Consider the following 57,671-nt stretch of genomic DNA (forward strand, 5'->3'; position numbering starts at 1 on the left):
ATGGCCTTGTCTAATTTTGAATTGCCACTAAATTGCTCAATGAACTCTTTCTTATATTTTCTGGCTTCCTCTACGGTGGCTACTTCAAATATTCTCTTTAACCCGATTTTGACTTCATCCATACCCTTTTTAGGCATATGGGTTATGATATTCTTTTTGAAGTGTACCGTACATCTTTGCCAGGCAGATCCCACAAACTCTGTTCCGATGGCAGCTTTTAACCCTTTGTGTGCATCAGAAATGATTAGCTTAGGTGATTGTAGACCTCTAGACAGTAGGTATTGGAAGAAACGCTGCCAAGCTTCAGTACTCTCTATATGGTCTACTCTCAAACCAAGAATTTCACGCCTATTGTTCTCGTCAACAGCCGTTGCGATATAAACAGCTTTAGATACGACACGGTTATGTTCTCGTACTTTGATATACATAGCATCTGCAAAGATATACGGGTAGTACATCGTGTTCAGAGGTCGACTTGCCCATTGGTTCACTACAGGATCTAGCTTTTCTGTAAGAGTGGATACAAATGATTTAGAAACCTTATGCCCACAGAGTTGTTCCACGATATTGGAAACTTTTCGTGTGGAGACCCCATTCACCACCATTTCAAGCATAGCTAATACAAATGCTTGGTCACAACGAGCATATTGTTCAAACACTGTAGTTGAAAAATCCCCACTACGAGTACGAGGTACTCTAAGCGTAATTTTTCCAATGCTAAATAATAAATCACGATCATAATATCCATTGCGGTAGTCACGACGTAAACTTGAACGTTCGTAAGAACCGGCTTGTAAGAACTCATCGCGTTCTTTTTCCATAACAGAATTCAATACCAAGACAATAGACGCTTTAATGACAGCGTCTATATTAGAGTTCATAACTGAATCTTTTAAATCGTCAATATTTAGGTTAAACTGTAATTGGGTCATAATTAATTCCTCCACATTGTTTTCGTCGCTGATAACATTGTAGCCATGAGGAATTAATTTGACTCATTTTCTTTTTACACAATTATATGGACTTAATCCCTTTTTTCCCTTACTCTGTCCGAAGTTACCTTGCCTTCTGACAGTGTTTTGGTTTTTTACGCTTACTCTGTCCAAAGTTCGCTTGCCTTCTGACAATGTTTTGGTTTTTCACGCTTACTCTGTCAGAAGTTCGCTTGCCTTCTGACAATGTTTTGGTTTTTCACGCTAACTCTGTCAGAAGTTCGCTTGTCTTCTGACAATGTTTCACCTTTATTCCCTTACTCTGTCCGAAGTTGCCTTGCCTTCTGACTGTCTTTCACCTTTTCCTCCTTACTCTGTCCGAAGTTGCCTTGCCTTCTGACTGTCTCTCACTTTTTTCCTCTTACTCTGTCCAAAGCCACCTTGCCCTCTGACAGATTTCTTGAATCCAGTAGCAATTCTGTCCAACGCATTAAGAGCTTAGCTAAAACTATAATATAAATTAGAAAAATTAATATAGGAAACAATTATATATACAAAAATGCCTTGCAGATTCTGACTGCAAGGCATTTTTCTATAATACGAACAAAGGGGATGGGAGAAATTTTTCACGGTCAAACAAAGGGGTATATGTTTGTAGTGATCAACTTCACGCATTTAATATACCATGCATTCAAAGATAGTGACAATAAGTTTGTGTGTTATTTCACATTATTGTCAATAAATCATAATTTCACGAAATGGACAATAGACATATAACAAGAAACCATTAAAGGTGGGCTATCCCTGTGGCTAAATTTCCCGTTATAGTTATGATCCTTTTTGTCTTTGGAGCGTTTTTTCTTCATTTGTTAGCTTTACTCAATGTTTTCCCGCTTCTACTCAGTACGCCTATTTTATTCCTTGCTATATTGATTATTGTTCTTTATATTAATGACCGAAAAAGATTTAGAGGATTTTAAAAGGATGCTGCTATACATAGCAACATCCTTTTTCTTGTTATGATAATAATTTTTCTAATTCATTCAGTTTTTCTTCAAATACTTTACATGCATTTTTAACTGGTTCTGCACTTGTCATATCGACTCCTGCCTTCTTTAACACTTCAATTGGATAATCAGAACTTCCGGCACTTAGGAAATCGATATAACGTTTGACAGCAGGCTCTCCCTCTTCTAAAATTTGCTTGCTGAGCGCTGTTGCAGCGCTGAAACCTGTTGCATATTGATAGACATAATAATTGTAATAGAAATGTGGGATTCTTGCCCACTCCAAACCAATTTCCTCGTCAATGACGATATCTTCTTCACCAAAATATTTCTTGTTTAAAGCATAATAGCTTTCAGTTAACGCCTCAGCTGTTAACGCCTCATTGTTTTGAGCTTTTTGATGGATTAAATGTTCGAATTCAGCAAACATGGTTTGTCTGAATACCGTACCTCTAAAACCTTCAAGGTAGTGATTTAGAAGAAAAATCCGCTTTTGCTCGTCATCAATAGTCTTTAATAAATAATCATTAAGTAAAGCTTCATTACAGGTTGAGGCAACCTCTGCAACAAAAATAGAATAGTTTCCATACGGATACGGCTGTGATTTGCGTGTATAATAGCTATGCACCGAATGACCAAATTCATGCGCAAGGGTAAATAAGTTATTCACGTTGTCTTGCCAGTTCATTAAGATGTATGGATGTGTCCCATAAGCACCCGAAGAATAAGCACCACTACGCTTTCCTTTATTCTCATGAACATCTACCCAGCGGCTTTCAAAACCTGTCTTCAGGATTTCGCCATACTCCTCACCTAATGGAGCTAAACCCTTTATGATTATATCCTTTGCTTCTTCATACTTAATGTCCATTTTTACATCTTTCACAAGTGGTGTATAAAGATCATACATATGAAGCTCATTTAAGCCTAAGACTTTTTTCCGTAGCTTCACATACCGATGCAATAGATGCAGATTTTCACTAACTGTATTTACCAGATTATCGTATACACTTTCTGGAATATTGTTTGCTGCAAGTGCAGCATGTCTAGCTGAATCATATTTTCTGATCCGTGCATTGAAATTATCCTTTTTTACATTGCCGCTTAATGTACTAGAAAAGGTATTTTTAAAACTTCCATATGTCTTATACACGGCTTTAAAGGCATCACGTCTTACACGCTGGTCTCCACTTTCCAAGAAACGAATATAACGACCATGGGTAATTTCAACCTCTTCCCCATTTTCATCTTTAATAGAAGGGAATTCTATGTCTGCGTTATTAAGCATGCCAAAAGTATTACTAGAGGCATTCATTACTTCGCTTGCTTCAGCTAGTAATGCTTCTTGTTCAGCAGTTAGGACATGTGCACGCTGCAGATTAATTTCAGCAATGGCGTGTTCATAAAGTTTTAGCTCTGGTTTCTCATTCAAGAAACTTGCAACCTTCTCTTCCTCGATAGACAGTATTTCAGGTACAATAAATGCAAGCTGGCTACCTGCCTGGGAATAAAGATTTTTCATCCGATCATCTAGGCCCTGATAGAAGGAATTAGTAGTATCCTGGTCGTAGCGCATATGTGAATATGTATAAAGCTTTCCAATCCGTTCCAATAGCTTATCTTGGAATTGAAGAGCTTTATAAAGTGTCTCTGCACTTTCACCTAATTTTCCTTCATATTCTTTAATTCCAGAAATTTGATTTTTGACGTCTTGAAATTCTTTCTCCCAGTCCTGATCACTAGCAAAAATATCTTCTAATTTCCAAGTATCATCTACAGGGATATCATTTCTAGTTGGTAGTGATTTTACGGCAGTTTCATTTGACATCTTCCATCCTCCATTCAAATGTAGATTTGCAAAAAGCTTCCACTCCTAATAATATTCTCCTAATTTTTCAAATTTCCTTTACAATCGTTAGAAAAGAACGACCATACTCACTATATTATGCCCATCTACTAATTTTCATTTATGATTTTACAAAGTGAACCATGTTTTTGGTTAAACCGAACCATGTTTTCATCTCTTTCCCTATTAGAGTTAGGAATCCATATTTTCTCTTTCACTTGAAAACAGGTTTCACCCACTTTTGAAAGGATACCTAGCTTTGTTAAGTAAAGGAGATATTCAATAACTGCAAGCAAAGGATTCAGATGGCTCACCTGCGGTAAGTGTCTGCTTACCACTTCATGTCTTTTCACTCTCCTATTTAAATGCTCCTTCATTTCTTGCATGGTAATTAAATCACTAGGTTTTTTATGGGATAGTAAATCAAGATATACATACGTCTGCCAAATAACGGGTGGTGTTTGGATGAGTATCGAGTGAGGGACAGGGAGGCCTATTTCTGGTGGAAGTAAAAATGGATTGAGGCAATTATTGTAGATTTCAAGAAGGAACTTTTTTTTATGTTGATCTGAATAACGTATCATATTTTGAATGATCCTATCCATTTCTGTTTTCCACTTTGGCATGTAAATCCTTTTTTGAGGTTTTGGGGTGAGTAAACTAGATATTTCTAACCTATCAGGTGAGTAAAAGGAATGTTGGGTAAAGGCATTTTTTATCGAGAAGGGTGTAATGGATTCCACTAGATGAAAGTGTTGCTTTTCGGGGCAATAGGATGGAATAAAAAAGGTGCCTGGTAAAGAAGATCGTAAAAATAAGTAATGAAAGTTAGATAAAGTATCGATGTCTCTCTGCTTTAGTTGCAAATGCCTGCTTGCAATAATCCATAATGGAATGTAATCATTCTCAAGATATGTTTTTGTTCTCTTACTAAAAATTTCTTCAGGTATCGGTGAGCACTGATATTCTAAGGCGTATTTCTTACCGTTAAATTTGAACAGAATGTCTGGACGCTGTTGGATTTCCTTGTCAAAGTACTCCAATACTGCGGGTATATTTTGTTTAATAAGCCACTGATACAGCTGTCGTTTGCCATCCAAGTGATAGATGGATTCATGGTCATAAAATTCCCGGCAAGCTCCACCTCTTTTATGTGCAAAATGAAAAATACGATGATCGCCTAATTTTAACAAAACACTTTCCCCACAAATAGGGCAAAAAAAATCTTCATTACTCCGAAGGGACAAAAGGCTCTCCTTCTTATAGTCATAACCAAGACAAAGTTTTTCACCATTTTTTGTTATGGCAGTTAACAATCAAACATCTCCTCCTTTTTTTGTATATATTTCGCCATATTTTGCAAAAATCCTCTATAAAATAAGAAAAGACTCGCCAAAAAATTGACGAGTTAATAAGAAAAGCGCAAGCGCCTTGATCAGCCCCGACAGGCAAATGTTCTTCGGCAAGAAAAGTCCGCCTGTTGACTTTTATTGCCGAAGGTTATTTGACCCGAGGGGCTAGGCGCTGAAGCTGGACAATTCTCGAAGACACGCTCGATTATAAAAGAGGAGATAGAAGCCTTGCCGTTGACTCTAAAATCCGCAAACCAAAATGCCGTTTTTGAAATGTGAGTAAATTAAGCTCCTTGGCATTTTTGAGATCATTTAAATATTCCATAACGAGTTTCTCCGTACTATTCGTTCGGAATAAAAATGCATTTACTTCAAAATTTAAATGAAAACTCCGCATATCCATGTTCGATGTACCGATAGAGGCAAGTTCACCGTCGACAATAACAATTTTACTATGCATAAATCCTCTTTCATATTCGTACACCTTTACCCCAGCTTCCAATAATTCAGGAAAATAGGACCTTGAGGCATGAAAAACAATTCGTTTATCAGGACGGTTGGGAACAAGCAACCTGACATCCACACCGCTTAAAGCTGCCACTTTAATTGCCGAAAAGATATCTTCATCTGGAATAAAATACGGTGATGCAATCCAGACATTTTTTTTAGCAGATGTAATCATAGCGAAAAATATATTTTTTATAACACTCCACTCATTATCAGGACCACCAGCAATCAATTGAACCCCACCATGACTTTTATCATCAAGTTGTGGTGATAGATATTCCGCTGTTAGAAAACTGTGGTTCGTCATGTAGTACCAGTCCTGCAAAAAAATGAGTTGGAGGGTACGAACGGCTTCTCCCTTTAACATCAAATGTGTATCCCGCCAGAAACCTATTTCTTTGTCCCTTCCTAAATATTCATCACCAATATTTAATCCACCAACAAAGCCAATCTTTCCATCAATTACGATAATTTTTCTATGATTACGGAAATTAAATTTATTATTTAAAAATGGTAATCTTACTGGTCCAAATGGAACGGTTTCAATACCAGCTCCTCGTAAATCATTAATGTATGCTTTTGATAATTTCCAGGAACCAACTGCGTCGAAAAGGAATCTTACTTTAACACCTTGATTCGCCTTTTCAATCAAGATATCCTTGATTTCCTGGCCAATATGGTCATGTCGAACAATATAATATTCTAGATGAATATGGTGCCTTGCTCTTTTCAACTCATCAATAATGTTACGGAAAGTCTCTTCTCCATTGGTCAGTACTTTTGTAGAAGTATCAAAAGAGATAGGGCTGTTTCCAAGCTTATGAGCAAGTGTAAATAATCTTCCTTGGTGCTCTCCGAGTAATCGGCGCTTCTCTTCACTTCTCGGATCGTCATCCCCTTCAACCGTTAGAAAAGCCTGCTTATCTAAGAAATACTTCTTCCTAAACATTCTCTCTTTTCGATAATTACGTCCAAATAAAAGGTAAAAGAAAAAACCAATTAGCGGAAAGCTTCCTAATACCACTAACCATGTGATGGTTTGCGTAGGATGTCGGTTTTCGAAGAAAATAACGAACCCAATAAAAATGACCGAAAACGTTATGAAGATACTTAAAAAACCAAATACTCCACCTTGTAATTGGTCCCGGAAGAAAAACCATAGTACGGATAATACGGCTACAAACACTATAACCCTTACTGTGTTTTTCAGATTACTCACCTGCCAAAATATACCTTATTTAATCATGATAAAAAAACCGATTTCAGTATTGAAATCGGTATGCATACTAGCCAAAATGTTTTCGTAATTCAGCAAAGACATTTTGGGAGATTATTTCTTTCCCATATTCTTGTACACGATGAATGGTTATCTGTGTTTCATAGCCATATTCGAGTAAAATACTTAGAATGTCATCAATTTGATCTTCTTCAAACACATCTTCAGGAAATTCTGTATATAGATAGTACTTACCTTCAAAATGATAAAGTTTAGTCACTAAATCATCTAACCCTGGACGGCTTGAAAGCATAATAATATCTTCAAAATCTTTAAAAACGAGAAGAAATTCTAGAGTCTCTTCCTCTAAGAGGATCTCTTCTTCCTCTAAATGTTGTGGATTGAAATGCTGGTCTAAAAGTTCTTCAATTTTTTCATCCACTGGTATATCTTTCATTTTATCACTAGGAAGTGGGAGCTCGAACTTTTGCCCATCTTTAGAAAGCTGTGCTTTAGTAACCAGAACCTCTAACCCCTTCTCTAGAGCCTGAACCTGTATCCAAAGCGGACCTTCAACTACAAATTCTTCTTCGCCATGCACTTCATCCATCATTTCCCAAAAGAGTTCTTCACTTCGTTCACGATTGTACCATATTTCTTCACGGTCAAATCCTCTTTCCTCAATATCTCCATAGGAAATGTAAAATTTAACAGTATTTTCGTTAATACGTTCAATCTCCACCATAACCTCTCCCTTCCGTTTACCATATTGAAGGGACAAAATACCCCCAAGCAGATAATTCATCCTATTTGCCTTCATAAAAAAGGAAATATTCTTGTACTTTCATTTTATGACAAAAGCACTAATATGGGAAATAAAAAAGGTTAAAAACTAAAAAACCATTATAATGCCTATCGTTATTATTATGATAGTTTATATATTGTAGCAAAATGCCTCTAAAAGAACAAATTTTTTGGATTAAAATTAAAAAGCGGAAGCGCCTCGTCCAGCCCCGACGGGCAAATGTTCTTCGGCGAGAAAAGTCCGCCTTTTGACTTTTCTTGCCGAAGGTTATTTGACCCCGAGGGGCTAGGCGCTGTAGCTAGATTCAAACAACAAAAAAGACCTCCTAATATGAAGGTCTTATCATTTAATTAACCATCCGCTGCGCTTCCCTTAGTTGGAATGTACGCACTTTTCTTGGAAGAAACCGTCTAATTTCATCTTCGTTATATCCAACCTGTAATCGTTTTTCATCAATAATTATAGGTCGACGTAACAAGCCTGGATTTTCTTTAATTAATCCAAACAAATCCTGAAGCGGCATTGAATCTAAGTTGACATTCAATTTTTGGAATGTCTTTGATCTGGTTGAAATAATTTCGTCTGTTCCATCTTCCGTCATACGAAGAATTGCTTTAATCTCCTCCATGGATAGGGGCTCAGAGAATATATTTCTTTCAGAGTATGGAATCTCATGCTCTTCTAACCATGATTTTGCTTTACGACATGATGTACAACTTGGTGAAGTGTATAGTGTTACCATCCTTCTTCACACTCCTCTATTATTTACGGATGTAATACTCTTATCAATATATAGAAATAAAACTATTTTTAACTTAAATTTTATAATTGTAACACAGTTGTAATTAAAATGATTATAAATAAGGAATTTCTATAATTATTATACACCACTGATACTAAAAAAGGTATCCCTTTTTCCAAATATTATAGAAAGGAAAGAAATACATGACTCTTATTATATTAGACGAATGATGTGAAGAAAAGTTTCAATAAATTTACGATTTTACATTTAAATTTACCCAATCCATTTATTTTCTACGTAATAATATTCGTTTCTATTGTCCTGTTTTTTGTGGGTTTCTATGTATAATATCGAATTTATCCTTTGCTAAACAATTTTTTTACGGTAACAATTATTTTATCAGGGTTTTATTCTCAATTAAAGAACGGAAATGAAAACGCATTCATTTTTTTCGTATTCTTTGTCTGATTTCAGCATTTACTCTTTCAATAAAGCCTAAGTTCTTTTAAAATAAGGTATATGGGATATTTACAAAGGTTGATCATTATTTTGATTTACAAAAATGGAGGGATTTTTATCATGGCTGGATACATAACAGATCTAACAATGGTTGCTTTATTAATTGTCGGAATCACTGCCTTAATGGGTGTTATTACAAACGGTATTGGTGAAAAAGTGTTCGGTGGCAAAAACCGTAGTGAATATGTAGACGAAAGTGCAAAATACCAAACAGGCTGGAAGGCTGTTGGGGGAAAAAGAAAATAATTAGAAAAGCGTAAGTGCCTTGTTCAGCCCCGACAGGCAAATGTTCTTTGGCAAGAAAAGTCCGCCTTTTGACTTTTATTGCCGAAGGTTATTTGACCCGAGGGGCTAGGCACTGGAGCTGGACAGTTCTCGAAGTCGAATTTTAAACTTTTTAAATTATATTATAAGGAAAAAACGATCTCCAAAAGCGAGATCGTTTTTTTGTTAATGCTTAGATTGTGCCAAATATTGTTTGAACTCTTTTTCTGAGCATAAAACAAAATGACCTGGGGTAACTTCTCTAAATTCAACTGCTTCGTTACCATCATAATTATGGGAAGCTGGATCATATGATTTACGCTTTCTAGTCCGCTCACTGATTGGATCTGGAGCAGGAATTGCTGACAATAATGATTGAGTATATGGGTGAAGAGGATTTTTATAAAGCTCTTCTGCCGGTGCAAGCTCAACCATCTTACCGAAGTACATTACACCAATACGATCACTAATGTATTTAACCATTGAAAGGTCATGTGCGATAAAAAGGTAGGTTAGACCTTTTTCTTTTTGCAATTTCTTCATAAGATTTACAACTTGTGCCTGAATGGAAACATCCAACGCTGAAATCGGCTCGTCTGCAATGATGAATTCCGGTTGAACCGCAAGTGCTCTTGCGATACCTATCCGTTGACGTTGACCGCCACTAAACTCATGTGGATAACGATTGGCATGTTCTCTATTCAAACCAACTGTTTCTAACAGCTTATATACCTGTTCCATACGATCTTGCTTTGATGTTGCCAAACCGTGAATATCAATTCCCTCGGCAATAACATCAGCAATTTTCAATCTCGGATTAAGAGAAGCATATGGATCTTGGAAAATCATTTGCATCTTACGGTTAAAGTCTTTTAATTGTTTTTTAGACTTTTTTCCATGAACGTTAACACCGTCATATAAGACTTCTCCACCCGTTGCATCGTATAGGCGGATAATCGTACGCCCAGTAGTAGACTTACCACAACCAGACTCACCAACTAGTCCCATAACTTCCCCTTTGTAAATATCAAATGAGACGTTATCAACGGCTTTTACTTCGTTCGCTTTACCTTCGTTAAAATACTGCTTTAAATTTTTAATTTCTAGTAATTTATCTTGAGCCATTTAGTTTCCCTCCTTTTTTCCAGGGAATTGCCCAGTGGTCACTTTTTCTAATGTAGCCACACCTGCATTACCAACATATTGATTCTGACGTCTCTTAACAGCTTCCGGTGGTTCAACCTTTGGTGCATCCGGATGTAATAACCACGTAGCAGCATAATGTGTATCAGAAACTTTAAAAAATGGTGGTTCTTGCTCTAGGTCAATCTTCATTACAAATGGGTTACGTGGCGCGAACGCATCACCCTTTGGTGGATCTAATAAATCTGGAGGTGTTCCCGGAATAGAGAATAACTCCTCATCATGTGTATCCATGTCAGGCATAGAACTAATTAATCCCCAAGTATATGGATGTTGTGGATTATAGAAAATTTCATCAGCCGTTCCAATTTCAACAATCTTTCCACCATACATAACAGCAACACGGTCAGCCACATTGGCAACAACACCAAGATCATGTGTTATGAAAATAATCGATGTGTCGATTTTCTTTTGTAAATCTTTCATTAATTCAAGAATTTGTGCTTGAATTGTTACGTCCAATGCAGTTGTTGGTTCATCTGCAATAAGAACTTTAGGATTACATGCCAAAGCAATTGCAATAACAACACGTTGTCTCATACCACCTGAGAATTGGTGTGGGTATTGGTTCACACGAATTTCCGGTTTAGGAATACCAACGAGCTTCAATAAATCAATTGCTCTTTCTTTTGCAGCATGCTTACTCATATTTTGATGTTTAATTAGCGGTTCCATTATTTGGTTGCCAATTTTCATAGTTGGATTTAAAGAAGTCATAGGATCCTGGAAAATCATTGAAATATCTTTTCCGCGGATTTTTTGCATCTCTCTATCTTTAAGCTTTGTTAAATCTTTTCCGTCAAAAAGAATTTCACCGCTTTTTATCTCTGAATTGTGTTCAGGAAGTAGACGCATTATTGACTTAGTTGTTACTGATTTTCCAGAACCTGATTCACCAACGATTGCAAGAGTTTCACCTTTAAGTAGGTCGAAACTCACCCCACGAATCGCTTGAACCTCACCAGAAAATGTATGGAATGAGATATTTAAATCTTTTACTTGTAATATTTTCTCCATTCAGTTCACCCGCCTTTTAATCACGCATTTTTGGATCAAGAGCATCACGTAATCCATCAGCTACTAAGTTAAAGCATACCATAATTAAAGCAATCATAAGGGAAGGTATGATCATTTGATATGGGAATGCAATCATCGCTTTATATCCTTCATTTACCAATGTTCCTAGTGATGCATTTGGCTCCTGGAGACCTAATCCAATAAAGCTTAAGAAGGCTTCAAAGAAAATCGCATTAGGAATAGAGAACATGGTGTTAATGATTATGACACCAAACATATTTGGAATCATGTGTTTAAATATAATTGAGCTATCTGATGCTCCAAGTGTTTTAGCTGCTAAAACAAATTCCTGGCCCTTAAATTTTAATACCTGTGCACGCACTACTCGGGCCATACTAGTCCAACCAGTGATTGTTAAGGCAATAATAATTGGGATGATACCAGGCTTTAGAACAAGGATCATTAAAACAACGACAATCAGGTTAGGTATACCAACGATAACCTCAATAATCCGCTGCATAAACCCATCGACTTTTCCACCTAAATATCCAGAAACCGCACCATAGGTTACACCAATCAGCATATCAATTAATGCCGCCATAAAAGCAATGAAAAGGGAAACTTGTGTACCTTTCCAGACACGTGCAAAAAGATCACGACCTAAATTGTCAGTACCGAACCAATAATAGGCATCAACCTTACGGACTTCATATGCGTTATATTCTGTTCCATCTCTACGCATTAATGTACCATCAAAAGGGAGCCAGTGGACATTTTCTAACCCTTGAATACGCGGTGGAAGGTTATTATGTTTAGTTGTTTGTGTATCGTAAGCATATGGCGTTATTAAAGGGCCAATGAACGCCATTAAAATTAAAATGACAAGAACGACTAAACTGATAACCGCCCCCCTATTTTTACGGACACGCATCCAAGCATCCTGCCAGAAACTCAAACTTGGCTTAGAAATCTTTTCACTTTTTGATGGGTCTACATGAGCAGGAGCAAACATATCCTTTGAGATGATTATTTCTTTATTGCTCATTTAGTTTTCCCCCCCGAAATACGAATACGTGGGTCGATAATTCCATACAGAATATCAACGACTAATATAATAACTACAAATAGAACGGCAAAAAGAATATTTGTACCCATAATTACTGGATAATCATTTACACTGATCGATTTAACAAACTGTTCACCTAAGCCAGGAATACCAAAGATTCTTTCAATAACTAGTGAACCAGTCATTAAACCTACAGCCAATGGCCCCAAAACGGTAACAACAGGGATTAATGCATTTCTAAGAGCATGCTTTACACTAATTTGCCAATAGCTTGCACCTTTTGCTTTAGCAAGTGTAATATAGTCAGACCCTAGCACTTCAATCATTTCAGTACGCATAAACCGCGCTGCAATTGAAATAGGGAACATAGCTAACGCAATAGTTGGAAGGATGGTATACTCTGGTCCTCTCCAAAACATTACTGGTAACCAGCCTAGTTTAACTGCAACGTAATACTGAAGCATACCAGCAAAAATAAATGATGGCACCGACTTTCCTACTACAGCAATAAAAGTAGAACCATAATCCAACCAGGTATTTTGTTTCAATGCAGCAACTACACCTAGGAATATTCCAAATAATGCACCAAAAATCATGGCTTCCAATCCAAGTGTTGCGGATGGTCCAATACGATTAGCGAGAAGTTCTGTTACAGGGGTATTATCAAATTGAAAGGAAACTCCTAGATCACCTTTTACCATTGCACCTAAATACTTAATAAACTGAACAGGCACGGGGTCATTTAACCCATATTTCTCTAGCAAAAGGGTACGCTGGAATTCTGAGAGTTTTTCAAAGTTATTAAATGGACTTCCAGGAATTAATTTCATGAGGAAAAAAGTAATTGATATAACAATGAAAAGTGTAATTAACATATAAATCACACGTTGCACGAGATATTTTGCCATGCCTACACCTCCTAATTGATGAAATCTTCAACATTTTTCGACAATTCTCATACAGGTAAAAAGAGAGTATATTGATGAAATATACTCTCTTCCTATTTGATTAGTATAGTTACTATTTTGTGATTTTAATCCACTGGTAACTATAGTCTGCACCAAATGCATGGTGAGCAAAACCTTTAACTTTTGGATTAATTAACAAGTTAACAGAACGTTGGTAAAGTGGTGCAATTGCTGCATCATCTTCTAACAAGATTTTTTCTGCATCTTGTAATGCTTTCCAGCGCTCTTGTGGCTTATCAACTAAATCTTCACTTGCAGCTTTGATCAACTTGTCGAATTCTGGATTTGAGTAATCCATATGTTGTTGTTCTCCGCCAGTAATCCAAAGATCCATGTATGTCATTGGGTCAGCATAGTCTGGTCCCCAACCGCCCATTAATAAATCATATTCAAATTTATTTTCACGAGCGATACGGATTTTGAAAGGTACGCTTTCAATTGTAAGCTTTAATCCAGGAAGATTTTTCTCTAACTGGTCTTTAATGAATGCATCTGTAGTTTTAGCAGTTTCAGTGTCTTGACCAACATAAGTGAACTTCACTTCTTTAACACCTAGTTCAGCTAAACCTTTATCCCAATATTTCTTAGCTTCTTCTTTGTTTGTCTTAGACCATTGGCCAGCCGTATCACGGAAGTCTTTTCCATCTAAGAAAGCAAAACCTTTTGGTACTAAGAAATCAGCTTCGATAGAACCGTTTGCTAATACATCGTCAACTAATGCCTTTTTGTCTACAGACAATGCAATCGCTTTACGGATGTTTTTGTTTTTCAAAGCAGGGTTCTTTTCGTTCATTTTTAACCACCAGATTGATGGCTCTTGGTAACGTAATAATTCATCAGATCCTTCATATTGTGAAAGGATTGCAGCTTGTGCAAGCTTTGGTGTAATGTCAGTTTCACCAGCAGTAAATGCGTTAGCAGATGCTTGTGGGTCTTTTGACACGTTGAAGTTGATTTTTGTTAAAGTAACGTCTTTAGCATTTGTATAAGTTTCGTTCTTTTCTAATACCCACTCAGTAGCTGTTGGGCCATCCCACTTAGTCATTTTGAAAGGACCGTTGTAAAGTAAGTGAGCAGCATCTTTCGCATAGTCAGCGCCTTGTGCTTCAACAAACTTTTGGTTTTGTGGGTAGAATAATTGGAAAGTGATATAAGACTCGATGTAAGGTAATGCTCTTACTAGAGTAATTTCCACTGTATAATCATCTAGAGCTTTAATTCCAAGATCTTCAAGCTTTGCTTTACCTTCAGAAATTTCAGTTGCGTTTTTGATTTTGCCCATCATGAAGTATGGACCATAAGGTGAAGCAGTTTCTGGATTGATCGCACGTTGCCATGCGTATACAAAATCATGAGCAGTTACAGGGTCACCATTTGACCATTTTGCATCTTGTCTTAATTTAATAGTTAAGACTGTTTTATCGTCGTTGTATGTTGGCATACCATCAGCTACACCTGGAACAACCTTTTGGTCTGCATCTAAACGATATAAACCTTCGTTAGTAGCGTTTAACATTGTAAAGCCCATTACGTCCTCAGCCATTACACTGTCCATAGTTGGGATCTCAGCAGATTCTAAAACGTTAAGAACTTGCTCATCCGCTAATTTCTCTTCAGTTCCAGCATTATTTTTGCCTTCATTTTTGGTTTTGCCTTCGTTTTTCTCACCACCGCCTGAACATGCTGCTAGGAACATGCTAAGTACTAGTGATAAAACTAAAAGTAGTGAAAGTTTTGATTTCTTCACTTGTAGACCTCCCTTTTCTATTATTCTGAAAAATTACTACATTCTCTATTATACATATTTTGAATTAATTGTACATTATTTTTTATAATTTAATTTACAAGTTAGAAACAATTTTTACGTAATCATTACAAATAGCTATGATATAATTTAGACTTATACAGATTTTTATGTATAATATTCGGTAGTTTCCCTTATTAAATCAATGATTTGGAGGTAATCTAGTGAATCCTAGATTTAAGAAGAAAATTGTTGTTCTTGGACTAACACAGTTATTAATAGTAATAATTTCCTTCATTTCCAATAAGGATATTTCCTTACTTAGCTATATCAATATATCTTTTTACATTTCCGCTCTACTTCTGTTAACATCGTTGCTTCTCTACACGATTCATTCCGGCTTTTACGATGTAATAGGTAAATCCTTTAATCTTGCCTTTTCAAGAGGAGAAAACAAGAGAAAGTTGGAGGAAATCCCAGCACTTTCTGAGTTAATCACTATCGATCAGAAGCCCCTCCTTTTTTACGGATTGGTCAATGGATTACTCATGTTAGGAGCTCTTTGCCTCTATTATTATTTGCAGACTTGAAACTGGTTATGTTCTTCATTTATAATTAGCATAATCAAATATAAGATGTTTAGCGATGATAAAGATTAGTACGTATTTTCATTCGGTTAAGAGAGTTTGTGGCTGGTGAAAACAAACGCGAAAAAATACGGAATGGACTTTTGAGCTTCTATCTGAACCTTTTATTTAGGAAAATAGAAGTGGTAGGAATAGACGTGATCCTTGCGTTAGTAGGACTCCAAAAGGCGACCAGCTATTTTGGAACTGAGTGACTCATATGAGTAATTTAGGGTGGTACCGCGAACCATTCGTCCCTATAGTATTAGGGATGGATGGTTTTTTTTATATAACTTTTAGGAGGATTAATAATGAAAACGATTTTTTCTGGTATTCAGCCGAGTGGTACAATAACACTTGGGAACTATATAGGGGCTATGATGCAATTTGTCGAGTTGCAACATGAATATAATTGCTACTTTTGTATCGTAGACCAGCATGCCATAACAGTTCCCCAAGATCCTGTAACACTTCGTAAAAATATTAGAAGCTTAGCTGCGTTATATATTGCTGTAGGGATTGATCCAAACAAGGCCTCTTTATTTATCCAATCAGAGGTACCTGCACACGCTCAAGCAGGTTGGATGATGCAGTGTGTCTCTTATATTGGTGAATTGGAAAGAATGACACAATTTAAAGACAAATCAACAGGTAAAGAAGCTGTTTCAGCTAGTCTATTGACCTATCCACCTCTAATGGCTGCAGATATATTATTGTATAATACAGATCTTGTTCCAGTCGGCGAAGACCAAAAGCAACATATGGAATTAACACGTGACTTGGCAGAAAGATTTAACAAAAAATACAATGATATCCTTACTGTACCGGAAATCAGTATTCCTAAGGTCGGCGCTCGAATTATGTCTCTCCAAGAGCCAACCAAAAAAATGAGTAAATCAGACCCAAATCAAAAGTCTTTTATTACTCCTTTAGATGAACCTAAACAGATCATCAAAAAAATAAAAAGCGCTGTTACGGACTCAGACGGAATTGTCAAATTTGATAAAGAAAATAAACCTGGTGTTTCCAATCTGCTTTCCATTTATTCAATTTTGGCTAAGAAACCTATAGATGAAATTGAGGAAATGTATGTTGGCAAAGGCTATGGAGATTTTAAAGGCGATTTAGCTGATGTAGTGGTAAATGTCTTTAAACCAATTCAAGAGAAATATTATAACTTAATGGAATCAAGCGAACTGGATGAAATTTTAGATCGTGGAGCTGAAAAGGCAAACCTAGTTGCAAACAAGACCCTTAAAAAGATGGAAAACGCCATGGGTCTTGGCCGAAAGAGAAAATAATATAAATTTAAAAAAACAAAAGCCTGAGCCCAAAAGGATTTATTCCTTTTGGATCAGGCTTTTAGTTTACTTTAGGACCATGTTCCATTTCCCAAAGCTTCTCGAAAAAGGGCTGTCCCTTAATTAAATTCTCACAAAAGGTTTCATGCCTTTTAGACCAGCCGTACTTTGCTTCCTCAAAGAGCTGTTCCCATGCTTCCTCAAAATTCAATTCTTGAATAGTCGAATATTTCTCAGGACACCATTCTGTAAACCAATACCTTACCTCTGCTTCATTATTTGATGAAAGTAATTGATCAAGAGCCATGAACAATAATTGCTTTAACTGACGTTCTTTTCTCGTCAATCCATTCATCAGTTCTGGTTCAGGTGAAAGAATATGAAAATCCTTTGTTTTCGGTTGCCCATAAAAATGATATTTTTTAGCTTCATGCTGACTAATCATCTCGTAAACAAGCTGTTCCTGTCTTGGAATTAGTCTGCTTTTTCGAATAGGGATGGTATAGCCAATCGTGTCTACGGCTAAAATCCCTGTCCCGTCTGTGACAACGAAACAATAATCAAGCTGAACTCTTTCATGGTTTTTTCTTAAATATGCTTTCTGATAAATGTCATCTAGGAGCTGTTGAGGTAATTCTGATAAATCATTCTCGATGTAGTTAAATAGAATCGGCTCGATTTTTAAAAGTGGCACTTGGTCCAACAATTCCACTCCATCATCCTTACGCCATTCATGAAAGTGGCATACATTATAACCGTTTTCTTCCCCTTCAAACCAATTTACCCAAACATCATGAAGATACAACATTTTACAACCCCTCACTTCAAAAACTGTTTGTCAATCAGTATGGGCAGACCTTAGTTAAATTATTCCTTTATATATATTTTGCACCAACTGTATTTATTAAATTTAATACTTGTCCTTTTAAATTATTCATATGTATATGGTGCGTCTCCTATATTTATGTTAGGAAATATATTGGTACATAACTTGGGATCATAGAGTGCTTCTATGCGACCTTCTTCTCTTTCCTTCAGCCTGTTTGGGCTCATAGATTGCTTCTATGCGACCTTCTTCTCTTTCTTTCAGGCAGTTTGGGGTCGTAGACTGCTTCTATGTGACCTTCTTCTCTTTCTTTCAGCCAGCTTGGGCTCATAGACCGCTTCTATGCGACCTTCTTCTCTATTCTTTCAGCCACTTTGGGCTCATAGACTGCTTCTATGCGACCTTCTTCTCTTTCTTTCAGCCAGTTTGGGCTCATAGACTGCTTCTATGCGACCTTCTTCTCTTTCTTTCAGCCAGTTTGGGCTCATAGACCGTTTCTATGCGACCTTCTTCTCTTTCTTTAAGCCACTTTGGGCTCATAGACTGCTTCTATGCGCCCTTCTTCTCCGTCCAATAACAAAAAAATCTACCATGTTGTAATGGTAGATTTTATCTTCTTGATTTTGGATTAAAGGCGTCTTTTAAGCCTTCACCGATAAAGTTGATCGATAAAATAGTTGCAGTAATCGTTAAGGCAGGGGGCACCCAAATCCATAGTTTAAATTGGAGTACATCTGGTTCATTTGCTGAATTTAACATATTCCCCCAGCTTGGAATTTCTTGAGGAACACCAAAGCCTAGAAAGCTTAAACCTGTCTCCGCAACTATCATTGTTGCAAATGTAATGGTCGCTTGAACAATAATGGTTGATAAGATATTGGGTAATAAATGTTTAACGATTATTTTAGCAGGAGAACAGCCAATTGAAATGGCAGCTACAATGTATTCATTTTCTTTTTCAGCAAGAATCTTACTTCGAACAATCCTCGCAATTCCACCCCAGCTTAATATGCTTATGGTCCCAATTAAAACCCATAACCCATTTACTTTTCCAAAAAGAATGGCATTTAGCACAATAACAAATACAAGAAAAGGAAAGTTTAAGATAAAATCTGTAAATCTCATTAGTATACTATCTACTGCACCACCAAAATAGCCTGAAATCGAGCCAATAATTGTCCCAAGGAATATGACAAAAAGTGTACAGCTTAATCCAACTAATAATGAAATTCGTCCGCCATATAGTAACCTGGTGAATACATCCCTGCCTGCCTTGTCTGTACCAAGCCAATGTTTACTCGATGGCTCTAAAGACATCTGACCAATATTAATCCTGGCAACGTCTGCCGTTGTAATATACGGTGCAAGAAATGAAACTATTGCCACAATGACAAGGAATACAAAGCTAATCATAGCCAATTTGTTTTTTAAAAACTTTTTTCTAGCGATAGCCCACGGTGATAAACTTTTTTTCGGGGGGGCTGTACTAATATTAGGATTTTTCTGAGTTACAATTTCCATTTTTTCTCCCCCTAATCTAGCCTAATTCTCGGATCCACAACACCGTATAATATGTCAGCTACAAGGTTGCCAACTAGTGTTAAGAATGAGAATAACATTGTCAACGTCATTAAAACTGGATAATCCCTGGTACCAACTGATTGTAAGAATAGTTGTCCAAGACCCGGATAGGTAAAAATCGTTTCAGTGATAATCGCTCCACTGATAATTGCAACTAAATCAAAACCTAAAAAAGTAATAAGCGGAATAATTGAGTTTCTTAAAATATGAACATTATAAATTTTTCTCTCAGGTGTTCCCTTTGCTCGTGCCGTACGAACAAAATCTTTTCGGCTGTTTTCGATTATATCGTTCCGTAAAAATTGTGTATAGCTTGCCGTACTTAATAGTCCTAAGACTACTGCAGGAAGAAATACATGATGTAGGCGGCTTAACCAATATTCCAGTGTTCCATCGGTAACACCGATATCAACTGAGCCGTTGGATGGAAACCAATCTAGTGTAAAAGAAAAAAGGAAAATTGCAAAAACCCCGGCGATAAAAGAAGGTATCGATAGACCTAAATAATTTAATCCACCAATTAAATTATCCCCTAGTGTATAGGGTTTTCTCCCAGCGTAAGAACCCATAAAAAAGGCAAGAATGTATGTGATTAATATAGAAGTAAAACCTAATAGTAAGGTATTGGGAATGCGCTCTCCAATAACATCTGCAGCTTCTATTTTAAAACGGGTTGACTTACCAAAATCCCCTTGAACAAAATCCCCAATCCAACGTGCATATTGCTGTGGTAACGGGTCATTATAACCCAGCTTTTCCCGCATATCAGCAATATATTGTGGGTCGGTATTCCTTGGGTCGATTTCCCCGCTTAGGGAATCTCCTGGCATCAATTTTGCCAAGGAAAAAACAACGATCGAAATGAGGAATAACATCGGAATCATGCCCAGAATTCTACGAAATGCATACTTCAGCATGTGCATTCTCCTTGTCTTTAAACTATGTTAAATACATGTTGTATGTATCCAAAGTGTTCAAATGGGAGAGGGAAATTGGAAGCAGTATACTTCCTCCCTCATCCCACAGAACTCCTGGATTTATTCAATCCTATTAAGCAATTAACATAGTTTTTTACATGTTAATCTTTTGTAATTATTGTTTAATCCACCATTCATTTGGACGGTTGTTACCAGAAACGTCGAACTTCACACCGTTCACTCGTTTGCTTACAGCCATTGTTTCTTCAAGCTCAGCAATTGGTAACACAGGAAGTTCCTTCATGAATAGTTTTTGCCATTGTACATAAAGATCTTTACGTTTTTCGTTATCTGTACCAACAACACTAATATCAAGTGCTTGGTCTAATAACTTATCACTATCAGCATTTACCCAACGAGGGTAGTTCCAAAGTGATTTTGTTCCCCATAGTGGAGTTGGATCTGGATCCGCACCTGTTGACCAGCCGCCGAAGAATACTTCCATTGATTTATCTGCTTTTTCAAGCATGTCATAGTAAAGGTTAGCATCAGTCATAGTTAACTTAGTTTTTAAACCTACTTCTTCCCAATATTGAGTTAACGCTTTTGCACGTGATTCGAATGTTGGATTTGAAGTTGCATAGTGACTAAAGTTTACAACAAATTTCTTACCGTTTGGATCTTCACGGAAGCCATCGCCATCAACATCTTTGTATCCAGCTTCGTCTAACAATTCTTTTGCTTTCTTCGGATCGTATTTGTACTGTTCTAAATCTTTATTATCTGCAGCAATCCAGTGATTTGTTGGGATTGGACGATTAACTGGTTTACCAACACCAAAGAAGAATGCCTTAACCCACTCTTCGCGATTAATTGCGTAGTACATTGCTTCACGAAGCTTTTTCTCTTGGTATTTTGGTTCGTTCATGACGTTCTTCTCGCCATCCCAAGTACCTAATCTGAATCCAACATAATAGTAGCTAACACCTGGGTAAGTAACTGTATTTACATTATCAAGTGCCTTTACTTGATCAATAATGCTTGGGTGGAATGATGTCATATCAAGTGTACCGTTTTTAAGTTCTCCCACAGAAAGAGATGGGTCAATAACTTTAACAACAACCTTTTCAATATGTGGCTTACCACCGAAATAGTCATCAAAGCGTTCCATTTCTACTGATTCACCTGGAACAACTTTAGTCACTTTAAATGGTCCTAAGCCCACTGGCTTTGTACGTACTTGCTCAGATGCCATCATGTCTTTAACTGCTATCCCTTTAAACGCAGTACGGTTCATTGGGTATGTCCAAAGGTTATCCAAGTTGTTTACACGCGCTTTATCAAAAGTAATTTGGATATGGTAATCGTCAATCACTTTAATACCTTCAATTTTATCTGTTTTTCCATCATGGAAATCTTGTGCACCTACGATATTTCTAACGTTATCAAAACGTGGACCTTCATAGTCTTTGTCAGCAACAGTGTATAATGAGAATTCCCAGTCTTTTACTGATAACTCATCACCATTGTGCCATTTAACACCTTTTTTGATTTCAAAATCAAATACTTTATTGTCTTCTGTTTTCCAAGAAGCAATATGTGGCTGTGCTTTCAATTGTGCATCGTAATCAATAAGGTTTTCATCAAAGAAATCAATAACATATGCATCAGTTTGTGTTCCATAAAATGAGTAGTTAAATTTACCTTCAGGAGCTGAATCAAGCGCGTATACTAATGTACCGCCATCCTGTGGTTTTTCCGCAGTTTCGCCTGTCTTACCTTCATTCTCGTTTTTCTTCGTACCTGCTTTATCGCTGCTACACGCTGCTAAAAATGCTGATAGTACAAGCATTAATGCAGCCAGCATAAGCATACTTTTCTTCTTCATTGTTTTCCCCCCTAGAGAAATTGTATTTTTTCCTTTTTTAGTAAAGGTGGCAAGCTACTCGATGAGAAGGCTTCACCTCCTTTAATACTGGTTTACTTTTTGAACACTCCTCCATTGCCATTGGACAACGTGGATGGAATGGACAGCCTGACGGAGGATTAATTGGACTTGGTACATCCCCTTTTAAAATAATTCTTTCTTTTTTCACCCTTGGATCAGGAGATGGTATTGCCGAAATTAAAGCCTGTGTGTAAGGATGTAGTGGTTGTGCATAAAGGCTGTCCTTTTCTGCAATCTCAACCATATTACCTAAATACATCACACCAATCCTATCGCTCATGTGCTTCACAACACTTAAGTCATGCGCAATAAAAAGGAAGGTTAAATCGAATTCTTTTTGTAAATCTTTTAATAGATTTAATACTTGTGATTGTACGGATACATCAAGTGCAGAAACTGGTTCATCCGCAATAATTAGTTTCGGTCTAAGGGCAAGGGCACGAGCGATACCAATTCTTTGCCGCTGACCACCTGAAAATTCATGAGCATATTTATAATAGGCATCCTGTGGTAAACCCACTTTGGTTAATAAATCCATCACTTCTTGTTTTAATTCTTCTTTACTTTTTCTTGAAAAATTATAAATAGGTTCAGCGATGATATCCCCTACCATTTGCATTGGATTCAAAGAAGCATAAGGGTCCTGAAATACCATCTGCATATCTTTTCTAATGTCTTGAAGAGATTTCCCAGATATATTCGTTATATTTTTTCCGTCAAAGAGAATTTTCCCATCGGTTGGTTTTAATAATCGTAGAATCGTCCGGCCCGCTGTAGACTTACCACAGCCTGATTCACCAACTAGTCCAAGTGTTTCCCCTCTTTTAATTTCAAAAGAGATATCATCAACCGCCTTCACATTTCCAACGGTTCGTTTAAAAAAACCACCTTTAACAGGATAATAGGTTTTGAGGTTCTGTATCTCTAATAGATTCTCTGATTGAGAGGCCTCCTGGTTCTTATGTACAGTTCCGGTACTCATTTACTCACCCCCTGTCTTGGTCTACTAGTTTCAAAAAGCAGGCAGGCAACTTCATGATGATCCTCTGCTTCTGCTAGTTCAGGGGTAATAGTAAAACAGTTAGGCATAGCTTTTGGACATCGATTGGCAAAACGGCAGCCCACTTTTGGCATATTGGTCAGAGATGGTACAATCCCTTGGATTGAGCTTAATCGTTCTTCCGTTTCCTCCATTTTTGGTATTGCACCCAAAAGTAATGTAGTGTAAGGATGTTTAGGATTATGGAAGAGTGTATCGACATCCGTCCGTTCTACAATTTTACCAGCATACATGACAATAACTTCATCACACATTTCTGCTACTACGCCTAAATCATGTGTAATCAAAATAACGGACATATCATTTACAGATTGGATATCTTTTAAAAGTTCCAAGATTTGTGCCTGCACCGTAACATCAAGCGCAGTAGTTGGCTCATCGGCAATTAATAGCTTAGGCTGGCAGGCAATGGCAATGGCAATCATGACCCTTTGTCTCATTCCACCTGACAATTGATGGGGATATTCGTCCACAATTTTTTCAGGTCGAGAGATCCCTACACTCTTTAAAAGAGCTATTGCTTTTTGACGGGCTTCTTGTTTTGAAATTTTCATATGATTGAAAAGGACTTCTTGCAGCTGATAGCCAATCGTAAATACTGGATTTAAAGATGTCATTGGCTCTTGGAAAATCATTGACACGTCTTTTCCACGAATTTTATTTATTTGTGATTCATTCATTTTCTCAAGATTTACACCATCGAAAATGATTTCACCCGATTTTACTTTTCCAATTCCTTTTGGAAGTAGCTTCATAATTGATAGACTCATAACAGATTTACCACAGCCAGATTCACCCACAACCCCCACAATTTGTCGTGGCTTTACAGTGAAAGATACATTATCTACTGCGTTATAATCAGTTCCCTCAATATCAAAGGCTGTCTCTAAATTTCTCACTTCGAGCAATGGTGCCTCTTTGAGTAACGATTTTTTTATGCTCATAGTACACCTTCTTACTTTTTTGAATTATTCTGTGAATTCGTTATATTCTAATAAAATTCTATTACTAAATTGTTACAATTGCAAGACTTTTTTACAATATTGATAATTTTCAATCTATAAGAAAATAAAAAAAGCCTGATTTAATAGGCTTTTTCATGTTCAACTATTCTGGTCTTCAACAAATTTAGCAGCTGGTATTTCGAAAGATAGTTTTGTAGAATAATTATGATTTTTGTAATATTTATCAATAATGTTATATCCAACAGCATATCCTAGTAATTTAGGTACTCTTCCGCCTCCAAATAATAGTTCATCGTGAACTCTTTCATTTTTTTTAAAATCCAAATGTTTTTTTAGAAATTTACTCCAAAAATATGTTATCTCTTTTTCGCTATACATATGGCACCAATCTGCTAAATATTCTGCTCCACAATGCCTTAATACTGCATATTCAGCCAAACCTTCAATCACCAATGAATCTAAAAGTGTATAATCCCCCATTTTTTTATTCATCTTACAAAGCCTGCATACATGATGATACTCATGGACAAACAATGCTTCTATCTCTTTTGCATCTTCATGGGAGGAAAGAAATAAAAACATTTTATCAGGAAAAGAAACTCCTCCCTTTTTCCTGTCTGTTCTAATAAAAAAACTTCTAGACTGAGCTAGCGGAAAGAGAAAAACAGGGATGTCTGGACCACTCCATTTAACTTTATATTTACTAAATAGACGTTCCACCTGGTCCCATGCTTTCTGTTCATTCATTTTGTGGAGGAAATCCTTTGAAGATCTCGAAGGCTGATACATCCCAAAGTTTAATAATTGGTTGTAAATTTGTTTTGCTGTTTTCCCCTTAAAATACGGCTGCAGTTTTTCACATATTTTTATGGCATTATCAAAATCGTCCAATAACCAGCTGTCTGTTCGGATTACTCCCATACTTCCCCACCTCCTGTAAGCCCAAGAGTCACTTTCATCCATTTTATGAATCAAAGATATAAGATGTTCTTAATACTGGAGGAATGCAGGATGTAAAAAATCGACCAGACATTTTATCTGGTCGACCTAAAGTTTTTATTCGTATTTTTTAAATACAATGGTAGCGTTGTGTCCACCGAAGCCAAGTGAGTTGCTCATAGCTGCCTTGATTTCTTGTGAACGGGCTTTATTTACTACATAGTCCAAATCACATTCAGGATCCGGAGTTTCATAATTAATGGTTGGTGGGAGTATGCTATCTCTCATCGCTAATACGGTAAAGATCGCTTCCACTCCACCTGCAGCTCCTAACAGATGGCCTGTCATCGATTTGGTTGAACTCATCGCAAGATTATAAGCATGCTCTCCAAATACTTCCTTAACCGCAAGTGTTTCAAATTTATCATTATATTCAGTACTAGTACCATGTGCGTTAATATAATCAATGTCTTGAGGTTGTAATCCACCATCATTAATGGCCATTTTCATTGCTCGAGCACCGCCTTCACCACCTGGTGCAGGCGCAGTGATATGATAAGCATCACCTGTTGCTCCATAACCGACGATTTCAGCATAGATTTTAGCTCCTCGTGCAAGGGCATACTCTAACTCTTCCAAAATAATGATACCGGCCCCTTCACCCATGACGAAGCCATCCCGGTTTTTATCAAATGGTCTGCTTGCTGTTTGAGGATCAGGATTTGTAGAGAGTGCTGTATTGGCACAGAACCCAGCAACAGACATTTTTGTGATTGGTGCTTCAGCCCCACCTGTTACCATAACATCCGCATCACCACGCTGAATAACTTTAAATGCATCTCCAATGGAATTAGTTCCAGTTGCACATGCTGTAACTGTACATGAATTAAATCCTCTTGCACCGAGGGTAATTGACACCTGACCAGTTGCCATATCCGGAATTAGCATTGGGACAAAGAATGGACTAACCCGCTTGTATCCCCTTTTTTGGAAGGTTTCATATTGTTGTTCGAATGTTTCCATTCCTCCAATACCAGACCCGATCCACACACCAACACGTTCTGAATTCTCTTCATTAATAGTTAGATTGGCGTCCTTAACTGCCATTAATGCACTCGCTACGGCATATTGCGTAAAACGGTCCATTTTTCGAGCTTCTTTTCTATCCATAAACACTTCGGGATTAAAGTCTTTTAACTCAGCAGCCACTTTAGCTGGATATTCGTCCGCATTGACTCTAGTCAGTGGACCAATACCTGATTTCCCCTCAATAATCCCTTTCCATGTTGTTTCAACATCGTTACCAAGCGGTGTCACCGCCCCAACGCCTGTTACTACAACTCTACGCTTGTTCATTTGTACATCTCCTTTTCAACAATCATTTCTCGTTTTTGTAATAGTAAATGTTATTTTCAAGCAATTCAACTTTCATAGATGCTAGTAAGTATCCTTACACGCTAATCTTTATTTCCCCCAACGGATAGCAATAGCTCCCCATGTTAAGCCACCACCAAAGCCTACCATGACAATAACATCATCATCTTTAAGTTTTCCTGCCTCCAATTCTTCTACAATAGAAATAGGAATGGATGCAGCTGATGTATTACCATATTTATGAACGGTTTTGGACATTTTTTCAACAGGTAGTTCTAGTCTTTGTCTGGATGCTTCCATGATACGAATATTCGCTTGATGCGGTATTAAGAAATCAACATCCTCTTTTGTTAACCCTGCCTTCTCAAGAACATGTAAACTGCTTTCACCCATTTGTCTAACAGCAAACTTAAATACTTCTCTACCATTCATAATGATATATTCGTCTTGGTATAAATGCTTTGCTCCTGTACCATCTGCCCCTAGCTCAAAGGACAAAATTCCACGATTTTCTGAAACTGGACCCAAGATGGCAGCACCTGCGCCATCTCCAAAAAGGACAGCTGTATTTCGGTCATTCCAGTCTGTAACTTTTGAAAGCTTTTCAACACCAACGACTAGAACATATTTATATACTTCAGTTTCAATAAACTGCTTTCCAGTAACCATGCCATACATAAAACCGGCACATGCTGCACTAATATCCATTGCAGCAGCCTTCGTTGCACCTAGTTTCTCTTGAATTCGACAAGCAACTGAAGGAAATGGTGTATCAGGTGTTACCGTAGCTACCAAGATTAAATCAATCTCCTCAGCAGTAATCCCGGCATGTTTGATAGCCTCTTGAGCTGCTGCTAACGCCATATCTGAGGTATTCACATCATCCGCAGCAATTCTCCGCTCTTCAATTCCTGTTCTGGTACGAATCCATTCATCAGAGGTATCCATTATTTTCTCTAAATCCTGATTAGTGACTATCTTCTCTGGTAAATACCTACCAATTCCGACAATACCAGCTCTCACACGTTCCATCTCCTTTTTAACTAACTCTTTATCAAAAAATTAATATCAATTATTATGACTTGGTACTAATTTTATCAAATAGACCCCATTTTAAGCAACTGTTTCTTCTTTTATATTCTCCGCTAATGTACATTCCAATTATTTGTTTAGTCATATTCTAAAATTAAGAGGAAATGAAATGGAGGATGCAAGTATGGAAGAACGGAAGAACGAGGAACGAAAAGAGTCAGACCGTTTTACCAGTTTTATGTTTGGCCCTGGTAGACATCAACCCCGTCAGGATCATCAGACACAGGAACCATCTCGTCAGCAATCTACGATTGATTATGAAGAACTAATGAACAATATTGATACATTAATGGAATCTATGAAGGGATTTAAACCCTTATTTCAAAAAGTATATCCATATATCGAACAATTATGGAAAAAAAAATAAGGCTGACTCATAATGGGCCAGCCTTTTCATCATTAAGATTGTTTCAATTCACTTAAAACACTTTCTCTTCCTAATTCATATGCCTCTTCCATTACTTTAGTAAATAGGTTCATAAATGGTTGGATTAATTCCATCGATAATTCGACCCCAGCCTGATCCAATTGTTCCTTTGCCTCTGGTAAATACTTCATCGCGATTTGCATAAATTGTAAAGTGTGATCTTGATTGTTCATTATGTACTCCTTTAAGAATATTATTTAGGCAATTTGCCTGTTTCCTTGTAATCCTCTATATGCTTGTTCATTTTCTGAATGAACTCTTTCTTAACTAAAGGGCTGTACTTTCCAAGTGAGATGACGTTATCTTGAAAGTCAAAGGAAAGATTACCTGATTTTAGTTCCCCTTTATTGTATTGATCTGCCACTTTTTCATATAATTTATCAACCTGTTGAATCGTACTTGTTAAAACGGTAGATTCTCCTAAGTCAGACTGGTCTGAAACGTAGCCGATAACAAAAAGGCCTTGTTCCTTCACTCGTTCAATTACCGGAACGTTATAACCATCCCCTGCAGGATACACCACATCAACACCATTTTCTAACATACGATCAACTAATTGGAGTGCCTTAGTTTCATCATCCCAATTTCCGACATATTCTATGCTCACATGGGTTTGATTATTTTCAGCTAGAGCGCCCTGGTAGAACCCTTCAATTTCTGGTTGCCACTCATAAGCAGCCAACACTCCCACTTTATGTTGTTTTGACATATGAGCAGCAACCATCCCTCCAAAAAAGCCCATTGCATGCGCTTTAAAGTTAAGACTCGTTGTATTTGAATTCTTTGCATCTCCATTAAAGCTGACAAAGTGAATTTTCGGATAGTCTTTAGAGATTTTATTAAAGTACTCAGCATATTCTGCTCCATGACCAAAGATTAGGTTAACTCCTTTTTGGTCAAACTCTTCGACCGCGCGTTTAACCACGGCCTCCGAATTCATTCCTTCTTTATAAAATACATCAACATTAAATTTTGATTGTATTTTTAACATTCCTTTAAATCCCTTTGTTCCCCATACTTGATCATTTACCGTCTCAGGAACTAGCAAGCCTACCTTTTGCAATTTCCCTGTAGACTTTGTTTCCCCACAAGCTCCAAGTAAAAGAAGACATAAAAGAATGATTCCGAAACGCTTTAGCATTCCATGCAACTCCTTAATACATCGGCCATAACTACAACGATTTCATTTATCATTTTCATATTCTGAACATTAAGCTATTTGAAAGGACCGTTTTTCCCTTAATTCTACTCTTTGTACTATAAAATGAAAAGACACATTTTTCCTTTTTATTGGGCTTTGTTAAATTTGTCTGTTGATTTCCGCTCCAATCAACAGGATATACAATAAACAATGCTCTTTAAAATAGCCTTTTATTAATTCCCCTGAAATAAACGATGTACATGCTCTACTTGCTGGGTTATAGAATCCGCGATTGGAGTGATGTGTCGAACAGGTACTGTTACTATTTGTTTTTCAATTTTCACAGGCTCCGATACGTTCTTTATTAAAAGGTTTTCATCAATCTGAAGGTACGCCGCGCACTCAGACCAATAATCTTTTTTACCACTTTGTAACACATATTTACCTGGCCTCTCTGATTCTACCATATCAAAAATAGATTCCACTGCATCACATGCAAAAAGGATATCCTCTGTCCATTCTCGATCACCTATTTGTATTTCAACCTTTTGTATTTTTGAGAGTATGGATTGTTGAAAAAGGAACGTCTTTGGCTGCCAAGGTCCATATATAGCTGGCAGATAAAAAACATGCATGTTCTCAGCTATACGACTAACCTGTTCTAAAAAACCCTCTAATTGTCTTTCATTATTAGAACCAAGCTCTTGAATCGGAAGCAAACAAACGATTTCGAGATTCTTATTATTTTTCTCGATATAATCCACTATCGGTTTCATTACGCTCTTCTTCAGGAAGTGGGATTCTTTTTTCAGCATGTACTGGTCATAGATTGAAAAGACAAGTACAGTTTTTGACTTTTCTAGTTCTCGCTCCTTTTCCCACTTAGAGAATGATTGTTCGGTAAAATTTGCATTTCGTCCTACCTCGAGTTTTTTCTCCTCATAGAATGGAATGTTATCTTTATCCTCAAAAGAAATGCCCACCACTTCTATCCCCTGATTTAAAAGAGTCTTGCTTGCATGAAAGCTTACAAATTCATATATACCAAATATAATAGCCTTGTCCATGAACGCTTCCTCCCCAATTATCCTTATTGAATCCTATGCCAATTAATAAGGAAATATTTCTTTTGGGGAGAAGGGAGCGTTAAAGTACATTTTCATGACTGTTAAAAAACTTGATGACTATTTTTCCTAGTTGTGGTTTTTTTTCAGGAAGAATAAAAGTAGGATTAATTTCAGATGTGTTAATCACCTGCTGATACAATTTTGACTGAGAATAGGATTTCCCACCTGATAGGACTTGAATGATTTTTATTGGACAGTTCGCTTCAAGATGAATAGACCCTTCCAGATTGTTAATCTTACTTTCCACTTCTTTTTGATCCACATGATAGGCAGCAGCTAATTCTCTGATCAATTTTTTATAAAAGAACTTATGCTCTTTTTCAAGTTCAAGATGATGTTTTAAGGACAGGATTGGATTAAGCAGGATAATCGATCGAATACTGTCTTTCATTTTTTCCATTAATCGAAGAGCCACAAGTGCGCCCATTCCTTCTGCCAAGATATGAATTTTATTGTTAATGATCTCGTTACGGATTACATGGTGATATAATCTTTGAGCAAGCTCGACAGCACTTTCGCTCCCCCAGTTTCGCCCATAAAGATTTGAGGAAAAAATGGTGTACCCTTTTTCTTTTAGTTCATTGATAATAGCTAGCTTTCCTTCATTTTGCGTCCAAAAGCATTTATTTTCATCCACAAAATGCCTTTCATCTCCGATGATTAAAATCCCAAATCCTGTAGGCTTTTCAGGGTAATGAATGATATTCCATTGGGTATCCATTAGAAAATTTCGATTTTCCATTGATAAATCTCCTTTTACATATTTCCTCAAAGTATTGTATGCCACTTCACAAAAGATGAAAGGGAGTTTGCCCAATTTCAATTAAAAACAAAAAGCTGATTTTTCTATATTTTTTTGATTTGGTATGGTAATATTAATGATGATGTAAAATAAGTATGAGGTGAATAATTGTGCAATACTTTTGGACATTTTTCTGGTCATTTCTTTTAGTACAAATGCTTACATATGTTATTAGCTCTATGTCAGGAGTAAGTTATGACTTTGTTTCGGGTTCTATTGCAGCAGTTGTAGTGACAATTTTGATTTTCATCGTTTCTGCAGTTATTCCAAATGAACCAGTTGAAAAACACTAATAAGCAAATCGTCCGTTTGGGAATGTAAAAAAAGAGGCTGACTCCTTAAGCTTTAGAGTCAGTCTCTTTTTACTTCTTAGCTTTGTTAAACTCGTCTGTTGATTTCCGCTCCAATCAACATGGTATAAAAATTAACACTGTTCTTTTACACAACCTACTTTTTAGCCATTAAGCTCATGAACCCTTAAACTTACTTCTCCATTTTCAATAACAATTTCTACTGATGAATGTTCATGTACACGCCCAGCTATGATTTCACGGGCGAGTTTCGTTTCAATATTCCTTTGTATATACCGTTTTAATGGTCTTGCACCATATATAGGATCAAAACCATTCTCAGCAATAAATTCTTTTGCATCTTCTCGAATCGAAATATCAATATGCTGCTGCCTTAATCTCATTTGTAGTTCCTTCATCATCTTAACCACAATATTTTTTATTTCTCCCAATGACAGAGGTTTAAAAAGAATGGTTTCATCAATTCTATTTAAAAATTCAGGACGAAAGTGCGCTCTTAGTTGGTTCATCACGTTGTCTCTAGTATCCTCAGAAATGCCTATTTCATTATCTCTTCGGTCCAGTAAAAAGTGTGATCCAATATTGGAGGTCATGATAATCACTGTATTCTTAAAGTCCACCACTCGGCCCTGTGAATCAGTAATTCGCCCATCATCTAGTGCCTGCAAGAGAATATTGAAAACCTCTGGATGGGCCTTTTCAATTTCGTCCATTAGGACCACAGAATAAGGTCGCCTTCTCACAGCTTCTGTCAATTGTCCGCCTTCTTCATACCCTATATAGCCAGGAGGTGCACCGATTAAACGTGAAACTGCATGTTTCTCCATATATTCCGACATATCCATACGGATAATCTGTTCCTCGCTGTCAAATAGCGATTCTGCCAATGCCTTTGCAAGTTCTGTTTTCCCTACACCTGTAGGACCTAAAAATAAGAATGATCCAATTGGTCGATTAGGGTCTTTAATTCCTGCCCGAGCTCGGAGTACAGCATCAGCCACTAGGTTGACTGCTTCCTCTTGTCCAATGACTCTTTCATGTAAAATAGACTCCAATTTTAACAGCTTTTCTCTTTCACCTTCAACCAGTTTAGAGAGTGGAATCCCTGTCCATCTGGAAACAATATTTGAAATTTCTTCCCCCGTCACCTCTTCACGAAGTAAGCGGTCATCTCTTACTATGGCCTGCTCCAACTCTTTCAGTTCTTTTTCTGCTAAGGGAATTTGTCCATGGCGAAGCTCGGCTGCACGGTTTAAATCATATTGATCCTCTGCCTGTTGAAGCTCCCTCCTAAGTATTTCAAGTTGTTCCCTTTTCTCCTGTAATTTCTGAATTCCTTGCTTTTCCTGAAGCCACTTTGCTTTCTTCATATTCGCTTGCTCTTTTAAATCCGCCAATTCCTTTTGAAGTGTTTCCAATCTGACTTTACTGCCTTCATCACTTTCTTTTCTTAATGCCGCTTCTTCGATTTCTAATTGCATAACTCTTCGTGTGACTTCATCAAGTTCGGTAGGCATTGAGTCAATTTCTGTCCGAATCAGAGCACAGGCTTCGTCTACAAGGTCAATAGCCTTATCTGGTAAAAAACGATCTGTAATATACCGATCCGACAACGTCGCAGCAGCTACAAGTGCATGGTCATGGATTTTCACTCCATGGTGAACTTCGAACCTTTCCTTTAGACCTCTTAAAATAGAAATTGTATCCTCTACATTTGGTTCTTGCACAAGAACCTGCTGGAATCTTCGTTCAAGTGCAGGATCTTTTTCAATATATTTCCGGTGTTCATCAAGGGTAGTGGCACCAATACAGTGAAGTTCCCCTCGAGCTAGCATTGGTTTTAACATATTTCCTGCATCCATTGCACCTTCGGTCTTGCCGGCCCCTACAATAGTATGGATCTCATCAATAAAAAGCAGGATTCGCCCTTCGCTTTTTTTGATTTCATTTAACACAGCTTTTAATCTTTCTTCAAATTCACCCCTAAATTTGGCACCGGCAATTAGTGCACTCATATCTAAAGAAAAGATTGTTTTGTCCTTTAAACCTTCCGGTACATCCTTTCTGACAATTCGCTGGGCCAACCCTTCAACAATAGCTGTTTTACCAACCCCTGGTTCGCCAATTAAAACAGGATTATTTTTTGTTTTCCTTGATAATATCCTGATAACATGACGAATTTCTGTGTCCCTCCCGATTACTGGATCTAGCTTCCCTGCTCTGACCTCAGCAACCAGGTCTCTTCCATATTTCTTTAGAGCATCATATCCTGCTTCCGGGTTTTGCGAAGTCACTCTCTGGTTCCCCCTTATCTCTTTAATCGCCTTCAATACATTTTCTGGTGCTTTACCAAATGATTGCAGAATCTTTTTCATTTCAGAATCATTTGCATAACATGCTGCTAAAACTATGTGTTCAACCGATATATACTCATCACCAAACTTAGCTGCAAATTCTTCAGCACTTACGATCAACTTTTGCAGCTTTGCTGTTATATATAATTTCCCTTGTTCAACGCCACTTCCAGTGACCTGAGGTTTTTTAGATATAGACTCCATCCATTTGCTTTGAACTTTCTCAACAGATAAACCGGTCCTTTCAAGGATAGATACAATGAGACTATCCTCCTGATCCATTAACGCCAAAAATATATGGGGTTCATCCACCTCTTGATGATTATTTTTTACAGCTAAAGATTGGGCCTCCATTAATCCTTGTTGTAAACGTTCTGTCATTCGGTTTAAGTCCATACATCTCACTCCTTATTTGACCATTTTTGACCTTAACTTAATTATAAAACATTTCTCTAAAAGAAGTAAAATTTTTCACAATAGAAAAGCCACCCATATGGATGACTTATCTTGATACATTAAGGTTTTCTTTGATAGGTCCATACACGTTCATCATTGGACGTTTCTGGAAAAGTGTCTCCCGCTTTAAGCTTTATTTTTTTGGGGTTGTTGACAGTGCTTCCTGTGTCGCCAACCTCAATGTATATTCCATTATTCGGTGCCTTTTTACCTGATTTAAACTGGTGGTTTTGTCCCATTTTCTTCCCTCCTTGTCGTCTACATTTTTATTATTTCCTTTTCGGTAGAGGCCATTAAAGGAAGTTACTGCAAGTTTTCACAAAGTTCGACAATATTTCCTAAGAAATATTATGAATGCTTTTTTAAATATGACGATTGTATGAACTTATTGTACATTTATTGCTAAATATTCTTTGTTAACAATATAATTATAGTAAAAATACCCTTGTGAAATTTGACTGTGTTTTTATTATTAAGCGGTTTATTTGAACCTTTAAAGGTGGTTATTTGTATGCAGTCAGTAAAAGAAATGTCCGTAACACTCTCCCATCTCTTTGATACGGTTCACCATAATAGAAAGATCGAGAAAGGTACTTTTCTTTTTCAAGAAGGATCAAACGCAGATGAATTATATATTGTTCAAAGTGGAATCCTGCAAATTAGTAAAATTATTCCTGACGGTAGAGAATTAACTATTCGAATGTGCTCAAAAGGTGAACTTGTTGGGGAATTAAATTTATTCTCTCCAAGTTCAAAATTTTTATTAAGTGCACGTGTAGTTGAAAGTGGAGAAGTAGCTGTTATTAAGAAAGAAACACTTGAGGAAAAGCTCTCACAAGATCTTCCACTTTCCTTTGAATTCATCCAATGGATGAGTCAACAATATCGGAAAACCCAAACTAAATTTCGAGATTTAGTCCTTCATGGAAAAAAAGGAGCATTGTATTCCACATTAATTAGAATAAGTAATAGCTATGGAATAAGAACCACTAAAGGAATCCTAGTGGAGCTTCCTTTAACGAATCAAGAATTAGCTAATTTCTGTGGGACCTCTCGTGAAGTGGTAAATCGGCTTCTAAGTGATTTAAGAAGAACAAATATCATTTCTATTGATAAAGGAACAATTACTATTCATGATTTAGATTTCTTAAAAAGGGAAATCGATTGTGAGGATTGTCCTGTTGAAATATGTAAAGTGGATTAAGCAAAACAATATAGCACAATAAAAAAATCGGTCCATTCAGACCGATTTTTTTGGTACCTGTACCTGCTCCTGAACATATTGGATAGTCCACTGAATTGCTCTTTCATCACTGATTAAAAAAGATGGACCAGCCCACTTTTCATTCACCTGTTCCTTTATTTCCTCATTCCAAGAAATCACTGCTAATACATTGTTCACTTTTTCAAGTAATCGTATGTCAGAGGTCTCTCTAATGATTAAAAGCTTGGGATAATGCTCTTGCTTATACCCTTCGATTATAATGACATCGGGCTTAAAGAATTTCATAAGCTCTACCTGATCATCAAGATTGCAAACAATCTCCTCAGCTTGAAGAAGAATTCTTCCGCCTCCCTCAACAATGGATGCAAGTGCACCCGAGGTTAGATGCTTTCCTGTATCTTTGGACATCGATGCATCGGGCTTACCGCCATGCCCGTGATGCTTAATGGTTACTGTCTGTAACTGGTCGTTTTTTAATTGTTCGATTAACTTTAATGTAAAAGTAGTTTTGCCGCTATTTTGAAATCCTACAATTTGAAAAACAACAGGATTTACCAAGGCCACTCACTGCCTGATTGGTCCTCCAATAAAAGAACTTCTACTTCACAGCCTGCGGTAAAACCTCTTGTTCCACCTGGCAGAATCATTAACGAATTGGCACCAGCTAAGCTCATAATAATGTTTGATTTGTCCAGACCGCTCGGTGTAGATTTAAGTCTGCCTGCTTCTATAAACGTTGAACTTCGAACAAACCTTGTAAATGGATTGGCTTTTGGAAAGTCTACTTCAAGTACAGCCAGTTCTTTCCTCAAATGCGGTTTTTCCGAAAATAACATTCTCCGAAGGATTGGGCGGGCAAACAGTTCAAATCCGACATAACATGCTGAAGGATTACCAGAAAGCCCAAATAAAATCTTTTCTTTATATCGGGCCACCGTTGTTACACTACCAGGCCGCATTGCTACCTTATTAAACAATACTTCTGCCCCTAGTTTTTCATAAATAGCCGGTAGGTAATCAAAATCTCCTACAGATACCCCTCCGGTTGTTATCAGAACGTCCACTTTATTTAATGCATCCTTTACTGCATCAAAGCAGGTATCAAATTCATCAGGCAATTTTCCAAAATAATGGACAATTCCACCAGCTCTTTCAATCTGTGCACAAATCATATGTGAATTACTATTACGAATTTTTCCTGGAACTAAATCTTCATACACCTCTAATAGCTCTGTACCGGTCGCAAATAGACCCACAATTGGCTTCTTAGCTACTGGAACATTATGATAGCCGAAAGTCGCAAGCATGGCTTGAATACCTGGGTTGATGAGTGTCCCTTTTTTAACAAGAACTTCGCCTTGTTTCGCATCTTCCCCTATGAAGGAAACATTATCCCCCTTCTTAAATGGACGCTTAATAGACATGTATGGAATACCATTCTTTTCATAATCCTTTGCCAACTCAAACATAACCACTGCATCGGTTCCCTCAGGCATCATAGCACCGGTCATAATTCTAACAGCTTGATTTTGACCAACAACTTTGGTTGAAACCATCCCGGCTCCAATGTGATCTACTACTTCGAATTCTAGAGGATTGGATTGAGAAGCCTGACTCGTATCAATAGATCTAACCGCAAAACCATCATACGGTGCCCTATCAAAATGGGGCACATCACTAGTTGCAATTAAATCTTCCGATAAAAAACGGCCATAACTATCATTTATGGATATATACTCTGTCGCACCATGTAATTGTAATTCCATGATCTTTTTAACCGCTTCTCCTATTGGGATGGGTTTTCTTTTTTCTAACATCCTGCTCACTCCTGCCTAAAACGGGTAGTTTAACTTTATGTACAATATAATGAACTACTATACATTATAAGCCTATAGAAACCTTGCAAATATATCAAATATCACAAATTGGATAAATCTTACCTTAAAAAAACAAAAAATCATATTGAATGTGTGATTTAGGTCACCTAATTCCCTCTCTAATTCCATTATGCTTATAACAAGAAAACAAACAGCTTCAAATTTTAAGGAGGATTTCGTTATGACTTTCCCATTTACATCTAACTCATTAGTTAAAGATATTGTAAACGAATTACCAAAAACAAGTGATGTATTTAAGAAAAACCGTATTGATTTCTGCTGTGGCGGAAATATTCCATTGTCTGAAGCAGCAGCCCAAAACGGACTCAATACCGATCATTTACTTACAGAATTAAAAGAAGTATTCAAGAAATATGAAAATGAAGAGAAAAATATTGAGGTATGGACTGATTCCGATTCTAATACGATTATTGACCATGTAATCACTAATTATCACCGTGTCTCTGAAGAAGAATTAACCATGCTTAGCCCTTATGTAACAAAGGTCTCTCGCGTACATGGTGATAATCATCCAGAGCTATTAAAGGTATATGAGCTTTTTTATGAATTAAAAAAAGAATTGATAGAGCACATGGCAAAGGAAGAGGCAGTAGTCTTCCCTTTAATCAAGCAACTGGCTGATGGCACAGTGGAAAACCGTGAAGAAGCAATCAATATGATTGTTGAGCTTGAAAAAGAACACGATCATGCAGGTGAAATTTTGAGAGAAATCCGGGCAGTGACATCTGATTATACACTTCCATTAGATGCTTGTGGTACGTACCGCTTAGTCTATGCACGTTTGGAAGCATTAGAGGGACTAACCTTTATGCATGTACACTTAGAAAATAATATCTTATTCCCACGCTATCTTTCTTAATAATAAAAGGCTGTCTCATAATCCTGTTGAGACAGCCTCTTTTGTGAAATAAAAAACTCTCTTATTTTTGCTAAGAGAGTTTTTTATTATTTGGCTTTGTTAAACTTGTCTGTTGATTTCCGCTCCAGGCTCTTCGCTTTCCGTGGGCGTTTCGGCGAGCCTCCTCGGCGCTCACGCCTGCGGGGTCTCCCCTGAACCGTACTCCCACAGGAGTCTTCGAGCCTTCCACTCCAATCAACAGTGTATAAAAATCAATCATGTTCATTAACACAGCCTATTATTTAATACAATTGGGAGATTATCCCCCAATATAGGACATCTCAATTTTTTTGCGGTTTTTCGTTGTCTCTTCCGTTCTTTCATCCGAATATCGATCTTCCCGCCCATTCCAAATAGCGGTTACTCTATTACGGATTTCTTCATCACTAGCGCCATTACGCATGAAATTACGGATATCATGACCATTCCCATTGAATAAACAGGTAAATATTTGACCATTTGCTGAAAGTCGTGAACGTGTGCAGCTGGAACAAAATGATTCAGAAACGGAGGTAATGAATCCTACGTTAACGTCCGCATCCTTATAACGATAAAGCTTGGCTACTTCCCCAAAATATGCGGGGTCAATTGGCTCTAGCTCAAAATGCTCTTTTAGTAAATAGTACATTTCCTTCTTGGTAACAACGTCGTCCATTTTCCACCCATTTGTAGAGCCAACATCCATAAACTCAATATAACGTAATTCCAATCCATTGTTTTTGCAGTATTCTGCCATTGGTATGATCTCTGAATCGTTTAAACCTTTTTTTACTACCATGTTGATTTTGACACCTAGACCTGCTTGCTTAGCTGCTTCAATACCTTCTAAAACAGGTCCTGTCCCAACACCTCGTCCATTTATTTCGCCGAACAACTCATCATTCAAGGTATCAAGACTAACATTTACTCTTTTTAGACCTGCTTTTTTTAAGTCCATTGCTAATTTTGGAAGCAGGACACCGTTTGTCGTTAACCCAATGTCACTTAAGCCTTCAATGGCTGATAACTTTTCAACAAGTTTTGGCATATCTCTTCGTAATAGTGGTTCTCCACCTGTTAAACGAATTTTTTCAACACCTAAACTTACAAAAATCTTTGCAAGACGTTCAATTTCTTCATAGGTTAGCAAAGCGGTCTTCGGAAGAAATTCAAAATCGGGCCCAAATTGATCTGCTGGCATACAGTATTGACAACGAAAATTACAACGATCAATGACTGATATTCTTAAATCACGTAATGGCCTGTTAAATTTATCTTTTATAATGGTTTTTTCCATTCGGTATCAACTCCATTTAAGGAAGCAATTTACTTATAAGTGTAGCAGTCTTTTGGTTTGAAAGCTGTTACTTTATTCACTATAAATATACTTTTAATATAATTCTTATCTTAACAGATGTTTATTGATGAAGAAATGATTGTTTTTGGAAATATAAGCCTTTCTTACCTTACATAAAAAAACTGCGTGAGTTTTCACTATATTGTCATTGTTTACCCCGATTTATTGCTCAATCATGGGATAGAATGATACTAATGAATCCTTAATAAAAAATGACAGGTATAAAATATGTTACTTGAGGTGAAACGGATGACAATGACAACGCCAATGAAACCCACTCATTCCATAGAGATAAAAGAATTACTTCGATTTGCTGACCGGAAATTTAGAAGTGAAAGAGGAAGCTTCTTATTTCAGGAAGGGATGAAAGCAGAGGAACTTTACATTATCATTTCTGGAAAAGTTCAAATCAGCAAAATAACATCAGATGGACGTGAACTATCTTTAAGAATTTGCGGTGCAAATGATATTTGTGGTGAATTGACACTCTTTACAGATAATCCCAGATACTTATTAAGTGCAAAGGTACTCGAAGAAGGAGAAATTGTAGCCATTAAAAAAGATGTGATTGAAAGTGAAATTTTTCAAAATAGTAAGCTTGCTTTTGAATTCATGAAATGGATGAGCGATCATTTCCGAAAAACACAAACAAAATTTCGTGACCTTGTGTTAAATGGAAAACGCGGCGCGCTTTTTTCTACTTTAATTCGAATGACTAATAGCTACGGTATTCAAAAAGATAATGAAATTTTAATTGACCTGCCTCTAACTAATCAAGAGCTCGCCAATTTCTGTGGGACTTCTCGAGAAAGTACCAATCGGATCCTCAGTGACTTAAAGAAAGATAAAATTATTTCTATAAAACGAGGTAAAATATCTATTTTAGATCTTCAATTTTTAAAAGACGAGATCGGTTGCGAAAATTGTTCTGCCGTTTATTGCAATATTGAATAGCTGTTTTGGAAGAGGCTGACTTTTAAGGTCAGCCTCTTCTTTTTTATCTTGATTATTTTTGGACCTGTTTTTCCCGTAGTGCTTTTGGAATATAAACACAGAACGGTTCACTTTCAAGATAATCACCCGTCATAGCATATGCTCTTGACCTTGAACCTCCACATACATGGCGGAATTCACAGACCCCACATTTTCCTTTATAAAGATCAGGATTCCGTAGTGATTTGAAAATAGGTGACTCACGGTAAATTTCTTCTAATGGCTGCTCCCTTACATTCCCTGCCTTAACTGGTAAAAGTCCACTCGGGTAAACATCCCCAATATGCGATATGAAAACAAATCCATTTCCATCATTTACGCCTTTTGGTGCTCGACCTAAACCATCGATTGAGCCTGTTAATCCCTGCTCTGTTAATGCACTTAGATAATCTATCTCTGCTGTTTGTTCCTTAGCCTCACGCATCTTTTGCTGAATAACCACTCGACGATAATGCTGTGCTGCTGTTGTTTTTATATCAAAAGAAACACGTTTACTTAAATCATAAAGCCATCTGAACACTTCTTCATGTTCAACGGGAGAGATCATATCTGATTCTTGTCCTCTTCCTGTTGGTACTAGGAAAAAGACACTCCATAATACACAGTTGAGATCTTCAACCATTTTTGCCATTTCATCAAGATAATTTATATTATAGCGAGATATTACGGTATTGATTTGGATAGGGATCTCCAACTCATGAAGATATTTAATTCTTTCCATTGTAAGATCGAATGACCCAGCCGTTCCACGGAAATGATCATGTACCTCTGCTGTTGGCCCATCAATACTAAATGCCCAGCGAGATAGTCCGACATCTTTTGCTTTTTCAATGGCTTCTTTCGTCACGTTAGGAGTAGCACTAGGCGTCATTGAGACACGTACGCCTTTTTCCACTGCATATTTAGCAATATCAAAAACATCCTCCCTCATTAAGGGATCTCCCCCCGTAAAAACGAGCATCGGATTATTCATTTCATATATCTGATCTATTAACTGTTTGCCTTCCTCAAAGGAAAGCTCACGAGGATCTCTTCTATATTGTGCTTCGGCACGACAGTGCAAACACTTTAACTGACATGCACGTGTAAGTTCCCAAATAACGATAAATGGATCTTTATTAAAATCTCGGCTAAAAGCCATATGAAACGCCCCCTAAAAACGGCTATTTCAACTCAAACAGCCTTAATACTCTGTATTATAAAGGTGTTTATAGGCGAAAAAAGTGAACTTACTCACAGACTGAACGATATATATGGACGTTTTGTGAATACAAAGAAAAGCGCAAGCGCCTTGATCAGCCCCGACAGGCAAATGTTCTTCTGCAAAAAAAGTCGCTCTTTGACTTTTATTGCAGAAGAACATTTGACCCGAGGAGCTAGTCGCTGGAGCTGGACAATTCTCAAAGTCGAGTTTTATGCTTTCTTATAATGCTAAAAGAAAAAACAGTGGGTGGAATTCCACTGCCAGATTGTCTAGAAAGGAGTTCCGCCTAAATTGTTGAAGTTCCCCTGCCTGCTGACAATGTTTCGCTTTTTTCTTCGTACACTGTCTGAAGTTGGGTTACCTTCTGACAATGTTTCTGTTTTTTCTGCCAACTCTGTCCGAAGTTCCCCTGCCTTTTGACAATGTTTCGCTTTTTTCTTCGTACACTGTCCGAAGTTGAGTTGCCTTCTGACAATATTTCTGTTTTTTCTGCCTACTCTGTCCGAAGTTCCCCTGCCTTTTGACAATGTTTCGCTTTTTTCTTCGTACTCTGTCCGAAGTTGGGTTGCCTTCTGACAATGTTTCTGTTTTTTCCGCCTACTCTGTCCGAAGTTCCCCTACCTTCTGAAAATTAAAGAAAATAAAAAGGCTATCGAAAGTATTTCGATAGCCTACCAGTGGATGGAACTCCACTGCTTTTAAAGGTTATATTATTTTAAATTACCACTTATATTTAGCGAATGCCTAAGGCAATTTTCGCATAGCGTGACATCATTTCTTTATTCCAAGGCGGATTCCAAACAATATTTACTTCTACATCCTTGACTTCAGGAATATCTGCAAGTGCTCTTTTTACTTGATCAACAATTGTTCCAGCCAAAGGGCAGCCCATTGAAGTTAATGTCATATCAATAGTGACCTTTCCTTCATCATCCATTTCTGTTTTATATACTAATCCTAAATTAACAATGTCTACACCTAGTTCTGGGTCAATGACTAACTCCAGTGCACCCATAATATTTTCTCTTAAATCCTCATTCATTTCCTTCCGCTCCTTTAAATGGTACGATTTATTACAGTATTTACTTTTATATAAAAAGTATATCGGTTTTTATCCAATCTTGGTGTGAAATTTTTTACAGGTTGGATATATAATTGTTAACATAGTAAATATAGAAATAACAGTCCAATGTTTTGAAACTCATTAAATGTAGTGTATCATGCAGTTCATTTTTTTACTAAAAGTATGCATTTATTTGAGAATTCATATTATAAAGGAGTCCATATGGCAGAGAGACATTTAATCGCATTAGATTTAGATGGAACATTACTAAAAGATGATAAAACCATCTCTTTAAAAACGAAGGAAATTTTAAATAAAGCAAGGGATGAAGGTCATGTCGTTATGATTGCAACTGGCCGCCCTTTTCGTTCAAGTGAAATGTATTATCGTGAGTTAAATTTGGACACGCCCATTGTTAATTTTAATGGAGCGTTTATGCATCATCCTCGGAATCCTAATTGGGGATTTTATCATGAACCACTTGATGTTAAGGTTGCAAAAGACATTGTTGAAGCTTGCAGAAGCTTCCATTTCCATAACATCATTGCAGAAGTAATCGATGACGTTTATTTTCACTATCATGATGAAAAGCTTTTAGACATTTTTAGCTTCGGTAATCCAAAGATAACTACTGGTGACCTTGCTGAGTACTTACAAGATTCCCCTACCAGTATGTTAATCCATACAGAAGAAGATCAGTTAAAAACGATTAGACAGCACTTATCCGATGTTCATGCAGAAGTGATTGATCACCGCAGTTGGGCCGCGCCATGGCATGTTATCGAAATCATTAAAATCGGATTAAATAAGGCAGTGGGGCTGAAGAAGGCTTCAGAGTACTTTGGCATTCCTGCAGAAAGAATCATTGCTTTCGGTGACGAGGATAACGATCTTGAAATGCTTGAATATGCCGGTCGTGGTATTGCAATGGGTAATGCCATCGACCAAGTAAAAAACATTGCCAACGATGTCACCCTTAGCAACGAAGAAGATGGAGTCGGACAATATTTGGCAGACTTGTTAAATTTAAAATTATAATTTTTTAACACCATTGTTTTCCTAAATGAACAACCTCCTATTGGAGCATACTATTTTTGAGGCAGCGGTGCTGTTTCAATCAAAGCTTGAGCATATTGGAGGGATTCGAATGGGTAAACGTAACAAATCAAAACGCTTTGTCCAGCAAGGAGTGGATACAGTCAGCAAGCATGATGAACGTATCCCTTATCACATGACCTACGCTGAAGCAGAAGCTCAGAAAATGGCCAATGTGCATGAATCCTCGCTTGGAGGAATATAACATGGGAAACCAATTGTTCCAGGAAGCACGGAGATTTGTTGAAATGGCGAAATCTGCCAACCCAGCTGAGTATGATTCTGCTGTAGCAAAAGCAAAGAATGCTCTAAGTTCTGCTTATGCAAACTCGACGGTAGCAGAGCAGGCACAGCTCCAACAAATGCAACAAGAGCTTGAACAGATCAGATAGCTGCACAAAAAGCAGAGGCACCTTTATTCGGTGCCTCTGCTTTTTTCATGATGAAATTGTTCAAGTATCGCAGGATAGGTATGAGTGATTTTTCCGTCCCGGCTCTTTTCATAAAGGTTTAACATCAAGGAACCATTAGTAGGAAGCTTTTCATTCGGAAGATGGACCTCTAGCTTAAATGGTCTCCACTCCCCCTTATCAGAGGAAACTAAAAGCTTTGTTTCAGGGATAAATTCCGTATGACCATCTTCAAGTGAATAATATAATTTACGGTTACTTACATTTGCCTCACCAGTGACACTATAATTTCCTTTGGTGCCTGACACCTTTACCTCTCGGAAGACATTGTTTTCTTCTGGAACATAGAATTTTTGACTATTGGTTAACTTGGTTCGATTTGTGATGGGTTGGTCATTTATCCTTATAGGACGGAAAGTGGTATGAACCGTATACTCACCAGGCGAAACCCTGCTCCCCTTAAATTGATAATTCCATTTTTCTACTCGTCTAAAGGATTGATGTGGTTCTATACTAACCGTCTGAAATGCCTGCAAAAAATATCGTCCTTTTGAATAGACATAAACCTCCTTCCCTGATTGGTCCGTAATCGTTATTTCAACCAATTGAGAAGTTGGAAATTCAAAGTGAAGTGGAACCTCTCCAGTGTTTTCTACGACTATTTCGAAATCTACCCTTTCTGACCCCGCAGTCGGAATGACATAAAAACGATAATCCAGTTCGTTCACCCCGTTTGTAACTGTTTTTTGAAAAGTTGGGAAAAGTAATGTAATAACACAAAGTAGTATTCGCATGTTGGTCTCCTTTTTCCTTTATTCTCTCCGAAAAAAACCATATACTCCTGTAGTCTGGATGATATTTGTAAATGCATTTGGATCTACTTCCTTAATTATTCGTTCTAAATCATAAAGCTCATAGCGAGTAATGACGATCATTAGCAGGTCCCTTGGTTCATTTGAAAACGCTCCTTTTGCTGGGATCATTGTGATTCCTCTAACTAGTGAACCGTGGATGGCCTTTTTCAGTTCGTCTGCTTTTTTCGTTATAACCATCGCCGTGAGCTTCGCGTGTCTGGTATGAATGGCATCAATGACTCTTGTTGAGGTATATAAAGTAACTAGTGTATAAAGTGCTTTTTCCCACCCAAACAGGAAGCCCGCAGTTACAATGATTATCCCATTTAAGACAAACATGTACGGACCAACCGGCTTATCCTTCATTCTCGATAAAACCATTGCGATGATATCCACACCACCTGTTGATGCTCCCCACTTTAAAGTAATCCCCACACCTACAGCTAAAATAACGCCACCAAATACGGCGTTAAGTAAAATATCTTGGGATACTTGTTTGATCGGTACGATGGTTAAAAAAAAGGAGGACATTAACACACTTAAAAAGCTGTAAACGGTAAATGATTTTCCTACTTTTCTCCAGCCTAGAATGGCTACTGGGATATTTAATAAAAGCAATAAAATACCCATGGATAGTTGAATAGGTGTATAATCACTTAGCACCTTAGAAAGTAATTGGGCGATTCCTGTAAATCCGCTTGAATAAACATTAGCCGGAATGAGAAATAAATTCATTGCCAGTGCATTTAATAACGCACCCGCAATTACAATAACTATTTTTTTTGATTCTTGCCAAAGCAATGATAGTCCCCCTTTATTCTTTTGTTTGTCAACCCTTCTAAAATTACATAATTGTATTTTTTAGGCGAAACCGATAAACTGAAACTAAAATAACGCTTGAAAGCAGGTGAGCTTCATGCAGGTAAAAATACTAGCAGATAGCGCATGCGATTTACCTAAAAGTTTTTATGAAGAAAACAATGTCACACTTCTCCCATTAAAGGTCCATCTAAATGGAGAAGAATACGAAGATGTTAAAAATATTGATCCGAAAACGGTCTATGACGCCATCAGAAATGGTTCTACGCCTAAAACATCTCAGACCTCTCCCCTTTTGTTTGAAGAAGTCTTCACACAAATGGCTGAAAAAAATGAAGATGGAATATACATAGCCTTCTCTTCTGAGCTATCAGGAACTTATTCAACCGCTGTTATGATTCTTGACCAAGTGAAGGAAAAATATCCAAACTTTAATTTAACGATCGTTGATACAAAATGTGCTTCTCTTGGTGTTGGACTAATTGTTAAAGAAGCAGCCATGCTTGCGATGAACAATACGAGCAAACAGGACATTTTAAACGAAGTGACTTTTAGAAGTAAGCATATGGAACATCTCTTCACCGTTGAGGATTTAGATTATTTAGCAAAGGGCGGCCGTGTATCGAAGGCATCTGCCTTCCTTGGCGGACTATTAAATATTAAACCGATTTTAAATGTTGAAGATGGAAAGCTCGTTCCGATTGAAAAAATTAGAGGTAAAAAGAAGGTACTACGCCGTATTATTGAAATCATGAATGAACGTGGCGCCAATATGGGGGAACAGACAATTGGCATTAGTCATGCGGATAATGAGGAATTGGCTCAAGAGATGCGAACAATGATTGAGGAAGAGTTTCATCCAAAAGAGGTTTATATCTCTAACATTGGTTCAGCTATTGGTGCTCATACAGGTGCAGGAACCATATCTATTTTCTTTTTAAACCAACTACCATAAATAATTAAAAAACCAGAGCAATTTTCTGCTCTGGTTTTTTAATTATTTATGGTCTGTCTTTTTAGAATATTGATTTTTACCTGCCTGACGATTTTTTTCGCGCATCATATTTTTCTCATGTCTCAAGGCATTATTATCTTTTGCTTTTTTATCATTGTCAGATGTGTGTGGCATTTAATTACTCCTTTCGTAATTCCTTTGTCAGTCATTATTGTCTGTCATTACGAAATAGAGTATGTAATCTGAGTTAATCTTTTTTTACATACGTCCAGCTACCTTCTTGATATACCTTTCCGTCTTTCATTAGTTTTCCGAGTCCCCGTTTAAAGGCACCCTTGCTTAAGTTAAAACGGTCTTGTATATCCTCAGGCGTACTTTTATCATTATAAGGCATAGCTCCGTTTCTGCTGAGAAGGTATTCGTAAATTCGGTCTGCATCGGTATCCTGAGATTCTTCTTTCCTCGCAAGTAAGGACACATTCACCGTTCCATCTTCCTTCACATCGATGATCCGCCCCTCTACTTTTTCGCCTAACCGAGGCTCTTGTGGTCTTTGTGATTCATGAATAAATCCTTTAAAGCCTTCTAACGTATAAATCCAGCTGCCAACCTTAGCTGTCCGGTATATGTGCCCCTGAACATTTTTATTGAAATTCTCTCTGGTTGCTTTTACAGAAATAGATTCAATAACCTGATCACTGGCAAGTTTTGCATAGAGGAGATTATTGCTGCTTTGTTTTACTGTGATATAAACTAAATCGCCAACTGTTGGCCAGACAGACTTATGAACAGGCAGATCATCTATACCAAGCAAAAGGTCCTTTGGAAGTCCAATATTTAAAAAGACACCAATTCTCGGGTTCGTGTCGGTTACCTTAACCCAACCATAGCGGCCGACAGCTATATCTGGTATGGTGGTTGAAGCAGAGACTCGGCCTTCTGAATCCACATATAAAAAAACTTCTACTTCATCACCTTCTTCTAATTCCTGTTTAGCTTGATTTATATGCAATAATACATCTTCATTTCCATCAGTTAAAAAATAGCCAAATGTTGCTTTTCTTGCAACAGTTAAGGTGGTTGTTTGGCCAATTAGTTCATTTATTGACATATTAACGTTCCTTTCCTTCGAAGCGTTTTAATTTCATTTACGTTTGGTAGTTCATGCTGCTTTTTTTATAGGCTCAGTTAAAATTGCTTGTTGATTTCCGCTCCAGGCTCTTCGCTTTCCGTGGGCGTTTCGGCGAGCCTCCTCGGCGCTTGCGCCTGCGGGGTCTCCCCTGAACCGTACTCCCACAGGAGTCTTCGAGCCTTCCGCTCCAATCAACAGGGTATAAAAATCAACACTGTTCTTAAACACAGCCTTTTTATAAAGTTGTTTGAACTGCTATATTTTACTATAATGTACCCATAAAGGGAAACTCTAGCAGGTATTGTTTCTACATACAATAAAATACATGGAGGTTTGTTTATGTCTAAAGATAGCTCATTTGATATTGTATCCAAAGTTGATTTTTCTGAAGTCACTAATGCAATAACCCTAACAATGAAAGAAATTGGTACACGCTATGACTTCAAAGGAAGTAAGAGTGAGGTCAAACTAGAAAAGGAAGAACTTGTTCTTATTTCTGATGACGAATATAAAATGGATCAATTAAAGGATGTATTACTTGGAAAGTTGATTAAACGAGGGATCCCCGTTAGAAACCTTGACTATGGAAAAATAGAAAAGGCATCGGGTGGGACCGTTCGTCAAAGAGCCAAGCTTGTTCAAGGAATCGATAAAGAGAATGCCAAAAAAATTAATACGATCATTAAAAACAGTGGTGTAAAAGTAAAAAGTCAGGTTCAGGACGACCAAGTACGTGTCACTGGAAAAAACCGTGATGATTTACAAAAAATCATTTCCTTGGTACGTGAAGCAGATCTTACTGTAGATGTACAATTTATTAACTATAGATAGTGAATATAACACTGAGGTTTAACTCGGTCATAAGTAGTGTATATAAGACGAAAAGGATCCCATCCTTCTCGTCTTTTTTATTTTTGGTTCATAATTTCTCTATTAGTCCAAAGAATAACAAGATAAATCTATCATGGAGGTAATACGAATGAGTAATAAACCAAATCAACAAAAACAGACCTTTCCCCCACAACATCAGAACCATCAACCAGGAATAGAAAGTGAAATGGATCCACGACCAAAGTTTGTCGATTCAAATTATAAAGCAGGAGGAAAATTAGCAGGTAAAACTGCGATTATTACTGGCGCAGACAGCGGCATTGGAAAAGCAGTGGCTATTTATTTTGCTAAAGAAGGCGCAGATGTTGCAATAGCTTACTTAAATGAACATCAGGACGCAGAAGAAACAAAGCAGCTGATTGAGGCAGAGGGACGCCGTTGTCTCCTTTTCTCTGGCGATATTGGGGAAGAAGGTCATTGTAAAGGGATTGTTAATCAAACCATAGAGCAATTTGGTAAACTCGATATTTTGGTGAACAACGCAGCCGAACAGCATCCACAGCAAAGCTTACTAAATATTACGGCGGCCCAACTCGAAAAAACTTTTCGGACTAATATTTTTTCCTGCTTTTATATGACAAAAATGGCCCTACCTTATCTAAAAAAAGGAGCCTCCATCATCAATACAGCATCAATCACTGCCTACGAGGGAAATGAACAATTATTGGATTATTCGGCGACCAAAGGGGCCATTGTATCCTTTACTCGTTCCTTGGCTAAATCACTAGCCCCCCAAGGAATACGTGTAAATGGAGTTGCCCCTGGACCGATATGGACACCGCTCATTCCATCTACCTTCCCTGCTGACCAAGTTGCCACTTTCGGCTCTAATACCTTGATGGAGAGAGCTGGACAACCCTTTGAACTGGCACCGAGTTATGTATTCCTAGCCTCAGATGATTCTTCCTTTGTAAGTGGCCAAATGATTCATGTAAATGGTGGAAAAGTAGTAAATGGATAATTATAAGAAAACGCATTGGGATTGTGCCCCAATGCGTTTACTCTACTTTTTTTGTTTTTCTTCTTTTTATGATGAAGAAAAGGAAAATGGATACAAGAATATATACAATAATCATGGAAACAATCAGCGGAATATTGGCTCCACTCTTTTCAGTTAACACATAAACCTCTGAGTTATCCCGGTCAAGAATAAGGATGTATTGATTATCTCGGCTTCGGACAATGTCCCCGCCAAGTAAACCCCTAAGTTCTTTACCGCTTTCCACTTGATCCTTCGATAAAATGACTTTTTGTGATTTCCTTGTATTATTAATTGCCACTACAGACGTTTCGCCTTTATACGTTCGTTTATAGACGAGCATCCCCTTTTTCTCATAAAGCATGTCCATACTGCCTCTTGTTAATGAGGGGAGCTGATTCCTTAACTCACCTATTTTCGTTATATAATCAATAAGGTCCTTATCCGCTCGAAAATTCATCTGCCTACGGTTATCCGGAATTTCCCCACCAATTAGGGCAATCTCTGTCCCATAATAAATTACGGGGATTCCTGGCGTAGTGTATAAATAAGTCAATGCTGTTTTCCAACGTGAACCAGGAAACTGTCGCTTTTCAACAATGTCATTAGTAAACCGTGTTGTATACTCATTGTCCATAAATGATGCTCGTAGGAAGGATGGTTGTCCTTTGTCAGTATCAGCGTTAAGTTGGCTGATGGATTCATCAGTAGTGGCAAACGCTTTTCTTATATTTTCAAGATGAGAGTAATCTAATAGACTGTCAATTCCAGCTTGCTCGTATTCCTTGGGGTCAGCTGTAGTATTTTTAGAAAGAACGCCAAGCAAGAAAAAATTCTTGTTCGTGTCTTTGATTTGTTTTGAAAAATCCTTCCAAAAACTTAATTTTGTTTGGTTCACTTCTGGTAAACTAAATCCATCAATATCGGTCTTCTTGATCCACCATTTTGCGGCATCAATTAGGTAGGCCTCGTCCACGGAATGGTTTGTAGCTTCGTTGGTTGTAACAAAATCAATGACTACTTTCATTTTCCGCTTATGTGCTTCTTTTACAAGCTCCTGAAATTTCTTTATAGTACCAAAGTGCTCGTCCGTTTTATAATAGTCAGTTACTGAGTAACCATGGTACCCATTTTTCGTATTATCAAAGATAGGGGTTAAACGTATGGCTGTAAACCCCATATCATGTATGTAATCTAGACGATTAATAATTCCTTGAAAATCACCGCCATGGTAGGCTAACGGGTTTTTTGCATTTACATCTACATCATTGGTTATATCTCCATTGTTGAATCGATCAATCATTATGGAATAAAATGATTCATCCTGCCATAATCTGTTTTCTTTTTTTACCGCTGCCTGTGCAGGTAACGAAGAAAATAATAAGAAAGTAATGAACATGAGTATCGTTTTTTTCATATATTTATACCTAACCTCCCTATAAAAGGGAAGAGGATCTCCTCTTCCCTACACTATTTTAATCCAACATGCTATATATTCCAAATGTAAAGTTAATTTACTATGTTAATATTATAATCTTTAAACCATGTATGAAGCTGCACAAGGTAGGCCAATAATTGTGGACCTGTCATCAACTGACCAAACCATGGCTCCTGAAAGGATTTCCCCCCCGAACTGACAATCCCCTCTAACTGGTCTTTTTGGAAGAATTCATGTAGAACAGAAGATTTATCTTGGAGGATTTTTTCCATCCATTTCTGAATGGCCATTGTATATTCAGGATTGTGTGTTTTTGGGTAAGGACTTTTCTTTCGGTAAAGGACCTCCTCAGGAATAATACCTTCAAATGCTTTTCTGAGAATTCCTTTTTCCCTACCGCGATACATTTTTAAATCCCAAGGGATATTCCAAACATACTCGACAAGGCGATGGTCAGCAAAAGGAACCCTAACCTCCAGACTAGCCCCCATACTCATCCGGTCTTTTCGATCAAGGAGTGTTGTCATAAACCAAGTCATATTAATATAAAATAATTCTCTTCTCTTTGATTCTTCTAAACTTTCTCCATCTAGTTTAGGTGTTTCAGCAATCGCCTGTTTATATTGCTCCAAGCAATATTCATCTAACCTTAGTCTTTTCTGCCACTCAGGCTGTAGTAATGCTTGCCGCTCATGGACAGAACGCATCCATGGAAAGCCCGGCCGCTCTAAGTCCTGTTGACGATGGAACCATGGGTACCCCCCAAAAATTTCGTCCGCACATTCTCCTGATAAACTTACGACAAAATCTTTTTTGATTTCTTTACAGAACCAAAGTAATGAGGAGTCGACGTCTGCCATTCCCGGAAGGTCTTTCACGTGAGTCGCTTCTAATAAATCATTTACTAATTGTGCTTGAGTAATTGTCTTATTATTATGCCTGGTTCCAAAATGATTGGTCATCATTTGAATGAATTTCCCATCCGCTTCCGGCTGGAATTCATTCGAAGAGAAATATTGGTCATTTCCCTCATAATCAATTGAATAAGTATGAAGCTGCCCTTTTCCTTGATCTTCGAATCCCTTTGCAGCAATAGCGGTGATAATACTTGAATCAAGACCGCCTGATAAAAAGGTGCACAGCGGCACATCTGATACTAATTGTCTTGTGACGGCATCGGTAACCAAATAACGGACTTTTTCCGCGGTTTCCTCTGCATTTTCCTTATGTTCTGCACTTTTTACATTCCAATAACGCCATATTTTTAATCCATTCTTGGAAAAGGTTAAAGCATGTGCAGGTCTCAACTCTTTAATACCTTTAAATATACCCGATCCTGGTGATCTTGACGGTCCTGCACCAAAGACCTCTGCCAGTCCCTCGTGGTCAATTTCTGTTTTAATTTCAGGATGGGCGAGTAGCGCCTTAATCTCTGAGGAAAAAACAAATCCTTTTTTATGCTCTTTATAGAATAACGGTTTTACCCCTAAACGATCTCGTCCAATAAACAATAGTTCCCTTTTTAAGTCCCAAACGGCAAAGGCGTATATCCCATTTAAATAATTTACGCACTCTTCTGCCCATTCTATATAGGCTGTTAACAGTACTTCTGTATCAGAATGACCCTTAAAGGAATATCCTTTAGTATGGAGTATTTTGCGGATATCTTCAGTATTGTATAATTCCCCATTGTAACAAATGGTGTAATTAAAACCGTCCTTTTGTTTCGTCATTGGCTGTCTTCCCCCCTCAGGGTCGACAACAATTAATCGTTTATGCCCAAATCCAACATGCGTATCATACCAGATGTTAGTTTCATCAGGTCCTCTTCTTTCTAAGGTATTGACCATTTTCTTGAGGGTTTCGGTTTCGTTCTTAATTGCTTTGTCAAAATCTATCCACCCCGAGATTCCGCACATTTATTTCACTTCCCTACTTTCAGATTATTAACCTTGATTACATGTTTCATTGTATTCAGCCCATGTTTATTGGTTAATTGTCCTACAAAAACGGAAGGGCTCTTCTCAGGAAAGCCATTTATCAAGACTATATGAAACCATTACTCCCTGGGCTTATTCCTGTGAGATTAGCTAACAAGGTTAAAAATTTTTTTGAAATAAACAGGTTATAAAAAGACACAAAGATGTCTACAAAGAAGAATGAACGTAAATGGCATGGAGGTTAATGATGAATCGACAACAACGACTAAAGCTATACGATATCCAGCATCGAGCCTTTAACGAAGGAACAGTGGAACAAATTAATAATCAATGGATCTTTTTCGACGAGGAAACAGATGAAGCCACAATGTTAGAAGATTTTATTCATCAAGAAATAGAGATTTTTCGCCTCAACCGTTGGAGGAAAGGGATTTTAAATGAGCCAGGGAAAATCCATTGTGGGAAGGAAGTTATTTTATTTCGTGACCACGATTTAATAAGAATAAGAAAGCATTTAGTGTATTCCCTTGAAAGGCTATTGGATGGAGTTAATGATGATGCCTTTTTTCAGTTTATCACTACATTAAACTCATTGAACTTTTCTATTTACGATTGTATTTATTGTTATAACCATTTATCTTTCTTGTCGGATGAACACCGGAAAGATGGTGTGAACTTTATGGTTTTTGACAATCAAGAACAAATTTGTAATGTGCAGCATCATTTTTGCTACTATGAAAAGGTTAATGATCGGTTTGAATTCACCTTAAATACCGGAAAACGATTAATCATTGAAAAAATTATCTCATAGTAAAAAGGCGTGGAGGATTCCTAACGGGTTCGGTTCAGAGGTAGAAAAATTAAAATAGTAATTCAAAAAGAAGTCTAATTCGCATTTGAATTGGACTTCTTTTATTTGTGATATTCTCCCCTTATTTGTAAAGTTATTATTAAGTAGAGTTCCCATCACAAGAACTTGCGAAATTTTAGAAATAATAAGATGACTTATTCCTTGAACAACGTTCGAAAAAAAGGAATGATTGGCAGCCAATACGAAGATGTCTTAGTACATTAAGCAAATAAGAAAATTTTGAGGTGTTAGATGATAAAAGTTAATGCTACATCAATAATATTGGATAAATTTAATGTATCTAAGTCAGATTTTTTAGGTTCGGGTATGGAAGCTGAGGTTTATGCTTATGACAATAATAAAGTATTGAAATTGTATAATGATATGTCCGATACTAATAAGCAAAATATCCTAAAGGGTTTCTATTCTAAGATTAATGCAAGTTCTTTGAGCTATGAGCTTCCTTATATTTACGATACCTTTGAGGAAAACGGCATTTTAGTAACTATTGAAAAACGAATTGAGGGTAGTAATATGCAAAGTATGCTCTCAGAGATGAATTTCAACGAACAAAATAAAATGATGGAAACATATCTTAATGCAAATATTGAGTTGAAATCTGTAAAAGTAAAATCTAAACTTGAAGGTTTCACTCTATTCAATGATAATCAGATTTCTTTACAAAAAATAAAAAGTTGGTTTGAATTATTGAAAGAAATAATTTTTAGGAAACAAATCGAACTAGAGTTTTATTTCAAAAAAGATGTCGTGAATTACGATGTAAAAGTTAATCAATTAGTAGATATCTTATCATTGGGTTACGAAGGTGAATATTCTTTAATTCACGGAGATTTTTATCCTGGAAATTTAATGGTTAATAAGAGCGGGAAGGTTACAGGATTAATCGATTTTGGATTGATGACAATGTACGGTGACAATTTATTTGATATTGCAATAGGATGGGTATGTTTTGATATGTATAATGAGTTAAATGCAAATATATATGAGAGATATCTAAACATAATTATTTCAACATTAGGTGAAGGTGTTAGAAAAAGATTATATTTCTATGTTCTAATATATAGCTTTATTTCTGCCAATTTTTATTCTCATAATTGCGAAGATGGTCATTATCAATGGTGTGTTAAAAACTTAAATAATAAACATTATTGGGAGGCACTTTAAGCAATAAAATTTGAACTGGCTTATTAAACGTTATTTCCTTAAGAAACAATCAAAGACTGCAATAAAGCAGTCTTTTTTCTTTTACTCAAAAATCAACAATGAAAATTAATAGAGCCATTTCACTATGGACAAAAGTATGTACCAATTATCTTGTTAAGAACTATGTTAATGAACAAACAAAAGAGATGCGAAATACACCTCTTTTTTAATTGCTAATTAACATTTTCTACTTATCAACCGGACCCGTTAAGGGATTCCGGCCTTTTTACTTTTTCCACCTAAATAATGGATTAACTGCCAATGTATTTGGCGTACACCAATTTAGCTTTGACGATATCATTTGTTCCATGTATGAGGACACGTCCATCTTTAAAAATCACAATTGACATGTCTTCCGCCGGTGAAAATCGAAGTAAAAAGTCGTTACCAGACACTTTACCACTTCTACTAAGATGCTCGGCTACTTTTTTTAATTCCAGCTCACGCTTATCCCTTGGATTAATTTGAACGGTATCTCGGCCACAAAGCGTTGTGTAGGCCACCTGATGTTCTGAAGTTCGATCAAGAAAATCAAATTGTCCTTTAACACAACATGGGCAAGCAGGGTTTCTTCCGTTGGATATATCCATTTGCATAGATGTTAAATCCCAGATGTCGATTTGCTCTAAATTAGGGGTGGTTTTCGCTCCTACTAATAGTTTCATTGTTTCCATCGCCTGAAAAGAACCAATGATATCTGTTAACGGAGACAACACACCAACTGTATCACAGGTTTCACCTGTAGCGGTTGGAACATGCGGGAAAAGACATCGATAACAAGGTGTCTTCCCTGGTTTAATGACCGTAAACATTCCTCTTGAGCTTACAGCCCCCCCATGGACCCAGGGAATTCCGTACTTAATTGATACATCATTAATTAAAAAGCGAGTGTTAAAATTATCCGTTCCGTCCACAATGACATCAAATCCATCTAATAATTCTTCGGCATTATCAAGATTTATATCGGTAATGACCGCTTCCACTGTGACCGTTGAATTTATTTTATTTAGTCTAGTTTTTGCTGCGGCTGCTTTTGGTAAATTTAGTTTCGCATCCTCTTCATCAAATAGAGTTTGCCTCTGCAAATTCGAAAGTTCAACAAGGTCTCTATCTATTAGCCTAATGTAGCCAACACCTGACCGAACTAGATGATTGGCAATCACAGTGCCTAGTGCACCCACACCTACAATAGCTACTCGACTCTTTAACAGTTTTAATTGTCCCGCTTCACCAATTTCTTTAAAAAGAATTTGTCTGGAATACCGTTCTAAATCACTCATAATATTCCTCATTTCCTATTAACTTTTTACTATTATCTTACCAAATTATTTTCTCTGCACCATTGTAAAAATTTTAATTTTAAAAAAACTTAAATGAAGTTATAATAAAATTGGATATATATCTAAATTTTGGAGGAATCTCTTATCTTACTATCTAATATTATAAGAGATTAGTAAATAATTTTATTTACATGAAAGAGGGGGAAAAACTTTGAATCTAGGTGGTTTTAAGAACAAAGAAGTGTTAGTTGACTTAACCAGTGGAACAGTTGATTACAGACCCATCAACGAAGAAGATGCGATTAAGTACATAGGTGGTCGTGGCCTAGGTGTTAAGTATGTACTTGATAACGGTCCTGAAGTGGAACCGCTTTCAGAGGAGAACATCTTATGTTTTATGACTGGCCCTGTGACTGGTTCACGCTCTTCCATGAGTGGACGACTTTGTGTTGTTACGAAATCTCCACTTACAGGAACAGTAACAGATTCACATATCGGCGGATGGACTGCTGCACGTTTGAAGTGGGCAGGAGTCGATAATCTTATCTTCTCAGGTAAAAGCGATAAACCAGTATACCTCTATATTGAAGATGGAAAAGCTGAGCTTCTCGATGCTTCTAATTTATGGGGAACAAGTACAAGAGAATTTATTAAAGCAATGAAAGATCAGTATGGTGAAGATGACCTTAGTGTAATGACCATTGGTCAAGCGGGTGAAAACACTGTTCGCTTTGCTTCATTTATTAATGAAC

Annotated in this window: 56 protein-coding genes and 1 other annotated feature (1 of these 57 running past the window's edge); of the genes, 18 read left to right on the plus strand and 38 right to left on the minus strand. The window is 37.1% G+C overall.

Annotated elements, in window-relative coordinates; genetic code table 11:
- On the minus strand, nt 1-932 hold a 932-nt coding region (locus tag AC3A54_RS08775), incomplete at its 3' end, for an IS256 family transposase (protein ID WP_487654168.1).
- 830 nt (nt 933-1,762) lie between these two features.
- On the opposite strand from AC3A54_RS08775, the gene AC3A54_RS08780 reads away from it, so the two are divergent.
- Nucleotides 1,763-1,912, plus strand: coding sequence for a hypothetical protein (locus AC3A54_RS08780; RefSeq protein ID WP_487654325.1), 150 nt, complete (start codon nt 1,763-1,765; stop codon nt 1,910-1,912).
- A gap of 37 nt (nt 1,913-1,949) precedes the next feature.
- On the opposite strand, the gene pepF is transcribed toward AC3A54_RS08780, so the two are convergent.
- The 5 genes from pepF to spxA form a co-directional block, all read right to left on the minus strand.
- Nucleotides 1,950-3,767: an oligoendopeptidase F gene (gene pepF, locus AC3A54_RS08785; protein WP_487654169.1), complete on the minus strand. Its 1,818-nt coding sequence runs from the start codon at nt 3,765-3,767 to the stop codon at nt 1,950-1,952.
- Between the two features lie 128 nt (nt 3,768-3,895).
- Nucleotides 3,896-5,101, minus strand: coding sequence for a competence protein CoiA (locus AC3A54_RS08790; RefSeq protein ID WP_487654170.1), 1,206 nt, complete (start codon nt 5,099-5,101; stop codon nt 3,896-3,898).
- Nucleotides 5,102-5,342: 241 nt separating this feature from the next.
- The gene (cls, locus tag AC3A54_RS08795) at nt 5,343-6,854 is read right to left on the minus strand and encodes a cardiolipin synthase (RefSeq protein WP_487654326.1); all 1,512 of its coding nucleotides are present in this window, start codon (nt 6,852-6,854) and stop codon (nt 5,343-5,345) included.
- Nucleotides 6,855-6,930: 76 nt separating this feature from the next.
- The gene (mecA, locus tag AC3A54_RS08800) at nt 6,931-7,602 is read right to left on the minus strand and encodes an adaptor protein MecA (RefSeq protein ID WP_487654171.1); all 672 of its coding nucleotides are present in this window, start codon (nt 7,600-7,602) and stop codon (nt 6,931-6,933) included.
- A gap of 409 nt (nt 7,603-8,011) precedes the next feature.
- The gene (spxA, locus tag AC3A54_RS08805; RefSeq protein WP_308080527.1) at nt 8,012-8,407 is read right to left on the minus strand and encodes a transcriptional regulator SpxA; all 396 of its coding nucleotides are present in this window, start codon (nt 8,405-8,407) and stop codon (nt 8,012-8,014) included.
- Nucleotides 8,408-8,986: 579 nt separating this feature from the next.
- Here spxA and AC3A54_RS08810 point away from each other — a divergent pair.
- The gene (locus tag AC3A54_RS08810; protein WP_308080528.1) at nt 8,987-9,172 is read left to right on the plus strand and encodes a hypothetical protein; all 186 of its coding nucleotides are present in this window, start codon (nt 8,987-8,989) and stop codon (nt 9,170-9,172) included.
- Nucleotides 9,173-9,376: 204 nt separating this feature from the next.
- Here the strand turns inward: AC3A54_RS08810 and AC3A54_RS08815 are convergent, their stop codons facing one another.
- From AC3A54_RS08815 to AC3A54_RS08835, 5 genes are all read right to left on the minus strand, one after another.
- On the minus strand, nt 9,377-10,315 hold the full coding sequence (locus AC3A54_RS08815; protein WP_487654172.1) for an ABC transporter ATP-binding protein: 939 nt from the start codon (nt 10,313-10,315) through the stop codon (nt 9,377-9,379).
- On the minus strand, nt 10,316-11,410 hold the full coding sequence (locus AC3A54_RS08820; protein ID WP_335548588.1) for an ABC transporter ATP-binding protein: 1,095 nt from the start codon (nt 11,408-11,410) through the stop codon (nt 10,316-10,318).
- Nucleotides 11,411-11,426: 16 nt separating this feature from the next.
- A complete protein-coding gene (opp3C, locus tag AC3A54_RS08825) occupies nt 11,427-12,455 on the minus strand; it encodes an oligopeptide ABC transporter permease (protein WP_335548589.1) in 1,029 nt (342 codons plus the stop codon).
- Nucleotides 12,452-13,384 carry an oligopeptide ABC transporter permease gene (gene opp3b / locus AC3A54_RS08830; RefSeq protein ID WP_335527060.1) on the minus strand — a complete coding sequence of 311 codons (933 nt, stop codon included), beginning with the start codon at nt 13,382-13,384 and terminating at the stop codon, nt 12,452-12,454. Before opp3b ends, opp3C begins: the two co-directional genes overlap by 4 nt.
- Before the next feature lie 112 nt (nt 13,385-13,496).
- Nucleotides 13,497-15,191 carry a peptide ABC transporter substrate-binding protein gene (locus AC3A54_RS08835; RefSeq protein ID WP_487654173.1) on the minus strand — a complete coding sequence of 565 codons (1,695 nt, stop codon included), beginning with the start codon at nt 15,189-15,191 and terminating at the stop codon, nt 13,497-13,499.
- 221 nt (nt 15,192-15,412) lie between these two features.
- Here AC3A54_RS08835 and AC3A54_RS08840 point away from each other — a divergent pair, with 221 nt between their 5' ends.
- Together AC3A54_RS08840 and trpS are read left to right on the plus strand one after the other, a co-directional pair.
- A complete protein-coding gene (locus AC3A54_RS08840; protein WP_487654174.1) occupies nt 15,413-15,778 on the plus strand; it encodes a DUF3899 domain-containing protein in 366 nt (121 codons plus the stop codon).
- 46 nt (nt 15,779-15,824) lie between these two features.
- Nucleotides 15,825-16,076 (plus strand) — a binding site (T-box leader).
- 46 nt (nt 16,077-16,122) lie between these two features.
- Nucleotides 16,123-17,115 carry a tryptophan--tRNA ligase gene (gene trpS / locus AC3A54_RS08845; RefSeq protein ID WP_487654327.1) on the plus strand — a complete coding sequence of 331 codons (993 nt, stop codon included), beginning with the start codon at nt 16,123-16,125 and terminating at the stop codon, nt 17,113-17,115.
- Between the two features lie 61 nt (nt 17,116-17,176).
- On the opposite strand, the gene AC3A54_RS08850 is transcribed toward trpS, so the two are convergent.
- The 9 genes from AC3A54_RS08850 to AC3A54_RS08890 form a co-directional block, all read right to left on the minus strand.
- Complete coding sequence (locus tag AC3A54_RS08850; RefSeq protein WP_308080537.1) at nt 17,177-17,923, minus strand: YjbA family protein; 747 nt, start codon at nt 17,921-17,923, stop codon at nt 17,177-17,179.
- A 627-nt stretch (nt 17,924-18,550) separates the two neighbouring features.
- Entirely contained in the window at nt 18,551-19,462 is a 912-nt protein-coding gene (gene opp4C / locus AC3A54_RS08855) for an oligopeptide ABC transporter permease (protein WP_487654175.1), read from the minus strand.
- Between the two features lie 11 nt (nt 19,463-19,473).
- A complete protein-coding gene (opp4B, locus tag AC3A54_RS08860; protein ID WP_487654176.1) occupies nt 19,474-20,439 on the minus strand; it encodes an oligopeptide ABC transporter permease in 966 nt (321 codons plus the stop codon).
- Between the two features lie 175 nt (nt 20,440-20,614).
- Entirely contained in the window at nt 20,615-22,327 is a 1,713-nt protein-coding gene (opp4A, locus tag AC3A54_RS08865) for an oligopeptide ABC transporter substrate-binding protein (RefSeq protein ID WP_487654177.1), read from the minus strand.
- Between the two features lie 37 nt (nt 22,328-22,364).
- Nucleotides 22,365-23,369, minus strand: coding sequence for an ABC transporter ATP-binding protein (locus AC3A54_RS08870; protein ID WP_487654178.1), 1,005 nt, complete (start codon nt 23,367-23,369; stop codon nt 22,365-22,367).
- A complete protein-coding gene (locus tag AC3A54_RS08875) occupies nt 23,366-24,391 on the minus strand; it encodes an ABC transporter ATP-binding protein (RefSeq protein ID WP_487654179.1) in 1,026 nt (341 codons plus the stop codon). The genes AC3A54_RS08870 and AC3A54_RS08875 overlap by 4 nt, the downstream gene beginning before the upstream one ends.
- Nucleotides 24,392-24,550: 159 nt before the next feature.
- Nucleotides 24,551-25,159 carry a DUF2268 domain-containing putative Zn-dependent protease gene (locus AC3A54_RS08880; RefSeq protein WP_487654180.1) on the minus strand — a complete coding sequence of 203 codons (609 nt, stop codon included), beginning with the start codon at nt 25,157-25,159 and terminating at the stop codon, nt 24,551-24,553.
- 309 nt (nt 25,160-25,468) lie between these two features.
- Complete coding sequence (fabF, locus tag AC3A54_RS08885) at nt 25,469-26,707, minus strand: beta-ketoacyl-ACP synthase II (RefSeq protein WP_308080544.1); 1,239 nt, start codon at nt 26,705-26,707, stop codon at nt 25,469-25,471.
- 108 nt (nt 26,708-26,815) lie between these two features.
- A complete protein-coding gene (locus AC3A54_RS08890) occupies nt 26,816-27,748 on the minus strand; it encodes a beta-ketoacyl-ACP synthase III (protein WP_487654181.1) in 933 nt (310 codons plus the stop codon).
- A 178-nt stretch (nt 27,749-27,926) separates the two neighbouring features.
- Here AC3A54_RS08890 and AC3A54_RS08895 point away from each other — a divergent pair, with 178 nt between their 5' ends.
- Nucleotides 27,927-28,184: a hypothetical protein gene (locus AC3A54_RS08895; protein ID WP_487654182.1), complete on the plus strand. Its 258-nt coding sequence runs from the start codon at nt 27,927-27,929 to the stop codon at nt 28,182-28,184.
- Nucleotides 28,185-28,216: 32 nt separating this feature from the next.
- Here AC3A54_RS08895 and AC3A54_RS08900 read toward each other — a convergent pair whose 3' ends face one another.
- The 4 genes from AC3A54_RS08900 to AC3A54_RS08915 all read right to left on the minus strand — a co-directional run bounded on the left by AC3A54_RS08900 (nt 28,217) and on the right by AC3A54_RS08915 (nt 31,254).
- Nucleotides 28,217-28,417, minus strand: coding sequence for a ComZ family protein (locus AC3A54_RS08900; protein WP_487654183.1), 201 nt, complete (start codon nt 28,415-28,417; stop codon nt 28,217-28,219).
- A 20-nt stretch (nt 28,418-28,437) separates the two neighbouring features.
- Nucleotides 28,438-29,385: a BMP family ABC transporter substrate-binding protein gene (locus AC3A54_RS08905; RefSeq protein WP_335548534.1), complete on the minus strand. Its 948-nt coding sequence runs from the start codon at nt 29,383-29,385 to the stop codon at nt 28,438-28,440.
- A 233-nt stretch (nt 29,386-29,618) separates the two neighbouring features.
- The gene (locus tag AC3A54_RS08910) at nt 29,619-30,452 is read right to left on the minus strand and encodes a hypothetical protein (protein ID WP_487654184.1); all 834 of its coding nucleotides are present in this window, start codon (nt 30,450-30,452) and stop codon (nt 29,619-29,621) included.
- A 79-nt stretch (nt 30,453-30,531) separates the two neighbouring features.
- The gene (locus tag AC3A54_RS08915) at nt 30,532-31,254 is read right to left on the minus strand and encodes an alpha/beta fold hydrolase (RefSeq protein ID WP_335548532.1); all 723 of its coding nucleotides are present in this window, start codon (nt 31,252-31,254) and stop codon (nt 30,532-30,534) included.
- Between the two features lie 170 nt (nt 31,255-31,424).
- Here AC3A54_RS08915 and AC3A54_RS08920 point away from each other — a divergent pair, with 170 nt between their 5' ends.
- Nucleotides 31,425-31,607: a YjzD family protein gene (locus AC3A54_RS08920; RefSeq protein WP_335548531.1), complete on the plus strand. Its 183-nt coding sequence runs from the start codon at nt 31,425-31,427 to the stop codon at nt 31,605-31,607.
- A 161-nt stretch (nt 31,608-31,768) separates the two neighbouring features.
- On the opposite strand, the gene clpB is transcribed toward AC3A54_RS08920, so the two are convergent.
- Complete coding sequence (gene clpB, locus AC3A54_RS08925; protein WP_487654185.1) at nt 31,769-34,375, minus strand: ATP-dependent chaperone ClpB; 2,607 nt, start codon at nt 34,373-34,375, stop codon at nt 31,769-31,771.
- A 119-nt stretch (nt 34,376-34,494) separates the two neighbouring features.
- The gene (locus tag AC3A54_RS08930) at nt 34,495-34,674 is read right to left on the minus strand and encodes a YjzC family protein (protein WP_335527023.1); all 180 of its coding nucleotides are present in this window, start codon (nt 34,672-34,674) and stop codon (nt 34,495-34,497) included.
- Between the two features lie 272 nt (nt 34,675-34,946).
- Here AC3A54_RS08930 and AC3A54_RS08935 point away from each other — a divergent pair, with 272 nt between their 5' ends.
- Nucleotides 34,947-35,639, plus strand: coding sequence for a Crp/Fnr family transcriptional regulator (locus tag AC3A54_RS08935; protein ID WP_335548529.1), 693 nt, complete (start codon nt 34,947-34,949; stop codon nt 35,637-35,639).
- Nucleotides 35,640-35,675: 36 nt separating this feature from the next.
- On the opposite strand, the gene mobB is transcribed toward AC3A54_RS08935, so the two are convergent.
- Together mobB and AC3A54_RS08945 are read right to left on the minus strand one after the other, a co-directional pair.
- Nucleotides 35,676-36,224 (minus strand): molybdopterin-guanine dinucleotide biosynthesis protein B, encoded by a 549-nt coding sequence (gene mobB, locus AC3A54_RS08940; RefSeq protein WP_487654186.1) that lies wholly within the window; start codon nt 36,222-36,224, stop codon nt 35,676-35,678.
- Entirely contained in the window at nt 36,212-37,477 is a 1,266-nt protein-coding gene (locus AC3A54_RS08945; protein ID WP_487654187.1) for a molybdopterin molybdotransferase MoeA, read from the minus strand. Before AC3A54_RS08945 ends, mobB begins: the two co-directional genes overlap by 13 nt.
- Before the next feature lie 241 nt (nt 37,478-37,718).
- Here AC3A54_RS08945 and ric point away from each other — a divergent pair, with 241 nt between their 5' ends.
- On the plus strand, nt 37,719-38,417 hold the full coding sequence (gene ric / locus AC3A54_RS08950) for an iron-sulfur cluster repair di-iron protein (protein ID WP_487654188.1): 699 nt from the start codon (nt 37,719-37,721) through the stop codon (nt 38,415-38,417).
- Between the two features lie 298 nt (nt 38,418-38,715).
- Here ric and moaA read toward each other — a convergent pair whose 3' ends face one another.
- Nucleotides 38,716-39,732, minus strand: a complete 1,017-nt coding sequence (gene moaA, locus AC3A54_RS08955; RefSeq protein WP_487654189.1) for a GTP 3',8-cyclase MoaA — start codon at nt 39,730-39,732, stop codon at nt 38,716-38,718.
- A 315-nt stretch (nt 39,733-40,047) separates the two neighbouring features.
- Between moaA and AC3A54_RS08960 the strand changes: the two genes are divergently transcribed.
- Nucleotides 40,048-40,746, plus strand: a complete 699-nt coding sequence (locus tag AC3A54_RS08960) for a Crp/Fnr family transcriptional regulator (RefSeq protein WP_487654328.1) — start codon at nt 40,048-40,050, stop codon at nt 40,744-40,746.
- Nucleotides 40,747-40,798: 52 nt separating this feature from the next.
- Here AC3A54_RS08960 and AC3A54_RS08965 read toward each other — a convergent pair whose 3' ends face one another.
- Nucleotides 40,799-41,926, minus strand: coding sequence for a TIGR04053 family radical SAM/SPASM domain-containing protein (locus AC3A54_RS08965; RefSeq protein WP_487654190.1), 1,128 nt, complete (start codon nt 41,924-41,926; stop codon nt 40,799-40,801).
- A gap of 796 nt (nt 41,927-42,722) precedes the next feature.
- The gene (locus AC3A54_RS08970; protein ID WP_308080561.1) at nt 42,723-43,031 is read right to left on the minus strand and encodes a metal-sulfur cluster assembly factor; all 309 of its coding nucleotides are present in this window, start codon (nt 43,029-43,031) and stop codon (nt 42,723-42,725) included.
- 243 nt (nt 43,032-43,274) lie between these two features.
- On the opposite strand from AC3A54_RS08970, the gene AC3A54_RS08975 reads away from it, so the two are divergent.
- The 3 genes from AC3A54_RS08975 (at nt 43,275) to AC3A54_RS08985 (ending at nt 44,539) form a co-directional block, all read left to right on the plus strand.
- Nucleotides 43,275-44,090 (plus strand): Cof-type HAD-IIB family hydrolase, encoded by an 816-nt coding sequence (locus AC3A54_RS08975; protein WP_487654191.1) that lies wholly within the window; start codon nt 43,275-43,277, stop codon nt 44,088-44,090.
- A gap of 109 nt (nt 44,091-44,199) precedes the next feature.
- A complete protein-coding gene (locus AC3A54_RS08980) occupies nt 44,200-44,352 on the plus strand; it encodes a hypothetical protein (protein WP_307289495.1) in 153 nt (50 codons plus the stop codon).
- Nucleotide 44,353: 1 nt separating this feature from the next.
- Complete coding sequence (locus AC3A54_RS08985; RefSeq protein WP_309865881.1) at nt 44,354-44,539, plus strand: DUF3813 domain-containing protein; 186 nt, start codon at nt 44,354-44,356, stop codon at nt 44,537-44,539.
- 23 nt (nt 44,540-44,562) lie between these two features.
- On the opposite strand, the gene AC3A54_RS08990 is transcribed toward AC3A54_RS08985, so the two are convergent.
- Both AC3A54_RS08990 and AC3A54_RS08995 read right to left on the minus strand, forming a co-directional pair.
- Nucleotides 44,563-45,351 carry a BsuPI-related putative proteinase inhibitor gene (locus AC3A54_RS08990; protein ID WP_487654192.1) on the minus strand — a complete coding sequence of 263 codons (789 nt, stop codon included), beginning with the start codon at nt 45,349-45,351 and terminating at the stop codon, nt 44,563-44,565.
- 18 nt (nt 45,352-45,369) lie between these two features.
- Nucleotides 45,370-46,212 carry a YitT family protein gene (locus tag AC3A54_RS08995; RefSeq protein ID WP_335548576.1) on the minus strand — a complete coding sequence of 281 codons (843 nt, stop codon included), beginning with the start codon at nt 46,210-46,212 and terminating at the stop codon, nt 45,370-45,372.
- Between the two features lie 115 nt (nt 46,213-46,327).
- Here AC3A54_RS08995 and AC3A54_RS09000 point away from each other — a divergent pair, with 115 nt between their 5' ends.
- Complete coding sequence (locus AC3A54_RS09000) at nt 46,328-47,185, plus strand: DegV family protein (RefSeq protein WP_487654193.1); 858 nt, start codon at nt 46,328-46,330, stop codon at nt 47,183-47,185.
- Between the two features lie 42 nt (nt 47,186-47,227).
- Here the strand turns inward: AC3A54_RS09000 and AC3A54_RS09005 are convergent, their stop codons facing one another.
- Nucleotides 47,228-47,359: a DUF3941 domain-containing protein gene (locus AC3A54_RS09005; RefSeq protein ID WP_081825501.1), complete on the minus strand. Its 132-nt coding sequence runs from the start codon at nt 47,357-47,359 to the stop codon at nt 47,228-47,230.
- Nucleotides 47,360-47,432: 73 nt separating this feature from the next.
- Nucleotides 47,433-48,296, minus strand: coding sequence for a CvfB family protein (locus AC3A54_RS09010; protein WP_335547924.1), 864 nt, complete (start codon nt 48,294-48,296; stop codon nt 47,433-47,435).
- A 360-nt stretch (nt 48,297-48,656) separates the two neighbouring features.
- On the opposite strand from AC3A54_RS09010, the gene AC3A54_RS09015 reads away from it, so the two are divergent.
- Together AC3A54_RS09015 and AC3A54_RS09020 are read left to right on the plus strand one after the other, a co-directional pair.
- Nucleotides 48,657-49,148 (plus strand): YajQ family cyclic di-GMP-binding protein, encoded by a 492-nt coding sequence (locus tag AC3A54_RS09015; RefSeq protein ID WP_308080569.1) that lies wholly within the window; start codon nt 48,657-48,659, stop codon nt 49,146-49,148.
- A 148-nt stretch (nt 49,149-49,296) separates the two neighbouring features.
- Nucleotides 49,297-50,169: an SDR family oxidoreductase gene (locus AC3A54_RS09020; RefSeq protein ID WP_487654194.1), complete on the plus strand. Its 873-nt coding sequence runs from the start codon at nt 49,297-49,299 to the stop codon at nt 50,167-50,169.
- 37 nt (nt 50,170-50,206) lie between these two features.
- Here AC3A54_RS09020 and AC3A54_RS09025 read toward each other — a convergent pair whose 3' ends face one another.
- Complete coding sequence (locus tag AC3A54_RS09025; RefSeq protein ID WP_487654195.1) at nt 50,207-51,604, minus strand: alpha-amylase family glycosyl hydrolase; 1,398 nt, start codon at nt 51,602-51,604, stop codon at nt 50,207-50,209.
- A gap of 92 nt (nt 51,605-51,696) precedes the next feature.
- Complete coding sequence (gene asnB, locus AC3A54_RS09030; protein WP_487654196.1) at nt 51,697-53,544, minus strand: asparagine synthase (glutamine-hydrolyzing); 1,848 nt, start codon at nt 53,542-53,544, stop codon at nt 51,697-51,699.
- 268 nt (nt 53,545-53,812) lie between these two features.
- On the opposite strand from asnB, the gene AC3A54_RS09035 reads away from it, so the two are divergent.
- Together AC3A54_RS09035 and AC3A54_RS09040 are read left to right on the plus strand one after the other, a co-directional pair.
- Nucleotides 53,813-54,376 carry a DUF2777 domain-containing protein gene (locus tag AC3A54_RS09035; protein ID WP_308084230.1) on the plus strand — a complete coding sequence of 188 codons (564 nt, stop codon included), beginning with the start codon at nt 53,813-53,815 and terminating at the stop codon, nt 54,374-54,376.
- A 291-nt stretch (nt 54,377-54,667) separates the two neighbouring features.
- Complete coding sequence (locus tag AC3A54_RS09040; RefSeq protein ID WP_487654197.1) at nt 54,668-55,600, plus strand: aminoglycoside phosphotransferase family protein; 933 nt, start codon at nt 54,668-54,670, stop codon at nt 55,598-55,600.
- Between the two features lie 290 nt (nt 55,601-55,890).
- Here the strand turns inward: AC3A54_RS09040 and AC3A54_RS09045 are convergent, their stop codons facing one another.
- Nucleotides 55,891-56,919, minus strand: coding sequence for a ThiF family adenylyltransferase (locus tag AC3A54_RS09045; protein WP_487654198.1), 1,029 nt, complete (start codon nt 56,917-56,919; stop codon nt 55,891-55,893).
- Between the two features lie 211 nt (nt 56,920-57,130).
- Between AC3A54_RS09045 and AC3A54_RS09050 the strand changes: the two genes are divergently transcribed.
- A protein-coding gene (locus tag AC3A54_RS09050) for an aldehyde ferredoxin oxidoreductase family protein (protein WP_487654199.1) crosses the window boundary here: on the plus strand, nt 57,131-57,671 show its 5' end (the start). 1,292 nt of this gene lie beyond the right edge of the window; 541 of the gene's 1,833 nt are visible here — the first part of the coding sequence; the start codon lies at nt 57,131-57,133; its stop codon lies off the right edge, out of view.

The organism is Neobacillus sp. Soil_C_43, assembly GCF_057656715.1.

Coding starts and splice junctions, on each gene's coding strand:
- AC3A54_RS08780 (WP_487654325.1), top strand. CDS start 1,763: ATGATCCTTTTTGTCTTTGGAGCGTTTTTTCTTCATTTGTTAGCTTTA.
- pepF (WP_487654169.1), bottom strand. CDS start 3,767: ATGTCAAATGAAACTGCCGTAAAATCACTACCAACTAGAAATGATATC.
- spxA (WP_308080527.1), bottom strand. CDS start 8,407: ATGGTAACACTATACACTTCACCAAGTTGTACATCATGTCGTAAAGCA.
- AC3A54_RS08810 (WP_308080528.1), top strand. CDS start 8,987: ATGGCTGGATACATAACAGATCTAACAATGGTTGCTTTATTAATTGTC.
- AC3A54_RS08815 (WP_487654172.1), bottom strand. CDS start 10,315: ATGGCTCAAGATAAATTACTAGAAATTAAAAATTTAAAGCAGTATTTT.
- AC3A54_RS08820 (WP_335548588.1), bottom strand. CDS start 11,410: ATGGAGAAAATATTACAAGTAAAAGATTTAAATATCTCATTCCATACA.
- opp3C (WP_335548589.1), bottom strand. CDS start 12,455: ATGAGCAATAAAGAAATAATCATCTCAAAGGATATGTTTGCTCCTGCT.
- opp3b (WP_335527060.1), bottom strand. CDS start 13,384: ATGGCAAAATATCTCGTGCAACGTGTGATTTATATGTTAATTACACTT.
- AC3A54_RS08850 (WP_308080537.1), bottom strand. CDS start 17,923: ATGTTGTATCTTCATGATGTTTGGGTAAATTGGTTTGAAGGGGAAGAA.
- opp4C (WP_487654175.1), bottom strand. CDS start 19,462: ATGGAAATTGTAACTCAGAAAAATCCTAATATTAGTACAGCCCCCCCG.
- opp4B (WP_487654176.1), bottom strand. CDS start 20,439: ATGCTGAAGTATGCATTTCGTAGAATTCTGGGCATGATTCCGATGTTA.
- opp4A (WP_487654177.1), bottom strand. CDS start 22,327: ATGAAGAAGAAAAGTATGCTTATGCTGGCTGCATTAATGCTTGTACTA.
- AC3A54_RS08870 (WP_487654178.1), bottom strand. CDS start 23,369: ATGAGTACCGGAACTGTACATAAGAACCAGGAGGCCTCTCAATCAGAG.
- AC3A54_RS08875 (WP_487654179.1), bottom strand. CDS start 24,391: ATGAGCATAAAAAAATCGTTACTCAAAGAGGCACCATTGCTCGAAGTG.
- AC3A54_RS08880 (WP_487654180.1), bottom strand. CDS start 25,159: ATGAATGAACAGAAAGCATGGGACCAGGTGGAACGTCTATTTAGTAAA.
- fabF (WP_308080544.1), bottom strand. CDS start 26,707: ATGAACAAGCGTAGAGTTGTAGTAACAGGCGTTGGGGCGGTGACACCG.
- AC3A54_RS08895 (WP_487654182.1), top strand. CDS start 27,927: ATGGAGGATGCAAGTATGGAAGAACGGAAGAACGAGGAACGAAAAGAG.
- AC3A54_RS08900 (WP_487654183.1), bottom strand. CDS start 28,417: ATGAACAATCAAGATCACACTTTACAATTTATGCAAATCGCGATGAAG.
- AC3A54_RS08905 (WP_335548534.1), bottom strand. CDS start 29,385: ATGCTAAAGCGTTTCGGAATCATTCTTTTATGTCTTCTTTTACTTGGA.
- AC3A54_RS08910 (WP_487654184.1), bottom strand. CDS start 30,452: ATGGACAAGGCTATTATATTTGGTATATATGAATTTGTAAGCTTTCAT.
- AC3A54_RS08915 (WP_335548532.1), bottom strand. CDS start 31,254: ATGGAAAATCGAAATTTTCTAATGGATACCCAATGGAATATCATTCAT.
- clpB (WP_487654185.1), bottom strand. CDS start 34,375: ATGGACTTAAACCGAATGACAGAACGTTTACAACAAGGATTAATGGAG.
- AC3A54_RS08930 (WP_335527023.1), bottom strand. CDS start 34,674: ATGGGACAAAACCACCAGTTTAAATCAGGTAAAAAGGCACCGAATAAT.
- AC3A54_RS08935 (WP_335548529.1), top strand. CDS start 34,947: ATGCAGTCAGTAAAAGAAATGTCCGTAACACTCTCCCATCTCTTTGAT.
- AC3A54_RS08945 (WP_487654187.1), bottom strand. CDS start 37,477: ATGTTAGAAAAAAGAAAACCCATCCCAATAGGAGAAGCGGTTAAAAAG.
- ric (WP_487654188.1), top strand. CDS start 37,719: ATGACTTTCCCATTTACATCTAACTCATTAGTTAAAGATATTGTAAAC.
- moaA (WP_487654189.1), bottom strand. CDS start 39,732: ATGGAAAAAACCATTATAAAAGATAAATTTAACAGGCCATTACGTGAT.
- AC3A54_RS08960 (WP_487654328.1), top strand. CDS start 40,048: ATGACAACGCCAATGAAACCCACTCATTCCATAGAGATAAAAGAATTA.
- AC3A54_RS08965 (WP_487654190.1), bottom strand. CDS start 41,926: ATGGCTTTTAGCCGAGATTTTAATAAAGATCCATTTATCGTTATTTGG.
- AC3A54_RS08970 (WP_308080561.1), bottom strand. CDS start 43,031: ATGAATGAGGATTTAAGAGAAAATATTATGGGTGCACTGGAGTTAGTC.
- AC3A54_RS08975 (WP_487654191.1), top strand. CDS start 43,275: ATGGCAGAGAGACATTTAATCGCATTAGATTTAGATGGAACATTACTA.
- AC3A54_RS08980 (WP_307289495.1), top strand. CDS start 44,200: ATGGGTAAACGTAACAAATCAAAACGCTTTGTCCAGCAAGGAGTGGAT.
- AC3A54_RS08985 (WP_309865881.1), top strand. CDS start 44,354: ATGGGAAACCAATTGTTCCAGGAAGCACGGAGATTTGTTGAAATGGCG.
- AC3A54_RS08990 (WP_487654192.1), bottom strand. CDS start 45,351: ATGCGAATACTACTTTGTGTTATTACATTACTTTTCCCAACTTTTCAA.
- AC3A54_RS09000 (WP_487654193.1), top strand. CDS start 46,328: ATGCAGGTAAAAATACTAGCAGATAGCGCATGCGATTTACCTAAAAGT.
- AC3A54_RS09005 (WP_081825501.1), bottom strand. CDS start 47,359: ATGCCACACACATCTGACAATGATAAAAAAGCAAAAGATAATAATGCC.
- AC3A54_RS09010 (WP_335547924.1), bottom strand. CDS start 48,296: ATGTCAATAAATGAACTAATTGGCCAAACAACCACCTTAACTGTTGCA.
- AC3A54_RS09015 (WP_308080569.1), top strand. CDS start 48,657: ATGTCTAAAGATAGCTCATTTGATATTGTATCCAAAGTTGATTTTTCT.
- AC3A54_RS09020 (WP_487654194.1), top strand. CDS start 49,297: ATGAGTAATAAACCAAATCAACAAAAACAGACCTTTCCCCCACAACAT.
- AC3A54_RS09025 (WP_487654195.1), bottom strand. CDS start 51,604: ATGAAAAAAACGATACTCATGTTCATTACTTTCTTATTATTTTCTTCG.
- asnB (WP_487654196.1), bottom strand. CDS start 53,544: ATGTGCGGAATCTCGGGGTGGATAGATTTTGACAAAGCAATTAAGAAC.
- AC3A54_RS09035 (WP_308084230.1), top strand. CDS start 53,813: ATGAATCGACAACAACGACTAAAGCTATACGATATCCAGCATCGAGCC.
- AC3A54_RS09040 (WP_487654197.1), top strand. CDS start 54,668: ATGATAAAAGTTAATGCTACATCAATAATATTGGATAAATTTAATGTA.
- AC3A54_RS09045 (WP_487654198.1), bottom strand. CDS start 56,919: ATGAGTGATTTAGAACGGTATTCCAGACAAATTCTTTTTAAAGAAATT.